The sequence below is a fragment of the Streptomyces sp. 796.1 genome (genome assembly GCF_047525675.1).
Taxonomy (GTDB): domain Bacteria; phylum Actinomycetota; class Actinomycetes; order Streptomycetales; family Streptomycetaceae; genus Streptomyces.
Genome location: NZ_JBLIWA010000029.1, coordinates 97,856 through 155,526, shown reverse-complemented (window position 1 = coordinate 155,526; position 57,671 = coordinate 97,856). Strand labels below are relative to the sequence as shown.

The 57,671-nt window shown below is 76.1% G+C and carries 7 protein-coding genes and 1 pseudogene (1 of these 8 cut by a window edge); all 8 read left to right on the top strand.

All coding sequences use genetic code 11. The features are described 5' to 3' along the window. Positions 1 to 15,353, top strand: partial view of a type I polyketide synthase gene (locus ACMA1D_RS20465; RefSeq protein WP_414725454.1) — the 3' portion only. 1,249 nt of this gene lie to the left of the window's left edge; only the last 15,353 of its 16,602 coding nucleotides appear in the window; its start codon lies off the left edge, out of view; its stop codon occupies positions 15,351 to 15,353. Further along, positions 15,350 to 21,958, top strand: a complete 6,609-nt coding sequence (locus tag ACMA1D_RS20460; RefSeq protein WP_414725453.1) for a type I polyketide synthase — start codon at positions 15,350 to 15,352, stop codon at positions 21,956 to 21,958. The genes ACMA1D_RS20465 and ACMA1D_RS20460 overlap by 4 nt, the downstream gene beginning before the upstream one ends. 35 nt (positions 21,959 to 21,993) lie before the next feature. Further along, complete coding sequence (locus ACMA1D_RS20455) at positions 21,994 to 32,271, top strand: type I polyketide synthase (RefSeq protein ID WP_414725452.1); 10,278 nt, start codon at positions 21,994 to 21,996, stop codon at positions 32,269 to 32,271. Between the two features lie 140 nt (positions 32,272 to 32,411). Further along, on the top strand, positions 32,412 to 37,520 hold the full coding sequence (locus ACMA1D_RS20450; protein ID WP_414725464.1) for a type I polyketide synthase: 5,109 nt from the start codon (positions 32,412 to 32,414) through the stop codon (positions 37,518 to 37,520). 423 nt (positions 37,521 to 37,943) lie between these two features. Next, complete coding sequence (locus tag ACMA1D_RS20445; protein ID WP_414725451.1) at positions 37,944 to 47,354, top strand: SDR family NAD(P)-dependent oxidoreductase; 9,411 nt, start codon at positions 37,944 to 37,946, stop codon at positions 47,352 to 47,354. Next, on the top strand, positions 47,312 to 49,534 hold the full coding sequence (locus ACMA1D_RS20440) for a type I polyketide synthase (protein WP_414725463.1): 2,223 nt from the start codon (positions 47,312 to 47,314) through the stop codon (positions 49,532 to 49,534). The genes ACMA1D_RS20445 and ACMA1D_RS20440 overlap by 43 nt, the downstream gene beginning before the upstream one ends. 61 nt (positions 49,535 to 49,595) lie before the next feature. After that, a pseudogene (locus ACMA1D_RS20435) lies at positions 49,596 to 57,296 on the top strand (type I polyketide synthase); the annotation flags it as partial. Between the two features lie 137 nt (positions 57,297 to 57,433). Beyond that, entirely contained in the window at positions 57,434 to 57,652 is a 219-nt protein-coding gene (locus ACMA1D_RS20430; RefSeq protein WP_414725450.1) for a DUF5988 family protein, read from the top strand. Positions 57,653 to 57,671 lie beyond the last annotated feature (19 nt).

Below are 57,671 nucleotides of genomic sequence, written 5' to 3'. Positions count from 1 at the left end.
ACATCGACTGGTCGGCGGGCGCGGTGTCGCTGTTGACGGAGGCGCGGCCGTGGCCGGAGAAGGACGAGCCGCGGCGGGCCGGCGTCTCCTCGTTCGGCATCAGCGGCACCAATGCGCACGTGATCGTGGAACAGGCGCCGGAGCCGGCCGCGGGGGCCGCTGGGCCGGCGGACGGCGCCGGCACCACCAACGCCACCAGCCCCGCCGGCACGGCACGTACGGGCAACGCCACCACCAGCCCCGCCGGCACGGCACATACGGGCAACGCCACCACCAGCCCCACCACCAGCCCCAGCGCCAGCGCCAGCGCCAGCGCAACGACCATCGGTGACACCGCCGGTGCCGTTCCCTGGGTGGTGTCGGGGAAGAGCCCTGCCGCGCTGCACGCCCAGGCCCAGCGGCTGCACGCGCACCTGACGGAGCGGACCGACTGGACGCCGCGGGACGTGGCCGCCGCGCTGACCGGCACCCGCGCCGTGCACGAGCACCGGGCCGTGGTCGTCGGCGCGGACCGTGCCGAACTCCTCACCGCGCTCGCCGCGGCCGGCGCCGGCGAGGCGTCGCCCGCCGTCGCCACCGGGGCGGCCCGCAAGCGCACTTCGGCCGTCTTCGTCTTCCCCGGGCAGGGCGCCCAGTGGGCGGGCATGGCCAGCGAACTGTGGGACGCCTCCCCGGCGTTCGCCGGCGCCATGGAGCGCTGCGCGCAGGCGCTGGCCCCGTTCACCGACTGGTCGCTGCGCGCGGTGGTGGACGGCGCCCCGGGTGCGCCCGGGCTCGACCGGGTGGACGTGGTGCAGCCGCTCTCCTGGGCGGTGATGGTCTCCCTCGCCGAACTGTGGCGCGCGTACGGGGTGCGCCCGGCGGCCGTGGTGGGGCACTCGCAGGGCGAGATCGCCGCCGCGGTGGTGGCGGGCGCGCTGTCGCACGCGGACGGGGCGCGGGTGGTGGCGCTCCGTTCCAAGGTGATCGGCGAACGGTTGGCCGGCCAGGGCGGCATGGTCTCGCTCGGGTTGCCGCGCGCCGCCGCCGAGGAGCGGATCGCCCCGTGCGCGGGTCGGATCGCCGTCGCCGCAGTCAACGGGGCCGGCTCCACCGTGGTCGCCGGCGAGGTGGCCGCGCTCGACGAGCTGGTCGCCGGCTGCGAGGCCGCCGACATCAGGGCCCGCCGCATCCCCGTCGACTACGCCTCCCACTCGCCGCAGGTGGACTCCGTACGCGAGGAGCTGCTGGCCGCGCTCGCCGAGGTCAGCCCGGGCCGTGCGACCGTGCCGTTCTACTCGACGGTGACCGGCGAACCGCTCGACACGCACGGCCTCGACGCCGCGTACTGGGTGCGCAACCTGCGCCAGACCGTGGAGTTCGAGCAGGTCACCCGGCGGCTGCTGGCGGACGGGCACGGACTGTTCATCGAGTGCAGCGCGCATCCGGTGCTGGCGCTGGCGCTCGGTGAAACCGCCGAGGACGCCGCGGCCGACGCGGTGGCCGTCGGTTCGCTGCGCCGCGACGAGGGCGGGCCCGACCGGTTCCTGCGCTCGGTCGCCGAGGCGTACGCGGCGGGCGCCGGCGTCAACTGGTCGCCCCTGCTGGCCGGTGCGCGCCCCGTGGAGCTGCCCACGTACGCCTTCCAGCGGCGCCGCTACTGGCTGCCGCGCACGGCCGGCCGCAGCGACGCCGCCGCGATCGGCCTCGGCGCCGCCGGGCACCCGCTGCTGGGCGCCGCGGTGAGCCTGGCCGACGGCGGCGGTGCGCTGCTCACCGGCCGGATCGCGCTGTCGAGCCACCCGTGGCTGGCCGACCACGCGGTCGCCGGCACGGTGCTGCTGCCGGGCACCGCCTTCATCGAACTCGCCGTGCGCGCCGGCGACGAGGTGGGCTGCGACCGGATCGAGGAGTTGACGCTTGAGGCGCCGCTGCCGCTGCCCGCCCGTGGCGGGGTGCAGGTACAGGTGGTGGTCGGCGAAGCGGACGGCGACGGGCAGCGCCCGCTGCACCTGTACGCCCGCCCCGAGCCGCAGCCCGGCGGCCCCGTCGATGCGCAGCCCGGGGCACCGGCGGAGCCGCTGTCCGGCGCCCCGGCGGACGGCGCGTGGACCCGGCACGCGACCGGCGTGCTCGCCCCCGCCGGCACCGACGCGGGCCACGCCCTGACGGCCTGGCCGCCCGCCGGCGCCGAACCCGTCGCACTGGATGCGGTGTACGGGGCGCTGGCCGACACCGGGTACGCGTACGGGCCCGCCTTCCAGGGGCTGCGGGCCGCCTGGCGGCAGGGCGCGGAGACGTACGCCGAGGTGGAACTCGAATCCGCGGACGGAGCCGACCAGTTCGGGCTGCACCCTGCGCTGCTGGACGCCGCGGCGCACACCGCGCTGCTGGGCGCCGTCGGCAGCGCGGAGCAGCCGGTGCGACTGCCGTTCGCCTGGAGCGGCGTGACGCTGCACGCCGGCGGCGCGGCCCAGGCCCGGGTGCGGATGGTGACCACGGGCCCGGAGACCGTCGCCCTGCACCTGGCCGACCCGACGGGCGCACCGCTGGCCACCGTCGAGTCCCTGACGCTGCGCCCGGTGGACGCGGCGACGCTGGCCGGCCCCCGTCCCGCGGAACAGCAGGCGCTGTACCGGGTCGCCTGGCAGCCGCTTGCGGGTGGTGTGGACGGCGCGGGTGCGGTGGCTGCGGCGGGCGTTGCCGCGGTGGGCACGGCCGGTGCGGCGGATGTGGCGACTGCGGCCGGTGCGTCGGATGCGACGGGAACGGGCGCTACCGCTTCGGGTGGCGACGGCCTGGTGGTGCTGGGCGTGGACGCCCCGGATCTGGCCGGGGTGGTGCTGCCGGGGCCCGCGGCCACGGCGGACGGTACGGGCGATGCCGCTGAGGGCGTCACAGGCGATGCCGGCGCGGCCGGCGCTGGTGCCGGCACCGTGGGCGGCGCGCCCGCCGTGGTGGCCGTGCTGCGCTCCGGCGACGTGCTGCGTGACGCGCTGGGCGAGGCGCTCGACCTGGTCCGCGGCTGGCTGGCCGACGACCGGTTCGCCGAAGCGCGCCTGCTGGTCGTCAGCCACGCCGAACACGCCGCCCACGCGGCGGCCCGCGGCCTGCTGCGCTCCGCACAGACCGAGCACCCGGGGCGTTTCGTCCTGGTGCAGGCCGACCGGATCGCCCCCGAGTTGGGCGGTGCGGCAGCGACGGCCGGGTACGGAGCGGCGGAGGCCACGCCTGCGGGAGCGGAGCACGGGGCCCCCGACGGGACGGAGTACGCACCCACCGGCGGAGCCCGGCACGGGGCGGCCCTCGCACCCGCCGACCGGGCGACCGACACCCTTGCCCCGAACCACGGCGCCCTGAACCATGCCACTCCGGCCCACGCCGCACTCGACCGCGCCGCCCTGGTCGTCGCTCTCGCCACGGGCGAGCCCCAACTCGCCTGGCGCGACGGCGGCTTCGCCGTGCCGCGGCTGGTGCGGGCGGAGGTCGCGTCCGCGCCGTACGCCAGGCCGCTCGACCCCGAAGGCACCGTGCTCATCACCGGCGGCACCGGCACCCTGGGGGCGCTGTTCGCCCGGCACCTGGTCGCCGAGCACGGTGTGCGGCACCTGTTGCTGACCAGTCGGCGCGGCGTGCAGGCGCCGGGCGCCGCCGAACTCGTCGCCGAACTGGCCGGGCTCGGTGCCACCGCCACCGTCGTCGCCTGCGACGTCGCCGACCGGGCGGCGCTGGCCGCGGTGCTCGACGGCGTGCCGGCGGCGCACCCGTTGACCGCCGTGCTGCACACCGCGGGCGTGCTCGACGACGGCACCGTGGCCGCCCTGACCGACGCGCAGGTGGAGAACGTGCTGCGGCCCAAGGCCGACGCCGCCCGCCACCTGCACGAGTTGACGGCGGGCCGCGGTCTGGCCGCCTTCGTGCTGTTCTCCTCGGTCGCCGGTGTGCTCGGCACCGCGGGGCAGGCCAACTACGCGGCGGCCAACGCCTATCTGGACGCGCTCGCCGCCCGCCGCCGGGCCGCCGGCGACCCGGCCACCTCGCTGGCCTGGGGGTTTTGGGCCGAGGCCAGCGGCATGACCGGGCACCTGGCCGAGGCGGACGTGCGCCGGCTGGCCCGTACCGGCGTCGGCGCGCTCTCGTCGGCCGCCGGCCTCGCGCTCTTCGACGCGGCCCTGGCCAGCACCGCGGGCCCGGCGACGGCAGCCGCGTCCACCGCCGGCCCGGCAACGGCAGCCGGCGCCACCGGCGGCCCGGCCACGCCCGGCACCGGCACGACCACCCCCGCCCCCACCACCCCCACCGATGCCGTACTCGTAGCCGCCGAGTTCGCCCCGCACGCGCTCCGCGCGGCGGGCCCCGACGGCGTGCCGGCGCTGTTGCGCGGACTGGTGCGGGTGCCGCAGCGGCGGGCCGCGCACCGCGGGCGGGACGCTGCGGCCGGCCGTACGGGGCTGGCCGCGCGGCTGGCGGGGCTCGCCGAAGGCGACGCGCTGCGGCTGCTGACGGACCTGGTGCGGGAGCAGGCGGGCGCGGTGCTCGGCCATGCGTCGGCGGGGGCGATCAGCGCCGCCCGCTCCTTCCGGGAGCACGGATTCGACTCGCTGGCCGCCGTCGAACTGCGCAACCGGCTCGGCGCCGCCAGCGGCGTCAAACTGCCCGCCACCGTCGTCTTCGACTACCCGACCCCGGCCGAACTCGCCCGCTTCCTGCGCGGCAAGCTCGGCGTGCGGGGCGAGACCGCCGCGCAGCCGCCGGAGCGCCCCACCGGCACCGCGGCCGACCCCGCCGAACCCATCGCGATCGTCGGTATGGCCTGCCGCTTCCCCGGCGACGTGCGGTCCCCGGAGGACCTGTGGCGGCTGGTGAGCGAGGGCACCGACGCCGTCGCCGGCTTCCCGGCCGACCGCGGCTGGGACCTGGCCCGGCTGATCGACCCGACGGGCGAGGGCGCGGGCACCACGTACGTCGGCGAGGGCGGGTTCCTGTACGACGCGGCCGAGTTCGACGCCGGATTCTTCGGGATCTCGCCGCGCGAGGCGCTGGCCATGGACCCGCAGCAGCGGCTGCTCCTGGAGACCTCCTGGGAGGTCTTCGAGCGCGCCGGCATCGACCCGGCCGCCCTGCGCGGCAGCCGTACCGGAGTCTTCGCCGGCGTCATGTACCACGACTACGCGGCCCGCGTCACGCGCTACCCGGAGGGCGTCGAGGGCTATCTGTCGACCGGCACCGCAGGCAGTGTCGCCTCCGGCCGCATCGCCTACACCTACGGGCTCGAAGGCCCGGCCGTCACCGTGGACACGGCCTGTTCGTCGTCGCTGGTGGCGCTGCACCTGGCGGTCGAGTCGCTGCGCCGCGGCGAGTGCGCGATGGCGCTGGCCGGCGGGGTGACGGTGCTGTCGACGCCGAGCGTGTTCACCGAGTTCAGCCGCCAGCAGGGCCTCGCCTCCGACGGCCGCTGCAAGTCCTTCGCGGCCGGCGCGGACGGCACGGGCTGGTCCGAGGGCGTCGGCGTGCTGCTGGTGGAACGCCTCTCGGACGCGCAGCGCAACGGGCACCAGGTGCTCGCTGTCGTACGGGGCTCCGCCGTCAACCAGGACGGCGCCAGCAACGGCCTGACCGCCCCCAACGGCCCCGCACAGGAACGCGTCATCCGGCAGGCGCTGGCCGACGCCCGGCTGTCGGCGGCTGACGTGGACGCGGTGGAGGCGCACGGTACCGGTACGACGCTGGGTGACCCGATCGAGGCGCAGGCGCTGCTCGCCACGTACGGGCAGCAGCGGGCCGGCGGCGAACCGCTGTGGCTGGGCTCGTTCAAGTCCAACATCGGGCACGCGCAGGCCGCCGCCGGCGTCGGCGGCGTCATCAAGATGGTGATGGCGCTGCGGGAGGCGGCGCTGCCCAAGACGCTGCACGCGGAGCAGCCGTCCCCGCACATCGACTGGGATTCGGGCGCGGTGGCGCTGCTCACCGAGGCCCGCCCGTGGCCGCGGCTCGACCGGCCGCGCCGGGCCGCCGTCTCCTCCTTCGGTGTGAGCGGCACCAACGCCCACGTGGTCCTGGAAGCGGCTCCGACGCCGCCCACCGCGCCGCCGGCCGCGGCCCCGTCCTCCGTGCCCCGGGCCGGCGCCCCGCTGCCCTGGCTGGTGTCGGCCAGGAGCGCGGAGGCACTGCGCGCCCAGGCCGCCCGGCTGCGCCAGTTCGCCGAGGCCCACCCGGAACTCGGCCCCGCCGACATCGGCTGGTCGCTGGCCACCAGCCGCTGGGGCCTGGAGCACCGGGCCGCCGTCATCGGCACCGACCGCGCGGCCCTGCTGCACGGCCTGGCCGCCTTGGAACGCCCGGCCGCCGAAACCCCCGACACCACCGACCCGGCCGCGGCCACCATCGTCCGCGGTGAGCCCGGCGACGAGCCCCAGCGCCCCGTCTTCGTCTTCCCGGGGCAGGGCGCGCAGTGGGTGGGGATGGCGCGTGAACTGCGTTCTGCGGAACCGGTGTTCGCGGCCGAGCTGGCCCGCTGTGGCGATGCCCTCGCCCCGTTCGTGGACTGGGACTTCGCCACCGAGTTGGACGGTCCGCTGGAGCGGGTCGACGTCGTGCAGCCGTTGTCGTGGGCGGTGATGGTGTCGCTGGCGGCTGTGTGGCGTTCGTACGGGGTCGAACCGGCCGCGGTGGTGGGTCACTCGCAGGGTGAGATCGCGGCGGCCGTCATTGCTGGCGGGCTTTCGTTGGAGGACGGGGCCCGCGTTGTGGCGCTCCGTTCGAAGGTGATCGGCGAGCGGTTGGCGGGCAAGGGCGGCATGGTCTCGCTCGGGTTGCCGCGTGCGGAGGCCGAGGCGCGGATCGCCGCGTACGACGGCCGAGTCACCGTCGCCGTCGTCAACGGTCCGTCGGCGACCGTGGTGGCCGGCGAACCCGCAGCCCTCGACGAACTCGTCGCCGGCTGCGAGGCGGCCGAGATCCGCGCCAAGCGCATCCCCGTCGACTACGCCTCGCACTCGCCCCAGGTCGAGTCGGTCCGCGACGAGCTGTTGCGCGTACTCGATGACGTCGCCCCGCGCGCGGGGCGCGTGCCCTTCTACTCCACGGTGACCGCGGAGCCGATCGACACGGCCGGGCTCGACGCCGCGTACTGGGTGCGCAATCTGAGCCGGACCGTCGAGTTCGAGCGCACTACCGAGGTGCTGATCGCGGACGGGCACCGGCTGTTCGTGGAGTGCAGTGCGCACCCGGTGCTCGCGATGGCGGTCGGCGAGACCGCGGAGCAGGCCGGGGCCGAGGTGGCGGCGGTGGGTTCGCTGCGCCGCGCGGACGGCGGCGCCGACCGCTTCCGCACCTCGCTGGCCGACGCCCAGGTGCACGGCGCGGCCGTCGACTGGGCCCCGGCGTTCCCCGGCGCCCGCACGGTCGACCTGCCCACGTACGCGTTCCAGCGCGAGCGCTACTGGCTGGAGGACGCGCCGGCCGACGGCCCCGTAGCGGGCGCGGACGGGGCGGCCGACGATGCGGCAGAGGCCAGGTTCTGGGACGCCGTCGAACGCGCTGACCTCGCCGAACTCGCCGCGACGCTCGGCGTTTCCGACGGCGCGGACGGGCTCGGCGCGGTGCTGCCCGCGCTCTCCGCGTGGCGGCGGCAGCGCCGTGAGCGGTCGGTCATCGACTCCTGGCGGTACGCGGTCGACTGGCGGCCGGTGTCGGGCACCGCGGTGCCCGTACTGTCCGGCACCTGGCTGCTCGTGGTGCCGGCCGTGGTGGCGGACGCGGAGCTGACCGCCACCCTGACCCGGGTGTTGGCCGAGCGCGGCGCCCGGGTGGTGCCCCTGGTGGTGACGGCGGCCGACACCGACCGGGAGCGGCTGACGGAGCGGGTGCGCGGCGCGCTCGACGGCCAGCAGGCGCCCGGTGGCGTGCTGTCCCTGTGGGCCTTCGACACGGCCCCGCACGCGGCCGGTGCGGCGCTGCCCGTGGCCGTCGCCGGCACGCTCGCGCTGGTTCAGGCCCTGGGCGAGGTCGCGGTGGACGCCCCGCTGTGGTGCGTCACCCGGGGCGCCGTCGCCACCGCCGCCACCGACGCGCCGGCCGACCTGGCACAGGCGCAGGTCTGGGGCCTCGGCCGGGTCGCCGCGCTGGAGCACCCGCGGCGCTGGGGCGGCCTGGTGGACCTGCCGGCCGCGGCCGGTGCAGCGGACGGCTCCGCAGGCGGCCCCGTGGACGAGCGGACGGTGCGCCGGCTGTGCGGCATCCTGTCCGACCCCGCCGGCGAGGACCAGCTCGCGCTGCGCGCCACCGGCACCCTCGCCCGGCGCATGGTGCGCGCCCCGCTGGGCGACGCGCAGCCGCGGCGCCGCTGGCAGCCGGGCGCCGGCACCGTACTGATCACCGGCGGCACCGGCGCGCTCGGCGCCTGCTTCGCCCGCTGGCTCGCCCGCAACGGGGCCACGGACCTGGTGCTCACCAGCCGGCGCGGCCGGCAGGCACCCGGCGCCGTCGAGCTGGAGGCCGAACTCGCCGAACTCGGCGCCCGCGCCACCGTCGTCGGCTGCGACATCGCCGACCGGACGGAGGTCGCCGCGCTCATCGATTCGCTGAAGGCCGATGGCCGGCCGATCCGCTCCGTCATGCACGCCGCCGTCGTCGCCGACCTCAGCCCCATCGACGCGGGGTCGCCCGACCACTTCCGCGACGTGTACGCGGCCAAGGTCGCCGGCTCCGAGCACCTGCACGAGCTGCTTGCGGGCGAGGAGTTGGACGCGTTCGTGCTGTTCTCCTCGATCGCCGGGTTCTGGGGCAGCGGCGACCACGCCGCCTACGCGGCGGCCAACGCCCACCAGGACGCGCTCGCCGCGCAGCGGCGCGCCAAAGGCCTGCCCGCCACCTCGGTGGCCTGGGGCATCTGGGACGCCTTCCACGCCTGGGACGAGCGGGCGGCGCAGCAGCGCAAGGAGCTCAGCGAACGGGTCGGCGCGCAGGGCCTGCCGATGCTGGACCCGGAGGTGGCCTGCGACGCGCTGCGGCAGGCGCTGGACCACGAGGAGGCGTTCGTGGCCGTCGCCGACATCGACTGGGACCGTTTCACCACCATCTTCACCTCCTACCGGGCCAGCAAGTTGCTGGACCAGATCCCCGAGGCCCGGCACCTGCTCGCCGCCGCGCAGGACGGGGCGGGCGGCGCCGACACCTCCGCGCTGCACCGCAGGTTGGCCGACCTGACCGCCGACGAGCGGACCGCCGAACTCGCCGACCTGGTACGGGCGCAGGCCGCCGCCGTGCTCGGGCACGCCTCCGGCGCGCGCATCGAGGCGGGCCGCGCCTTCCGCGACATCGGCTTCGACTCGCTGACCGCGGTGGACCTGCGGAACCGGCTGAACACCGCGACCGGGCTGCGACTGCCCGCCACCGTGATCTTCGACTACCCCTCGCCGCAGGACCTGGCGGGCCACCTGGCGGCCCGGCTGTTCGCGGCGCCGGACGCGGCTGCCGCCGGCCCCGCACCGCAGGCCACGGTGCCCGCACCGGCCGCGGCGGCGGCCGACGACGATCCGGTCGTCATCGTCTCGCTGGCCTGCCGCTACCCGGGCGGCGCCCACTCGCCCGACGAGCTGTGGCGGCTGGTGGCCGACGGGGTGGACGCCATCTCCGGCTTCCCCACCGACCGCGGCTGGGACCTGGCGGGCCTGTACGACCCGGACCCGGCGCGCGAAGGAACCGTCTACGCGCGCGAAGGCGGCTTCCTGCACGAGGCGGGCGAGTTCGACGCGGCCTTCTTCGGCGTCTCCCCGCGCGAGGCGCTGGCCATGGACCCGCAGCAGCGGCTGATGCTGGAGACCGCCTGGGAGGCGCTGGAGCGTGCCGGCATCGACCCGCACACCCTGAAGGGCTCACTGGTCGGCACGTTCGTCGGGGCCAACCCGTCCGACTACCGCGTCGGCGTCGGCCGCGTACCTGACGGCTACGAGGGTCACCTGCTCACCGGCGGCCACAACAGCGTCATCTCCGGCCGCATCGCCTACACCCTCGGCCTCGAAGGCCCGGCCGTCACCGTGGACACGGCCTGTTCGTCGTCGCTGGTGGCGCTGCACCTGGCGGCGGCTGCGGTCCGGGCTGGCGAGTGCGCCATGGCGCTGGCCGGCGGCGTGACCGTGATGTCCACGCCGCAGGCGCTGGTCGGCTTCAGTCGCCAGCGCGGCCTGGGGCGCGACGGCAGGTGCCGGGCGTTCGCCGCCGACGCGGCCGGCATCGGCATGTCCGAGGGCGCCGGCATGGTCCTCGTCGAACGGCTCTCGGACGCCCGCCGCAACGGCCACCCCGTACTCGCCGTCATCCGCGGCTCCGCCGTCAACCAGGACGGCGCGTCCAACGGCCTGTCCGCCCCCAACGGCCCGTCCCAGGAACGCGTCATCCGGCAGGCCCTGGCCAACGCGGGGTTGACCGCGGCCGATGTGGACGCGGTGGAGGCGCACGGCACCGGTACGACGCTGGGTGACCCGATCGAGGCACAGGCGCTGCTCGCCACGTACGGGCAGCAGCGGGCCGGTGCCGAGCCGTTGTGGCTGGGCTCGTTCAAGTCCAACATCGGGCACGCACAGGCCGCCGCCGGCATCGCCGGCGTCATCAAGACCGTGCTCGCGCTGCGCGCCGGCGTGCTCCCCAAGACCCTGCACGCCGAGGAGCCGACGCCGGAGGTGGACTGGGAGTCGGGCGCCGTACGGCTGCTCACCGAGGCCCGTCCCTGGCCGCAGACCGGCGCCCCGCGCCGGGCCGCCGTCTCCGCCTTCGGCATCAGCGGCACCAACGCCCATCTGATCCTCGAAGAGGCCGCCCCGGAGCGCGCGGGGGAACAGGCCGCCGGTGCACCCGCCCCGGAGCGCACGGCCGGGCCGCTGGCCGGCCACACCCCCTGGCCGCTGTCGGCCCGCAGCCCGCAGGCACTACGCGCCCAGGCCACACGCCTGCACGCCTTCGCCACGGCCCATCCCGAACACGCCGAAGCCGACATCGCCGCGGCACTGGTCCACACCCGCGCCACGTTCGACCACCGTGCGGTGGTTGTGGGTGATACGCGGGAGGGGTTGTTGTCGGCTCTTGCGGATGTGGCGTCGGGTGTGTCGTCGCGGGATGTGTTGGTGGGGCGGCCGGTGTCGGGTCGTACGGCGTTTGTGTTTGGTGGGCAGGGGAGTCAGTGGTTGGGGATGGGGCGTGGGTTGTATGGGGCGTTCCCGGTGTTTGCGGGGGCGTGGGATGGGGTGGTGGGGGAGTTGGATGGGTTGTTGTCGGTTGGGTTGGGGTCGGTGGTGTGGGGTGCTGACGCTTCGGTGTTGGGGCGTACGGAGTTTGCGCAGCCTGCGTTGTTTGCGTTTGAGGTGGCGTTGTTTCGGTTGGTGGAGTCGTGGGGTGTGGTGCCGGATGTGGTGGTGGGTCATTCGGTGGGGGAGGTGGCTGCGGCGTATGTGGCGGGTGTGTTGTCGCTTGCGGATGCCTGTCAACTGGTGGTGTCTCGTGGTCGGTTGATGCAGGGGTTGGTTGTTGGTGGTGCGATGTGGGCGGTGCAGGCGTCGGAGGCTGAGGTGGTCGAGGCGCTGGCGGGGCGCGGGCATGAGGCGAGTATCGCTGCGGTGAATGGTCCGTCTTCGGTGGTGGTGTCGGGTGCGGATGGGGTGGTGGCTGAGGTTGCTGAGGGTTTCCGTGTTCGGGGTCGGCGGGTGAAGCGGTTGCGGGTGAGTCATGCGTTCCATTCGCCGTTTATGGCGCCGATGGTGGATGGGTTCCGGGCGGTGGTGTCGGGTCTGTCGTTCGCTGAGCCGCGGCTTGGTGTGGTGACGACTGGTGGTGGTACGGATGGTTCTTGGTCGGATCCGGAGTACTGGGTTCGGCATATCAGCGAGCCGGTCCGCTTCCACGACGCGGTGCGGGGCCTGGCGGCGCAGGGCGTGGCGCGGGTGCTGGAGATCGGTGCGGACGGGACGTTGACCGCGCTGGCGCAGGAGTGCCTGGACGGGGCGGGGGACGGCGCGGGTGAGGTGGCGCTGGTCGCGTCGGTGCGCAAGGACCGGCCGGAGGCGCGTACGGCCGTCGAGGCGCTGGCCCGGCTGCATGTGCACGGGGCTGCCGTACCGTGGCGCGAACTGGTGCCGGCGGCCGGCCGCGTGGACCTGCCGACGTACGCGTTCCAGCGCGAGCACTACTGGCTGCGGTCCGCCGGCGGCGGTGCCGACCTGGCCTCGGCCGGTCTCGGCTCGGCCGACCATCCGCTGCTTGGCGCCGCCGTACCACTCGCCGACGGGCACGGCCTGGTCTGCACCGGCCACCTCTCGCTCGCCACCCACCCCTGGCTCGCCGACCACGCGGTGGGCGGCGTGGTGCTGCTGCCCGGCACGGCCTTCGTGGAACTCGCGCTGCGCGCCGGCGACGAGGTCGGCTGCGGGTTGATCGATGAACTGACCCTCCAGGAGCCCCTGTTGCTGCCCGTCGACGGCGCGGTGCGGCTCCAGGTCGTGGTGGCCGAGCCGGGCGGGGCGGGCGGCAGGCCGGTGCGCGTCTACTCGCGGCCCGCCGACGGCCCGGCCGACGCCCCGTGGGCCTGTCACGCGAGCGGCCTGCTGGCCGCGGCCGGCGCCGCCGAGCCGGCCGGCTTCTTCGCCGACCGGTCCGCGGCCTGGCCGCCGGCCGGTGCGGAGGCGGTGGACGTCTCCGGGTTCTACGCCGACATCGCGGACGCGGGATACGGCTACGGGCCGGCCTTCCAGGGGCTGCGGGCAGCGTGGCGGCGCGCGGGCGAGGTGTTCGCGGAAGTCGCCCTGCCGGCCGGGGCGGACCCGGGGTACGGGCTGCACCCGGCGCTGCTGGACGCCGCGCTGCACGGGGCGCTGCTCGGCGTCCTGGACGGGGCGGCCGACCAGGTGCGGCTGCCGTTCTCGTGGACCGGGGTGCGGCTGGTCGCGGCGGGTGCGGAGGCGGTACGGGTACGGCTCGCGCCGGGCGCGGCCGACGACACGCTGGTGCTCGACCTGGCGGACGGGGCGGGGAACCCGGTCGCCTCGGTCGCCGCGCTGGCGACCCGCCCGGTGAGCGCGGCCCAACTGGGCGCGGCGCGCGGCGCCGCCGGCGACTGGTTGTTCCGCGTCGAGTGGGCCAGGACCGGCGCCGCACCGGCCGCGGTGCCGGCCAAGGAGTGGGCCGTGGTCGGCGCCGACCACCTGGACGTGGCCCGGGCCCTGACCGAGGCCGGCGCCGATCCGCGCACCTTCACCGACCTGGCTGCCCTGCGCGCCGCGGTCTCCGCGGACGGCGCCACGCCGGACACGGTGGTGCTCAGCGTCTCCGGCAGCCGCGTGGCCGCGGAGGCCGGCGGAAGCGCGCCGGTGACCGGGACCGAGGGCGTCGGCGGGGCCGGTGGCGGAGTTGTGGCCGATCCCGGGGCCGGTGGCGTGGCTGGCGCTGTGCCCGCTCCGTACGACGCCTCGTACGGCACCTCGCAGGACACCTCGTACGGCACCTCGACGGCCGCTGCCGTCGCGCACCGGCTGACCGGCCGGGTGCTGGCCGACGTGCAGGCGTGGCTGGCCGATGAGCGGTGGGTCGGTTCCCGCCTGGTGCTGGTGACGTCGGGCGCCGTCGCTGCCGGTGCGCGGGCCGAGGTGGCCGACCTGGCGGCGGCCCCGCTGTGGGGCCTGCTGCGGTCGGCGCAGACCGAGCACCCGGGCCGGTTCGTCCTGGTGGACCTGGACGACCAGGCCGCCTCGCGGGCCGCCCTGCCCGCGGCGGTCGGCTGCGGCGAGCCCCAACTCGCCCTCCGGGACGGCCTGGCCCTCGCCCCCCGGCTGGCCCGCGCGGGCAGCACGCCGCCGGTCGCGTCCGACACCACGCCGCCGGGCACCGGCGGCACCACGCGGCCCGGCAGCGGCGGCCCCGCCGCCCCGCACGGAGCGGAAGGCACGGCCGGGCACCCGGCCGATGAGGTGACCACGGGCGCAGCCGAACGCGGCCCCGGAGCGGCAGCCGAGCCCGCACGCGCAGCCGAGCACGCACCCCTCCCCACCCACGGTGCCCCGGGCGCCAGCCCCGCCGGCCTAGGGGCGCCCACACCGCGCCGCTTCGACCCGGCGGGCACGGTGCTCATCACCGGCGGCACCGGGACGCTCGGCGCGCTGGTGGCCAGGCACCTGGTGGCCGCGCACGGCGTACGGCACCTCGTGCTGGTCAGCCGGCGCGGGCCGGCCGCCGACGGGGCCGGGGAACTCGCCGCCGAACTGGGCGCGGCCGGCGCGTCCGTGGCCCTGGTGGCCTGCGACACCGCCGACCGCGGCGCGCTGGCCACGGTGCTCGACGGCATCCCCGCCGCGCACCCGCTGACCGGCGTCATCCACACCGCGGGCGTCATCGAGGACGGCGTGCTCACCGCGCTCACCGCCGACCAACTGGACCGGGTGCTGCGCCCCAAGGCCGACGCGGCCGAGAACCTGCACGCGCTGACCGCGGGCGCCGACCTCGCCGCGTTCGTCGTGTTCTCCTCCGTCAGCGGGCTGATCGGCGGCGCCGGGCAGGCCAACTACGCGGCGGCCAACGCCTTCCTGGACGCGCTGGCACACCGCCGTCGGGCGACCGGGGCGCACGCCGTCTCGCTCGCCTGGGGCCTGTGGGAGCAGGCCAGCGGCATGACCGGCGGCCTGGGCCGCGGTGACCTGGCCCGCGGCGGCAGGGCCGGCGTGACGGCCCTGTCCACGGAGCACAGCCTGGCCCTGCTGGACGCGGCCCTGGCCAGCGGCGAGCCGCTGCTCGCACCCGTACGGCTCGACCTGGCCGGGCTGCGCGCCAGGGCCGCGACGGAGCCGGTGCCGCCGCTGCTGCGCGGCCTCGTGCCCGCGCCCGCGCGAGGCGGCGCCACGTCCGGTACGGCGGGCGGCCCCGGCGGGGCGGGTGAGCCGTGGACGCGGCGGATCGCCCGCACCCCGGTCGACGAGCGCGAAACGCTCCTGCTCGACCTGGTGCGCGGCCACGTGGCCACCGTCCTCGGGCACGGCACACCGCGCGCGGTCGACGCCGACACCGGCTTCCTTGAGCAGGGGCTCGACTCCCTGATGGCGGTCGAACTGCGCAACCGGCTCACCGCCGAACTCGGCCTGCGACTGCCGGCCACGCTCGTCTTCGACTACCCGAGCCCGACCGCGCTGGCCCGCCACGTACTGGCCGAACTCCTCCCGGACGGGGCCGCAGCGGCCGGCGCCGGCACGGCCCGTACGGACGGCACGGCAGCGGCGCCCGACGGCGGGCCCGGCGCGCTCCCCGGCCTGGACGCCACCGCCGGCAGCGACGACTTCAGCGACATCGACGACATGGACGTGGAGGCCCTCCTCCGCAAGGCCCAGGAGAACGAACTGTGAGTGACAAGACGTCCACCAGCGACCTCGTCGGTGCCCTGCGCAGCTCGCTCAAGGAGATCGAGCGGCTGCGCCGGGAGAAGGCGGAGACCGCGGCCCGGGCCACCGAACCGATCGCGATCGTCGGCATGGCCTGCCGCTACCCGGGCGGCGTGCACGGCCCCGACGACCTGTGGGACCTGGTCGCCGAAGGACGCGACGCCATCACGGAGTTCCCCACCGACCGCGGCTGGGACCTGGCGGGCCTCTTCGACCAGGACCCGGACGCCAGCGGCAAGAGCTACGTGGACGAGGGCGGGTTCCTGACCGGGGCCGACCGGTTCGACGCCGGCTTCTTCGGCATCTCGCCGCGCGAGGCGCTGGCCATGGACCCGCAGCAGCGGGTGCTGCTGGAGACCGTGTGGGAGGCCGTCGAGCGCGGCGGCATCGACCCGACGACGCTGGCCGGCACCGCCACCGGCGTCTACGCCGGGATCATGTACCACGACTACGGGGCGGCCGTCGGCGACGTCCCGCGGGACGTGGAGGGCTTCCTCGGCATCGGCAACGCCGGCAGCGTCCTCTCCGGCCGCGTCGCGTACACCCTCGGTCTGGAGGGCCCCGCCGTCACCCTGGACACCGCCTGCTCCTCGTCGCTGGTGGCCGTGCACCTGGCGGCCCAGGCGCTGCGCCGCGGCGAGTGCACGCTCGCCCTCGCCGGCGGCGTGACGGTGCTCGCGACGCCCGAGGTGTACGTGGAGTTCAGCCGGCAGCGCGGCCTGTCCCACGACGGCCGCTGCAAGTCGTTCGCCGCGGCGGCCGACGGCACCGGCTGGTCGGAGGGGTCGGGCGTGCTGCTCCTGGAACGGCTCTCGGACGCCCGCCGCAACGGCCGCCGCATCCACGCCGTCATCCGCGGCACCGCCGTCGGCCAGGACGGCGCCTCCAGCGGCCTGACCGCACCCAACGGCCCGGCCCAACAGCGCGTCATCCGGCAGGCCCTGGCCGACGCAGGGCTGACCGCGGCCGACGTGGACGCGGTGGAGGCGCACGGCACCGGTACGACGCTGGGTGACCCGATCGAGGCGCAGGCGCTGCTCGCCACGTACGGCAGGGACCGGGCGCCGGACCGCCCGCTGTGGCTGGGTTCGCTGAAGTCCAACATCGGGCACGCGCAGGCCGCCGCCGGCGTCGGCGGGCTGATCAAGATGGTCATGGCGATGCGCGCGGGCACGCTCCCCAAGACGCTGCACGTGGACGCGCCGACACCGCAGGTGGACTGGGCGCAGGGCGGCGTGGAACTCCTCACCGCGGCCCGCCCCTGGCCGCAGACCGACGCCCCGCGCCGGGCCGCGATCTCCTCCTTCGGCGTCAGCGGCACCAACACGCACGTGGTCATCGAGGCCCCCGCCGCCCAGGACATCGCCCCGCGGCCCCTCCCGGCGGCCCCGCACCGGGCGGACGCGCAGGCCACGGGGGACGGCGCGGCGGCCCCGTCCCCCGTCACCCCCTGGGTCCTCTCGGCGCGCAGCCCCCAAGCGCTACGGGCGCAGGCCGCGCGGCTGCGCGACTTCGCCGCGGCCCGCCCCGAACTCGCCGCGGCCGACATCGCCGCCTCCCTGCTCCACACCCGCACCACCTTCGATCACCGCGCCGTCGCCGTCGCCCCCGACCGCACCGGCCTGCTCGACGCCCTGGCCGCCCTCGCGACCGACACCACCGCCCCCGGCGCCGTGCCCGGCGCCACCCGCACCACAGGCCCCCGCTCCACCGCCGTCCTCTTCGGCGGGCAGGGGAGTCAGTGGTTGGGGATGGGGCGTGGGTTGTATGGGGCGTTCCCGGTGTTTGCGGGGGCGTGGGATGGGGTGGTGGGGGAGTTGGATGGGTTGTTGTCGGTTGGGTTGGGGTCGGTGGTGTGGGGTGATGACGCTTCGGTGTTGGGGCGTACGGAGTTTGCGCAGCCTGCGTTGTTTGCGTTTGAGGTGGCGTTGTTTCGGTTGGTGGAGTCGTGGGGTGTGGTGCCGGATGTGGTGGTGGGTCATTCGGTGGGTGAGGTGGCTGCGGCGTATGTGGCGGGTGTGTTGTCGCTTGCGGATGCCTGTCGACTCGTTGTCAGTCGTGGTCGGTTGATGCAGGGGTTGGTTGTTGGTGGTGCGATGTGGGCGGTGCAGGCGTCGGAGGCTGAGGTGGTCGAGGCGCTGGCGGGGCGCGGGCATGAGGCGAGTATCGCTGCGGTGAATGGTCCGTCCTCGGTGGTGGTGTCGGGTGTGGAGGCGGTGGTTGGGGAGTTGGTTGAGGGTTTCCGTGTTCGGGGTCGGCGGGTGAAGCGGTTGCGGGTGAGTCATGCGTTCCATTCGCCGTTGATGGCGCCGATGGTGGATGAGTTCCGGGCGGTGGTGTCGGGTCTGTCGTTCGCTGAGCCGCGGCTTGGTGTGGTCACGACTGGTGGTGGTACGGATGGTTCTTGGTCGGATCCGGAGTATTGGGTTCGGCACATCAGCGAACCCGTCCGCTTCCACGACGCGGTGCGCCAACTCCGTACCCAGGGTGCCGACTTCTTCCTGGAGGTCGGCGCGGACGGGACGTTGACCGCGCTGGTGCAGGAGTGCCTGGACGGGACGGTGGAAGCCGGGCAGGACGACGTCCGCTGTGCGGCCTTGCTCCAGCGGGAGCGGCCCGAGGCGCAGTGTGCCGTGGAGGCGCTGGCGCTGGCGCACGTCAGCGGCGTACGGGTGCGGTGGGGCGCGCTGGTCGGCCCGGCGCACGCCGTGGAGCTGCCGACGTACGCGTTCCAGCACGAGCGGTACTGGCTGCCGTCGGGCAGCGCGCCGGGCGACACCTCGGCCCTCGGCCAGGGCGCGGCCGAACACCCGCTGCTCGGCGCGACCGTGACGCTCGCCGACGGCGGCGGCGTGCTCCTCACCGGGCGGCTCTCGCTGGCCACTCATCCGTGGCTGGCCGGGCACGCGGTGGGCGGCGTGGTGCTGCTGCCGGGCACGGCCTTCGTGGAACTCGCGGTCCGGGCCGGCGACGAGGTGGGCTGCGGCCGGATCGAGGAGTTGACGCTCCAGGCGCCGCTGGTGCTGCCGGCGCAGGGCGGCGTGCGGCTCCAGGTCACGGTGGGCGCGGCGGACGACGCCGGGCAGCGCACCGTGCGGATCCACTCGCAGCCCCACGGGGCCGATGCCGCCGCCCCGTGGACCTGCCACGCCACCGGCGCCCTCACCCCCGCCGGGCCGCCGCCCGGCTTCGACCTCGCCGCCTGGCCGCCGCCCGGCGCCGAACCGGTCGAACTGGGCGACTTCTACGCCCGCCTGGCGGCGACCGGATCGGCGTACGGGCCGCCGTTCCAGGGCCTGCGGGCCGCCTGGCGGCGCGGCGAGGAGACCTTCGCCGAAGTCGCCCTGCCGGACGGGGCCGACGGCGGCAGCGGGAGCGCGGGCGGGGCCGGCGGCTTCGGGCTGCACCCGGCGCTGCTCGACTCGGCCCTGCACGGGGCGCTGCTGGCCACCGTGGACGACCCGCAGGCGCCGCTGCGGCTGCCGTTCGCCTGGACGGGCGTGGAGCTGCACGCGGCAGGGGCCACCGCGGCCCGGGTGCGGCTCGCGCCGCTGGCCGACGGCGCGCTTGCCGTGCAGCTCGCGGACGGGGCCGGCGCCCCGCTGGCCGCCGTGCAGACGCTCGCCACCCGGCCCGTCGACGCCGCCCGCCTGGGCGCAGCCGCGGCCGACGACGGGCTGCGCGACGCGCTGTTCCGCATCGAGTGGGTGCCGGCGCCGCACCCCGAAGCGCCCGCCGCCACGGGCTCCGTGCACACCCTGGCGGTGCCGGCCGGCGCCGGCGCCGAGGACCTGCGCGCCGTCCTGGCCCCGCTCGGCGCCGAGCCGCCCGAGGTCGCCGTCTGGCCGGTGCCGGGCACCGACGACGTACGGGCCGCGGTCCTGGACGCGTTGGCGCTGGTCCGGGCCTGGCTGGCCGATGAGCGCCTGACCGGCGCGCGGCTGGCGGTGCTGCTCCGTACCGACCTGCTCGCGCACGCCGCCGTCGCCGGCCTGGTCCGCTCCGTACAGGCCGAGAACCCGGGCCGCTTCCTGCTCGTGGAGCACGAGCCGCCGGCCGCCCCCTGGCGCCCCGCCGCCAGCGCGGCAACGGACCGGCCCGCTCCGGCCGCCCCGTCCCCCACCCACCCCGACGTACGCGACCTGCCCGCCGCGGCGTTCAGCGGCGTCGAGCCGCAGGTGCGGGTGCGGGAGGCCGGGCTGTGGGTGCCGCGGCTGGTCAGGGCCGGGACCGACGGGATGCTCGTGCCGCCGGCCGACGGGCCCTGGCACCTGGACTTCACCCGGGCCGGCACCCTGGAGGACCTGGCCCTGCTGCCCCGCCCCGAGGTGGCCGAGCCGCTCGCACCGGGCCAGGTGCGGATCGCCGTACGGGCCGCCGGCATGAACTTCCGGGACGTGCTGATCGCGCTCGGCATGTACCCGGGCGAGGCCACCCCCTTCCTCGGCGACGAGGCGGCCGGCACCGTGCTCGACGTCGGCCCCGGCGTCACCGACCTGGCCCCGGGCGACCGGGTCTTCGGCATCGTGCCGCGCGCCTTCGGGCCCCGCGCCGTCACCGACCGCCGCCTGCTGGCCCCGCTGCCCGCCGGCCGGTCGTACGAGCGGGGCGCGACCGTCCCGGTGGTGTTCCTGACGGCCTGGATGGGCCTGGTGGACCTGGCCGGTGTCGGCCCGGGGGACAGGGTGCTGGTGCACGCCGCCGCGGGTGGTGTGGGGTTGGCCGCGGTGCAGTTGGCGAAGTTGCGCGGGGCCGAGGTGTTCGCGACGGCCAGCGAGCCCAAGTGGGAGGTGCTGCGCGGGCTGGGGGTGGCCGATGACCACATCGGCTCGTCGCGGTCGCTGGAGTTCCGGGACGAGTTCCTGGCCGTCACCGGTGGGCGCGGCGTGGACGTCGTGCTGAACTCGCTGGCCGGCGAGTACGTGGACGCCTCACTCGCGCTGCTGCCGCGCGGCGGCCGGTTCCTGGAGATGGGCAAGGCGGACGTCAGGGACGGGGCCGAGGTGGCCGCCGCGCACCCGGGCGTCGCGTACACCGCCTTCGACGTCATCGAGGCGGGCCCGGACCGGCTGGGCGCCATGCTCACCGAGTTGGTGGCGCTGCTGGCCGCCGGCGAGCTGACCGCGCTGCCGGTGCGGAGCTGGGACGTGCGGCGGGCGCCGGAGGCGTTCCGGTACGTCAGCCAGGCGCAGCACATCGGCAAGGTCGCCCTGACGGTGCCGCGCCGCTGGGAGACGACCGGCACGGTGCTGGTCACCGGCGCCACCGGCACCCTGGGCGGGCTGGTCGCCCGGCACCTGGTCGAGGCGCACGGCGTGCGGCACCTGCTGCTGACCAGCCGGCGCGGCCCGGCCGCTGACGGCGCCGGGGAACTCCTGGCCGAGCTGCGGAAGGCGGGCGCGGAACCGGAGTTGGTGGCCTGCGACGCGGCCGACCGGCAGGCGCTGGCGGCGACGCTCGCCGCCATTCCGGCGGACCGGCCGCTGACCGCCGTGGTGCACGCCGCGGGCGTCGCCGACGACGCGCTGGCCGCCTCGCTCACCGACGAGCAGGTGGAACGGGTGCTGCGGCCCAAGGTCGACGCCGCCCGCAACCTGCACGAACTGACCGCCGGCAGCGACCTCGCCGCGTTCGTGCTGTTCTCCTCCGCGTCCGGCCTCTTCGGCACCCCGGGGCAGGCCAACTACGCGGCGGCCAACGCCTACCTGGACGCGCTCGCCGCCCACCGCCGCCAGCGCGGGCTGCCCGCCACCTCCCTCGCCTGGGGCCTGTGGGACCGGGCCAGCGCGCTCACCGAGCACCTGGACCGGGCGGACCTGGCGCGCGTCGGACGCACCGGCGCGCTGCCCATCGCCCCCGCGGACGGGCTGCGGCTGCTCGACGCGGCGCTCACCGCGGACGAGCCGCTGCTCGCCCCGGTCCCACTCGACCTGGCGGGGCTGCGGTCGCGCGCGGCCGGCGGCGAGCCCGTACCGCCGTTGCTGCGCGGCCTCGTGCGCGCGCCCGCGCGACGCAGCGCCGCCGCCACCGACGCCGCGGGCGGGGCGGACGCGCTGCTGCGCAAGCTGGCCGACGCGCCCCGCGCCGAACGCGAACGCCTCCTGCTCGACCTGGTGCGCAGCCACGCGGCGACCGTGCTCGGGCACGCCTCGGCGCAGGCCGTGGAGCCGGACCGGGCCTTCCGCGACGTCGGGTTCGACTCGCTGACCGCCGTCGAACTCCGCAACCGGATCGGCACGGCCACCGGGCTGCGGCTGCCCGCAGCGGTCGTCTTCGACCACCCCACGCCGCTCGCCCTCGCCGCCCACATCGACGGGCACATCGGCGCGGCGACCACCGTCTCCGCCCGGGACGCGCTGGCCGAACTCGACCGGGCCGAGGACATCCTCGCCGCCCTGGCCGATCAGGAGCCGCTGCGCGGCGAGGTCACCGCGCGGCTGCACGCGCTGCTCGCCCGCTGGGGCGGCCAGGGCGCGGCCGGCGCCGCCCCGGACGACGGCGCGAGCGTGCAGACGGCCAGCGACGACGAACTCTTCGACCTGCTCGACAACGAACTCGAAACCCCCTGAAGCCGTTTCGGATATTCGGATAGGTGTGACACCCGGTGAACAACGAAGACAAACTCCGCGACTATCTGAAGCGAGCCACCACCGACCTGCGCAACGCCCGCCGCCGCATCGCCGAGATGGAGCAGCGGGACCAGGAGCCCATCGCGATCGTCGCCATGGCCTGCCGCTACCCGGGCGGCGTCCGCTCCCCCGAGGACCTGTGGCACCTGCTCACCGACGGGGGAGCGCACGGGGCGGCGAACGGGACTGCCCACGGGGCGGCGGCCAACGGGGCCACGCCCCAGGCCGACGGGGGTGCGCACGGGGCCGCTGACGGCGCCGGCGACGGTGCGTACGGCGCGAGTGACGCGCACGGTGCCCACGGCGCGTTCGAGGAGAACGGCGCCCACGGCGCGTACCGTGCGGGCGCCGCGATCGGGGCCATCACCCCGTTCCCCACCGACCGCGGCTGGGACGTGGAAGCGCTGTACGACCCGGAGCGGGCCGCGCCGGGCACCAGCTACGTGCGCGAGGGCGGGTTCCTGCACGAGGCGGCCGAGTTCGACGCGGAGTTCTTCGGGATATCGCCGCGCGAGGCGCTGGCCATGGACCCGCAGCAGCGACTCCTCCTGGAGACGTCCTGGGAGGTCCTGGAACGGGCCGGCATCGACCCGACGTCGGTGGCCGGCAGCGACGGCGGCGTGTTCATGGGCGCGGGCCACCCCGGCTACGGCATCTTCGGCCGCACCGCCCCCGAGGTCATCGAGGGCTACGGGATGACCGGCAAGGCCGCCAGCGTCATCTCCGGCCGCATCTCCTACACCCTCGGCCTGGAGGGCCCGGCCGTCACCGTCGACACGGCCTGTTCGTCCTCGCTGGTCGCGCTCCACCTCGCGGTGCAGGCGCTCCGCAAGGGCGAGTGTTCGCTCGCGCTGGCCGGTGGCGTCACCGTCATGCCGACCCCCGAACTCTTCGTCGAGTTCAGCCGACAGCGCGGCCTCGCCCCCGACGGCCGCTGCAAGTCCTTCGCCGCGGCGGCCGACGGCACCGGCTGGTCCGAGGGCGTCGGCGTGCTGCTGGTGGAGCGCCTGTCGGACGCGGTACGCAACGGGCATCAGGTGCTCGCTGTCGTACGGGGCTCCGCCGTCAACCAGGACGGCGCGTCCAACGGCCTCACCGCCCCCAACGGCCCCTCCCAGGAGCGGGTCATCCGGCAGGCGCTGGCCGATGCCAGGCTCGGCGTCGGCGACGTGGACGCGGTGGAGGCGCACGGCACCGGCACCCGGCTCGGCGACCCGATCGAGGCGCACGCCCTGTTGGCCACGTACGGGCAGCGCGCGGCCGGCGCCGAACCGCTCTGGCTCGGCTCGCTCAAGTCCCACATCGGGCACACCCAGGCCGCGGCCGGCGTCGGCGGCATCATCAAAATGGTGCTGGCGCTGCGGCACGGGCTGCTGCCCAGGACGCTGCACGTGGATGCGCCGACGCCGCACGTGGACTGGACGGCGGGCGCCGTCGAACTCCTCACTACCGCCCGCCCCTGGCCCGCCCGCACCGACCCGCGCCGCGCCGGCATCTCCTCGTTCGGCGTCAGCGGCACCAACGCGCACGTCATCATCGAAGAGCCCACGGCCCCCGAGCCGCAGTCGGCCCAGCCCCCGTCCGGCCCCTCCCCGTCTGCCGAGCTCCCGCCGGCCGAGCGCACGGCCCCGGCGGAGCAACCGGCAGCACGGCCCGCGACCGCCGGAGCTGTCGGAGTCGCGGAAGCTGCCGGAGCCGCCGGCCCCGTGCCCTGGCTGCTGTCCGGCAAGAACCCGACCGCGCTGCGCGCCCAGGCGGCCCGGCTGCGGGCCTTCCTCGCCGACCGCCCCGAGGCGCACCCGCGCGACGTGGCACTCTCCCTCGCCACCACGCGGGCGGCCCTGGACCACCGCGCCGTCGTCATCGGCACCGACCGCGCCACCCTGCTGTCCGGCCTGACCGCCCTCGCCCAGTCCGAACCCGCCCCCCAGACCGTCATCGGCGAGGCGACCGACGGTGCGCGCAACCGGGTCTTCGTCTTCCCGGGGCAGGGTGCGCAGTGGGTGGGGATGGCGCGTGAACTGCGTTCTGCGGAGCCGGTGTTCGCGGCCGAGCTGGCCCGTTGCGGCGATGCGCTTGCCCCGTTCGTGGAGTGGGATTTCGCTGCGGAGTTGGACGGCCCGTTGGAGCGGGTTGATGTGGTGCAGCCGTTGTCGTGGGCGGTGATGGTGTCGCTGGCGGCGTTGTGGCGTTCGTACGGGGTGGAGCCGGCTGCGGTGGTTGGTCATTCGCAGGGTGAGATCGCTGCCGCGGTGGTGGCTGGGGGTCTGTCTCTGGAGGACGGGGCGCGGGTGGTGGCGCTCCGTTCGAAGGTGATCGGCGAGCGGTTGGCGGGCAAGGGCGGGATGGTTTCGCTTGGGTTGCCGCGTGCGGAGGCCGAGGAGCGTATTGCCCCGTACGACGGTCGAGTCACCGTCGCCGCGGTCAACGGAGCTTCGTCCACCGTGGTGGCCGGCGAACCCGCCGCGCTGGAGGAACTGGTCTCCGGCTGTGAGGCAGCGGAGATTCGTGCCAAGCGCATCCCCGTCGACTACGCCTCGCACACCCCTCAGGTGGAGTCGGTGCGCGATGAACTGCTTGCCGTGCTGGCCGGCGTCGCGCCGCGTACCGCTGCCGTGCCGTTCTACTCGACGGTGACCGCTGAGCCGATCGATACGGCCGGGCTGGATGCCGCGTACTGGGTTACCAACTTGCGGCAGGAGGTGCGGTTCGGGTCGGCGGTTGAGCGGTTGGTGGCGGATGGGTTCGGGGTGTTCGTGGAGTGCAGTGCGCATCCGGTGTTGTCGCTGAGCATCCAGGAGACGGCCGGTCAGGTGGTGACGGTCGGTTCGCTGCGGCGTGGGGACGGTGGGCTTGGCCGGTTCGTGGCCTCGCTGGCCGAGGCGCAGGTGGCGGGCGTACGCGTGGACTGGAGCCCGTTGCTGGCCGGCGCGCGCCCCGTGGAACTGCCCACCTACGCCTTCCAGCGGCAGCGCTACTGGCTCGACGCGACCGACACGGACGCCGCTGCGGTCGTCGCGGCGCTCCCCGAGGACGAGGTGGAGGAGCGGTTCTGGGCGGCTGTCGAACGCGAGGACCTGGCCGAGTTGGCGACGACCCTGGGCGTCGCGGACGGGCCCGACGGGCTGGGCTCCGTCCTCCCCGCCCTGGCGACCTGGCGCCGCCAGCGCCGCGCCGACGCGATCGCCGACTCCTGGCGCTACCGCGTCACCTGGCAGCCCGTGGCCACCCCGAGCAGCCCCCAACTCACCGGCACCTGGCTGCTGGTCCTGCCCGCGGCGGGCTCGGAGGCACAGCGGGCCGACCACCCCGCCCCCCACGCCTGGCCCGACGGTTCGCACGGCGGCTGGGCCGTCGGTGCCGCGCGGGCCCTGGAGCGGGCGGGGGCCCGGGTGGTCACGCTGACCGTGGACCCGGCGTCCACCGACCGGGCCGCGCTCGCCGCCGCCCTGCGTGCCGCCACCGCCGAGGTCACCGACCTCGCCGGCGTGCTCGCGCTGACCGCCGTGGACACCCGCACCCTGCCGGGCCACACCGCCCTCACCCGCGGCCACGCGGCCACCCTGCGCCTCGTCCAGGCCCTGGCCGACGCCGCGGTCACCGCACCGCTGTGGTGCGCCACCGAGGGCGCCGTCAGCACCGACGGGCGGGAGCCGGTACGGGGCGCCGCCCAGGCCCAGGTGTGGGGGCTCGGCCGGGTCGTCGCGCTGGAGCAGTCCCGTACCTGGGGCGGGCTGATCGACCTGCCGCCGGCCGTGGACGAGCGCGCCCTGACCGGCCTCGCCGGCTGCCTGGCCGGAAGCGACGGCGAGGACCAACTCGCGGTACGGCCCGCGGGCGTACGGGCGCGCCGCCTGGTGCGCGCCGCCGCGTCCGCCCCGGAGCGCAACCGGGACGGCTGGACGCCGCGCGGCACCACCCTGGTCACCGGCGGCACCGGCGCGCTCGGCGCCCACGTGGCCCGCTGGCTGGCCCGTGCCGGCGCCGAACACCTGCTGCTGGTCAGCCGGCGCGGCCCGGACGCCCCGGGCGCGGCCGACCTGGTGGCCGAGCTCACCGCGCTCGGCACCCGCGTCACCCTCACCGCCTGCGACATCGCCGACCGGGACGCGTTGGCCGCGGTGCTGGCCGGGGTGCCAGCCGAGCAGCCGCTGACCGCCGTCGTGCACACCGCGGCCGTGCTGGACGACGGCATGGTCGACGGCCTCACCGACGAGCGCGTCGAACGCGTCCTGCGGGTCAAGGCGCGCGGCGCCGAGAACCTGCACGCGCTCACCCGCGACCACGACCTGTCCGCGTTCGTCCTCTTCTCGTCCTTCACCGCCGTCCTCGGCACCCCGGGCCTCGGCAACTACGCGCCCGGCAACGCCCATCTGGACGCGCTGGCCGAGGTGCGCCGCGCGCAGGGCCTGCCCGCCACCGCCGTCGCCTGGGGCACCTGGGCGGGCTCCGGCATGGCCGAGGGCGAGGTGGGCGAACGGGCCCGCAGGCACGGCGTGTTCGCGATGGACCCGCAGGCCGCGACCGCCGCCCTGCAACGCGCCCTGGACTCCGGGGAGACCAACGCCGTCGTCATCGACATGCGCTGGGACCGGTTCGCCGTCGTCTTCACCACGGAGCGGCCGAGCCGCCTCCTGGACGGCGTCCCCGAGGCCCGCGCCGCGCTCGCCGCCACCGCCCAGGCCCCCGCCGAGGCCGCGGCGCCCGACGCCTTCGCCGCCCGGCTCGCCGCGCTGCCCAGGGCGGACGCCGAACGGGAGCTGACCGACCTGATCCGGGCCGACGCCGCCGCCGTGCTCGGGCACGCCACCCCGACCGCCATCGAGGCCGGCCGCGCCTTCCGGCAGCTCGGTTTCGACTCGCTGACCGCGGTCGAACTCCGCAACCGGCTCATCACCCGCACCGGCCGCAAACTGCCCGCCACCCTCGTCTTCGACTATCCGAGCCCCGCCGCGCTCGCCGCCCACCTGGCCGCCGAACTCGCCGGCGACGGCGGCGACGGGAGGGAGCACCGCCAGGCGGTCGGCGCGGCCCGCCCGGCCGGGGGCGACGACGCCGACGACCCGATCGCGATCGTCGGCATGGCCTGCCGCTTCCCCGGCGGCGTCGGCTCGCCCGACGAACTGTGGGACCTGGTCGCCGCCGGCCGCGACGCCGCCACCCCGCTGCCCGCCGGGCGCGGCTGGGACGTGGAGGGCCTGTACGACCCGAACCCGGACGCGCCGGGCCGCACCTACGTGCGCGAGGGCGGGTTCCTGCACGAGGCGGCCGAGTTCGACGCGGAGTTCTTCGGGATATCGCCGCGCGAGGCGCTGGCCATGGACCCGCAGCAGCGGCTCCTCCTGGAGACCGCCTGGGAGGCGCTGGAGCGCGCCGGCATCGACCCGACCGCGCTGCGCTCCACCCCCACCGGCGTCTTCACCGGCCTCACCCACTACGACTACGGCACCACCTCGCCCACCGGCGCGCCCGAGGGCACCGAGGGCTACCGGATGACCGGCAACACGGCGAGCGTCGCCTCCGGCCGCATCGCCTACACCCTCGGCCTTGAGGGCCCCGCCGTCACCCTGGACACCGCCTGTTCCTCGTCGCTGGTCGCGCTGCACCTGGCGGGGCAGGCGCTGCGGAACGGCGAGTGCACCCTCGCGCTGGCCGGCGGTGTCACCGTGATGTCCACGCCCGCGGCGTTCACCGAGTTCAGCCGGCAGCGCGGGCTCTCGGCCGACGGCCGCTGCCGGGCCTTCGCCGCCGACGCGGACGGCTTCGGACTTGCCGAAGGCGTCGGCATGTTGCTCGTGGAGCGCCTCTCGGACGCCCGCCGCAACGGCCACCCCGTACTCGCCGTCATCCGCGGCTCCGCCGTCAACCAGGACGGCGCGTCCAACGGCCTCACCGCCCCCAACGGCCCCTCCCAACAGCGCGTCATCCGGCAGGCCCTGGCCAACGCCGGGGTATCGGCGGCCGAGGTGGACGCGGTGGAGGCGCACGGCACCGGTACGACGCTGGGCGACCCGATCGAGGCACAGGCGCTGCTCGCCACGTACGGGCAGGGGCGCGCGGCCGATGCGCCGCTGTGGCTCGGTTCGGTGAAGTCCAACATCGGGCACGCACAGGCCGCGGCCGGCGCGGCCGGAGTGATCAAGATGGTGCAGGCGTTGCGGCACGGGCTGCTGCCCAGGACGCTGCACGTCGCCGAGCCCACCCCGCAGGTGGACTGGGAGGCGGGCGCCGTCGCGCTGCTCACCGAAGACCGCCCGTGGCCGGCCACCGACCGCCCGCGCCGCGCGGCCGTCTCCTCGTTCGGCCTCAGCGGCACCAATGCACACGTCGTCCTGGAACAGGCCCCGGAGCCTGCCCCGGCCCTGGCCCCGGACCCGTCCGCCCGTACGGAGCAGGGCGGCGGCGCCGCGTCGGACGCGCCGGCGACGGCGCGCCCGGCCGTGGACCAGCCGGCCGCGGCGCACCCGGCCGGGGACCAGCCGGCGGCCGGTGCCCGGCCGCTGCCCTGGCTGTTGACGGCGAAGAGCGCGGCGGCCCTGCGCGGCCAGGCCGAACGGCTGCGTGACGCGCTGGCGGCCGATGCGGACCTGGCCCCCGCGGACGTGGCCCACACGCTGGCCGCGCACCGTGCCCACTTCACACACCGCGCCGTCGCCATCGGCACCGACCGCACCACCCTCACCGCAGCCCTCACCGCCCTCATCGAGCAACAGCCCGCCCCCACCCTCATCCAGGGCCAGACCACCGCACACGGAAAGAGCGTCTTCGTCTTCCCGGGGCAGGGTGCGCAGTGGGTGGGGATGGCGCGTGAACTGCGTTCTGCGGAGCCGGTGTTCGCGGCGGAGTTGGCGCGGTGTGGGGCGGCGCTTGCGCCGTTCGTGGAGTGGGATTTCGTCGCGGAGTTGGACGGCCCGTTGGAGCGGGTTGATGTGGTGCAGCCGTTGTCGTGGGCGGTGATGGTGTCGCTGGCGGCGTTGTGGCGTTCGTACGGGGTGGAGCCGGCTGCGGTGGTTGGTCATTCGCAGGGGGAGATCGCCGCCGCGGTCGTTGCTGGCGGGCTTTCGTTGGAGGACGGGGCGCGGGTGGTGGCGCTCCGTTCGAAGGTGATCGGCGAGCGGTTGGCGGGCAAGGGCGGCATGGTCTCGCTCGGGCTGCCGCGCGCGGAGGCCGAGGAGCGGATCGCCCCGTACGACGGTCGAGTCACCGTCGCCGCGGTGAACGGAGCTTCGTCCACGGTGGTGGCCGGCGAACCCGCAGCCCTCGACGAACTCGTCGCCGGCTGCGAGGCGGCGGAGATCCGCGCCAAGCGCATCCCGGTGGACTATGCCTCGCACACCCCGCAGGTGGAGTCGGTCCGTGACGAACTGTTGCGCGTGCTGGCCGGCGTCGCGCCGCGTACCGCTGCCGTGCCGTTCTATTCGACGGTGACCGCTGAGCCGATCGATACGGCCGGGCTCGATGCCGCGTACTGGGTTACCAACTTGCGGCAGGAGGTGCGGTTCGGGTCGGCGGTTGAGCGGTTGGTGGCGGACGGGTTCGGGGTGTTCGTGGAGTGCAGTGCGCATCCGGTGCTGTCGCTGAGCATCCAGGAGACTGCGGACCCGGCGGTGCCGGTCACCACGCTGGGGTCGCTGCGGCGTGGGGACGGTGGGGCCGACCGGTTCGTGGCCTCGCTGGCCGAGGCGCAGGTGGCGGGCGTCCGGGTGGACTGGAGCCCGTTGCTGGCCGGCGCGCGCCCCGTGGAACTGCCCACCTACGCCTTCCAGCGGCAGCGCTACTGGCTGGAGAAGGACGCGGCGGCCGGCGCGGCCACGGAGGTCGGCAGGGACGAGGTGGAGGAGCGGTTCTGGGCCGCCGTCGAACGCGAGGACCTGGCCGAGTTGACCGACACGCTGGGGTTGGCGGAAGGCCGGGACGAGTGGGGCAGCGTACTGCCCGCGCTCTCCTCCTGGCGGCGGCAGCGCCGCGAGCACTCCGTCATCGACTCCTGGCGCTACCGGGCCGTCTGGCGGCAGCGGGCCGAACTGGCCCAGGCGCCGGCCGCGCTCACCGGCACCTGGCTGTTGGTGGTGCCCGCCGCGTACGCCGCGGGCCCGCTCGCCGCCGAACTGCTGCACGCCCTTGGCGAGCGCGGCGCCGACCCGGTGCGCCTGGTGGTGGACACCGCGGACGCGCAGCGCGACAAGCTCGCCGCCCGGATCGCCGAAGCGGTGGGCGAGCGCGCCGCGCTGACCGGCGTGCTCTCGCTGTGGGCCCTGGACGAGGCGCCGCACCCGGCGCACCCGGGCACGTCGGCCGGCGCCATCGGCACCCTTGGCCTGCTCCAGGCCCTGACCGACCTGGGCGGTGGGCAGGCCGGCGACGCCGTGCCGGCCGCCGCGGGCGGCTTCGCGGCAGCGGCCGGGGCGAGCGGTGCGCCGGCGCCGGACGGCGGGCCCGCCGACGGCGCGGACGCGCGCACCGGTGGCCTCGCGGCGGCCGGTGCCCGGCTGTGGTGCCTGACCCGCGGTGCCGTTGCGGCCACCGCGTCCGACCGGGCGATCAGCCCGCTCCAGGCCCAGGTCTGGGGACTCGGTCGGGTCGCGGCACTTGAACAACCGCGGCTGTGGGGCGGACTGATCGACCTGCCGGGCACCGATGCCAAGTTGCTGGGCGACGCCCCCGACACGCTGGGAGCGAAGACGCTGCGGCTGCTCTGCGCGGCGCTCGCCGCCGGCACCGGCAGCACCAGCAACACCGGTACGGGCACCGCCACCCGCACCCCCACCACAGCCCCCAGCCCCGCCGCCGAGGACCAGCTCGCCCTGCGTGACGCCGGTGCCCTGGCCCGCCGCATGGTCCGTACCCCGCTCGCCGACCGCAGCCCCGTCGCGGCCTGGCAGCCGCGCGGCACGGTCCTGGTCACCGGCGGTACCGGCGGCATCGGCGGGCACCTGGCGCGCTGGCTGGCCGACCGCGGCGCCGAGCACCTGGTGCTCACCAGCCGCACCGGGCGCGCCGCCCTGGGCGCCCCGGAGCTCGAAGCGGAGCTGCGGGCGCGCGGCGCGAAGGTGACCATCGCCGCCTGCGACGTCGCCGACCGGGACGCGCTGGCCGCGCTGGTGGCCGGGCTCGCGGCGGCCGGCACCCCGGTCCGTGCCGTCGTGCACACCGCGGCCCACATCGAACTCGGCGCGCTCGCCGACACCACCGCCGAGCGGTACGCGGAGGTGTGCCGGGCCAAGACGCTGGGCGCCGACCACCTGGACGCCCTGTTCGGCCCGGACACGCTCGACGCGTTCGTGCTGTTCTCCTCGATCGCCGGCTTCTGGGGCAGCGGCGAACACGGCGCGTACGCGGCGGCCAACGCCCACCTGGACGCGCTCGCCGAGGCCCGCCGGGCCCGCGGCCTGCCCGGCACCGCCGTCTCCTGGGGCATCTGGGACGCGGCCAACGACTGGGACGAGCGCAACACGGAGCTGCGCACGCTGAAGAACGACCGCTCCAGCCGGCACGGCCTGCCGCTGCTCGACAAGGACCTGGCGTTCACCGCGCTCCAGCAGGTCATGGACCACGACGAGACGTTCGTGGCCATCGCTGATGTCGCCTGGGACCGGTTCCTGCCGCTGTTCACCATGGCCAGGCCGAGCCCGCTCGTCGACGAGGTGCCCGAGGCGCGCCGGCTGTTGGCCGCGGCCGAGCCCGCCGCCGCGGCCCCCACCGCCGACGCCGACGGGCTGCGGGCCGAGCTGGCCGGCAGGTCACGCGGCGAACAGGACCACGCGCTCCAGGAGTTGGTACGGGCCCAGGCCGCGGCCGTACTCGGGCACGCGGCGGGCGCGGACGCCGTCGACGCACACCGGGCCTTCCGGGAGCTGGGCTTCGACTCGCTGACCGCCGTCGAACTGCGCAACCGGCTCGCCACCGCCACCGGCCTGCGGCTGCCGGCCACCCTGGTCTTCGACTTCCCGACCCCGTTGGCGCTCGCCGGCCGGCTCCGTGGCGAACTGCTGCCCGAGGCGGCCGACGGGGCGGCCCGGCCGGCCCTCGCCGACCTGGACCGGCTGGAGAGCTCGCTGACGGAGCTGGCCGCCGACGGCGCCACCCACCAGCAGATCGCGCGGCGCCTCCAGGACCTGCTGTGGAAGTGGAACGAGGCGGCGCCCGGAGCCCCGCAGGGGCCCGCCGCCGAAGGCACCGCGGTGGCCGAGGTCGCAGCGGCCACCGCCGACGAGATGTTCGCCCTGATCGACCGGGAGCTCGGCACGACCTGATTCCGGACCCGCCCCACGTCAGGACCGCCCACCGACTCCCCGGAGAGTGCACGATGCCAAGCCACGAACCCGTATCCGTACCCGACGCCGGCCCCAACCCCACGCCCACCGCGACCGGTTCCACAGCCGCCGGCCCCACCGTGCCCGGCCTCACGGCCGCCGGCGCGCCGACCGCCCCCGGCGGCGACAACGAACGCAAGCTCCTGGACTACCTCAAGCGCGTCACCACCGAACTCCAGCAGACCCAGGGCCGGCTGCGCGCCGCCGAGTCGCGCAGCCAGGAGCCCATCGCGATCGTCGCCATGGCCTGCCGCTTCCCCGGCGGCGTGGGCTCGCCCGAGGAGCTGTGGGAGCTGGTCGCCGACGGCGGCGACGCCATCGGCGGCTTCCCCACCGGCCGCGGCTGGGACCTGGCGGCCCTGCACGACCCGGACCCCGACCGGGAGGGCACCACGTACGTCACCCAGGGCGGGTTCCTGGCGGACGCCGACCGGTTCGACGCCGGCCTGTTCGGCATCTCGCCGCGCGAGGCGCAGGCCATGGACCCGCAGCAGCGGCTGGTGCTCGAAGCGAGTTGGGAGGCGCTGGAGCGGGCCGGCATCGACCCGCTGTCGCTGCGCGGCGCGCGCGTGGGCACCTTCATCGGCGCCAACCCGCTCGACTACCGCTCCGGCATCACCCAGGTCCCCGAGGGGTTCGAGGGCCACCTGCTGACCGGCGGCGCGGGCAGCGTCGTCTCCGGGCGCGTCGCCTACAGCTTCGGCTTCGAGGGCCCCGCCGTCACCCTGGACACGGCCTGCTCGTCCTCGCTGGTCGCGCTGCACCTGGCCGTGCAGGCGCTGCGCAACGACGAATGCACCCTGGCGCTCGCCGGCGGCGTCGCCGTGATGTCCACGCCCGCCGAGTTCATCGGCTTCAGCCGGCAGCGCGGCCTGGCCCACGACGGCCGCTGCAAGGCGTTCGGCGCCGGCGCCGACGGCATGGGCCTGGGCGAGGGCGTCGGCCTGCTCCTGGTGGAGCGCCTGTCGGACGCGGTACGCAACGGGCATCAGGTGCTCGCTGTCGTACGGGGCTCCGCCGTCAACCAGGACGGCGCGTCCAACGGCCTCACCGCACCCAACGGCCCCTCCCAACAGCGCGTCATCGAAGCGGCCCTGGCCAACGCCCGGCTCTCCGCCGCGCACGTCGACACCGTCGAGACGCACGGCACCGGTACGACGCTCGGTGACCCGATCGAGGCGCAGGCGCTGCTCGCCACGTACGGGCAGCAGCGGGACGGCGGCGAACCGCTGTGGATCGGTTCGCTGAAGTCCAACATCGGGCACGCGCAGGCCGCCGCCGGCGTCGGCGGCGTCATCAAGACGGTCCTCGCGCTGCGCGCCGGCGTGCTCCCCAAGACGCTGCACGCCGATGAGCCGACGCCGGAGGTGGACTGGGAGTCGGGCGCCGTCGCCCTGCTCGACCGGTCCAGGCCGTGGCCGCGGACCGGCCGCCCGCGCCGCGCCGGCGTCTCCGCGTTCGGCATGGGCGGCACCAACGCGCACGTCATCGTGGAACAGGCCGACCCCGAGCAGACGGGCCAGCCCACGCCGATCCGGCCCGCCCCCGCGGCCGAGCCCGCCGCCGAACCCACGACGGTCGCCACGGACACCCCCACCGCCCCCGCGGACGCCACCGCCCCGGCCGGCGGCGCCCCCGCCCACCCCACCGTCCTGCCCTGGGTGCTGTCCGGCAAGACGGAGCGGGCCCTGCGCGCGCAGGCGGAGCGGCTGGTCGCGCATCTGACGGAGCGGCCCGAACTGGCCCCGCTCGACGTGGCCGGCTCGCTGGCCACCACCCGCGCCGCCCTGGAACACCGCGCCGTCGTCATCGGCGCCGACCGCACCGAACTCCTCACCGGCCTCACCCACCTCGCCCGCGACACCGAGGCCCCCGACGTGGTACGCGGCACCGTGAACGCCGGCGCCGACCGCCCCGTCTTCGTCTTCCCGGGGCAGGGTGCGCAGTGGGTGGGGATGGCGCGTGAACTGCGTTCTGCGGAACCGGTGTTCGCGGCCGAGCTGTCCCGTTGCGGCGATGCCCTCGCCCCGTTCGTGGACTGGGACTTCGCCACCGAGTTGGACGGCCCGCTGGAGCGGGTCGACGTCGTACAGCCGTTGTCGTGGGCGGTGATGGTGTCGCTGGCGGCGTTGTGGCGTTCGTACGGGGTCGAACCGGCGGCGGTGGTTGGTCATTCGCAGGGCGAGATCGCGGCGGCCGTCGTGGCTGGCGGGCTGTCGTTGGAGGACGGGGCCCGCGTTGTGGCGCTCCGTTCGAAGGTGATCGGCGAGCGGTTGGCGGGCAAGGGCGGGATGGTCTCGCTCGGGTTGCCGCGCGCGGAGGCGGAGGCGCGCATCGCGCCGTACGGGGAACGGGTGACCGTCGCCGCCGTCAACGGCCCGTCGGCGACCGTGGTGGCCGGCGAACCCGCAGCCCTCGACGAGCTGGTCGCCGGCTGCGAGGCGGCGGAGATCCGCGCCAAGCGCATCCCCGTCGACTACGCCTCGCACACCCCACAGGTGGAGTCGGTCCGCGACGAGCTGGTACGCGTCCTGGCCGACGTCGCGCCGCGTACCGCGGCCATCCCGATGTACTCGACGGTGACCGCGGAGCCGATCGACACGGCCGGGCTCGACGCCGCGTACTGGGTGACCAACCTGCGGCAGCCGGTCGAGTTCGCCCGTACCACCGGCGCGCTGCTCGACCACGGGTACGCCGTCTTCGTCGAGTGCAGCGCCCACCCGGTGCTCACCATGGCCATCGGCGAGAGCGCCGAGCGGGCCGGGACCGAGGTGGTCGCCGTGGGCTCGCTGCGGCGCGCCGAGGGCGGGGTGCGCCGGTGGTGCGCCTCCCTCGCCGAGGCGCACGCCGGGGGCGTCGCCGTGGACTGGTCGGCGGCGACGCCCGGCGCCCGCACCGTTGAACTGCCCACCTACGCCTTCCAACACCAGCGGTACTGGATCGAGTCCGACGCGGACCCGGCCACCGCCGTGGCCCTGCGCGACCCGGCCGAGGACGCGTTCTGGGCGGCCGTCGACGGTGCCGACCTCCCGCACCTCGCCGCCACCCTCCAGGTCGCGCCCGAGGCCCCGTTCAGCTCCGTACTGCCCGCGCTCACCGCCTGGCACCGGCGCAGCCAGCAGCGCTCCGAGGTGGACTCCTGGCGCTACACCGTCGGCTGGCACCCGCTGCCCGACGTACCGGCGTCCGCGCTGCACGGCCGCTGGCTGGCCGTGGTGCCCGCCGAGCGCACCGACGACCCGGCCGTACGGGGTGCGCTGCGCGCCCTTGAGCAGTACGGGGCCGAGGTCGTACGGCTCGACGTGACCGCGGCCGACGCGGACCGGGCCCGCCTGACCGCCAGGCTCACCGAAAGCGTCGGCACCGGCACCGGGGCCGACCTGGCCGGCGTGCTGTCCCTCTGGGCGTTGGACGACGCCTCGCCGCACCCCGACCACCCGTCGCTGAACGCCGGCGTGATGGGCTCCCTCGCGCTGCTCCAGGCCATCGGCGACACGGGACTGACCGCCCCGCTGTGGTGCGTCACCCGCGGCGCCGTCGCGCTGGACGCGGCCGACCCGCGGCCCAGCCGCATCCAGGCCCAGGTGTGGGGGCTCGGTCGGGTCGCCGCGCTCGAACAGGCCCGGCTGTGGGGCGGCCTGGTCGACCTGCCGGCCGACGCCGAGGCCGACGGGCCGGCCCTCACCCGCCTGGTGTCGGTCGTCGCCGGCCTGGACGGCGAGGACCAGGTGGCGGTGCGCCGTACCGGCCTGCACGGCCGCCGCATGGTCCGCGACCTGCTCGGCGGCGGCCGGCCGGCCCGCGACTGGCAGCCCCGCGGCACCGTCCTGATCACCGGCGGCACCGGCGCCCTCGGCACCCTGCTGGCCCGCTGGTGCGCCCAGCACGGGGCGGAACACCTGGTCCTCACCAGCCGCCGCGGCCCCGACGCGCCCGGCGCCGCCGAACTCGCCGACGAGCTCACCGCGCTCGGCGCCAAGGTCACCATCGCCGCCTGCGACATCGCCGACCACGACGAACTGGCCGCCCTGGTGGACCGGGTACGGGCCGCGGGCCCGCCGATCCGGGCCGTCGTGCACACCGCGGCCCACATCGACCTCGGCCCGCTGGACGGAGCGCGGCCGGCGGACTTCGCCGACGCCTTCGCCGCCAAGGTCGCCGGCGCCGAACACCTGGATCGCATCTTCGCCGACGACACGCTCGACGCGTTCGTGCTGTACTCCTCGATCGCCGCGTTCTGGGGCAGCGGCTACCACGGCGCGTACGCGGCGGCCAACGCCCACCTGGACGCGCTCGCCGAACAGCGCAGGGCCCGCGGCCTGACCGCCACCTCCATGGCCTGGGGCGTGTGGCGGCCGGTGGACATCAAGGAGAGCTACGCCGCCGAACGCCTGGCCATCAGCGAGCGCGCCCAGGCGCAGGGCCTGCCCTTCCTCGAACCCGATCTGGGCATCGCCGCGTTCAAGCAGTCCCTGGACAACGACGACACGTTCGTGGCGCTCGCCAACATCGACTGGCAGCAGTTCGTGTCGCTGTTCACCATGGCCCGCCCGACCCGGCTGCTCGACGCGCTGCCGGAGGCCACCCGGGTGCTGCGCGCGCTGCGCGAGGCCGCGGCGGCGGAGCCGGCCGACGCGTCCGCGGCAGCCGCCGAACTGCGCGGCCGGCTGGCCCCGCTGCCCGCCGAGGAGCGCGGGCGCATCCTGCTCGACCTGGTCCGCACCCACGCAGCCGCCGTACTCGGCCACCCCACCACCGACGACGTCGCCCCCGGCCAGCCCTTCCGCGACCTCGGCTTCGACTCGCTGACCTCGGTCGAACTGCGCAACCGGCTCGGCCGGGCCACCGGCCTCAAACTGCCGGCGACGCTGGCGTTCGACCACCCCACGCCGCAGGCGCTGGTGGCCCTGCTGCGCGCCGAACTCCTCCAGGAGTCCGCCGCGTCGGCCGAGTCCGTACACACCGACATCGACCGGATGGCCGCCGCCCTCACCGGTCTTGAGGTGGACGACATCGGCCGGCAGGCCATCACCGAACGGCTGTCGGCCCTCCTCGCCCAGTGGACCGGCAGTCAGGTCACCGTCGCCGGCGGCGAGGAAACGGAGGGCGCATCGGTCGCCGAACGTCTGGAATCGGCGTCCGACGATGAAATGTTCGCCTTCATCCGCGACGAATTGGGGCGCGCGTGAGAAAAGCAGGACGGCGCCCGTGAGAAAAGCCGAACGGCGCCCGTGACGCGCCGGCGGAGAATCCGGCGGACCCTCCCGAGCACGGCCTCCGCCGGATTCTCCCGCCGCCGCCCGCGCGCCCGCCCCGCCCCGCACACCCGCCGTCGAACGGCGCCCGCCGCCGCGCACACCGCACCCGACCGCGTTCCACAGCCTTCGTCCGCCCCACCCCGTCGCACCGCCCGCGACCAGCCCGTACGCATCCGCCGGGCCCGGCCCGTACCGACGCGCACCGCACCGGTCGCGCACCACGCAGGACCGGCACCACACCGGCCGCTACCCGCGCCGGGCCCGGGCCGCGGCCGGCCCCTCGCAGGAAGCGGGCGGGGGGCCGGGACGGACACGCCTTACCCACTTTCATGAACAATTCCGTAGGGGAATCCAGTGGCCAGTAAAGAAGAGACGCTCCGCGACTACCTCAAGTGGGTAACGACCGATCTCCACGAGACCAAGCAGCGCCTGCGGAGCGCCGAGGAGGCAAACGGCGAGCCGATCGCCATCGTCGGCATGGCGTGCCGCTTCCCGGGCGGCGTGGCCTCGCCCGAAGACCTGTGGCAGATGGTCGCCGAGGGCACCGACGCCATCTCCGGCTTCCCCACCGACCGCGGCTGGGACCTGGAGGGCCTGTACGACCCGGACCCGGACGCGCCCGGCAAGAGCTACGTGCGCGACGGCGGATTCCTGTACGAGGCGGCCGAGTTCGACCCGGATGTGTTCGGCATCTCGCCGCGCGAGGCCGTCGCCATGGACCCGCAGCAGCGCCTCCTCCTGGAGACGACCTGGGAGGTCTTCGAACGCAGCGGCATCGACCCGGTCAGCGTCCGCGGCAGCCGCATCGGCACCTTCATCGGCTCCAACCGCCCCGACTACTTCACCGACCTCGACAGCGCCCCCGAGGGCCTGGAAGGCCACCTGCTCACCGGCTCCAACGCCAGCGTCGTCTCCGGCCGCATCGCCTACGCCTTCGGCCTCGAAGGCCCGGCCGTCACGCTCGACACGGCCTGTTCGTCGTCGCTGGTGGCGCTGCACCTGGCGGGCACCGCCCTGCGCCAGGGCGACTGCGCGATGGCCATCGCCGGCGGCGTCGCGGTGCTGTCCAGCCCGGCCGGGTTCATCGCCTTCAGCCGGCAGCGCGGCATGTCGACCGACGGCCGCTGCAAGGCGTTCGGTGCCGGGGCGGACGGCCTCGGGCTCGCCGAGGGCGTCGGCGTCCTCCTCCTGGAGCGCCTGTCGGACGCCCGCAAGAACGGCCACCGGGTGCTCGCCGTGATCCGCGGCTCGGCCGTCAACCAGGACGGCGCCTCCAACGGCCTGTCCGCGCCCAGCGGCCCCGCCCAGGAGCGGGTCATCCGGCAGGCCCTGATCAACGCCAAGCTCAACGCCGGCCAGGTGGACGCGGTGGAGGCGCACGGCACCGGTACGACGCTGGGCGACCCGATCGAGGCGCAGGCGCTACTCGCCACGTACGGACAGGGCCGCCCCGCCGACCGGCCGCTGTGGCTCGGCTCGTTCAAGTCCAACATCGGCCACGCGCAGGCCGCCGCCGGCGTCGCCGGCGTCATCAAGACCGTCATGGCCCTGCGCCGGGGCGTCCTGCCGAAGACCCTGCACGCCGAGCAGCCGTCGCCGCACATCGACTGGTCGGCAGGTGCGGTGTCGCTGTTGACGGAGGCGCGGCCGTGGCCCGAGAAGGACGAGCCGCGGCGGGCTGGCGTCTCCTCGTTCGGCATCAGCGGCACCAATGCGCACGTGATCGTGGAACAGGCGCCGGAGCCGGCCGCGGAGCCCCCGGGTTCGGTCGCGGAGCCGGGTACGGCGCCCGCGGCGGGGCAGCCCGCAGCCCCGGCGGGCGGCACGGAGGACGCCCCGGCCAGCGGTGCTCCCGAGCACCCGGCCCCCCTGCCCTGGGTGCTGTCCGGCAAGTCGGAACGTGCCCTGCGCGCGCAGGCGGAGCGGCTGGCCGCACATCTGACGGAGCGGCCCGAACTGGCCCCGCTGGACGTCGCCGCTGCCCTCGTCGACACCCGCGCGGCCCTGGAACACCGCGCCGCGGTCGTCGCCACCGACCGCACCGAACTCCTCGCCGGCCTGACGGCCCTCGCCCGCGAAGAAGCCGCCCCCACGACCGTCACGGGCATCGCCCAACAGGGCACCAAGGCCGTCTTCGTCTTCCCGGGGCAGGGTGCGCAGTGGGTGGGGATGGCGCGGGAACTGCGTGCGTCCGAGCCGGTGTTCGCAGCCGAGCTGGCCCGCTGTGGCGATGCCCTCGCCCCGTTCGTGGACTGGGACTTCGCTGCGGAGTTGGATGGCTCGTTGGAGCGGGTCGACGTCGTGCAGCCGTTGTCGTGGGCGGTGATGGTTTCGCTGGCGGCGTTGTGGCGTTCGTACGGGGTGGAGCCTGCGGCGGTGGTGGGTCACTCGCAGGGTGAGATCGCGGCGGCCGTCGTTGCTGGCGGGCTTTCGTTGGAGGACGGGGCGCGCGTCGTGGCGCTCCGTTCGAAGGTGATCGGCGAGCGGTTGGCGGGCAAGGGCGGCATGGTTTCGCTCGGGTTGCCGCGTGCGGAGGCCGAGGCGCGGATCGCCGCGTACGACGGCCGAGTCACCGTCGCCGCGGTCAACGGTGCTTCGTCCACCGTGGTGGCGGGCGAACCCGCAGCCCTCGACGAACTCGTCGCCGGCTGCGAGGCGGCGGAGATCCGCGCCAAGCGCATTCCGGTGGACTACGCCTCGCACTCGCCGCAGGTCGATGCGGTCCGCGCGGAGCTGCTGACGGTCCTGGCCGACGTCGCGCCGCGGACCGCCACCGTGCCGTTCTACTCCACCGTGGACGGCGCGCTACTCGACACGGCCGGGCTCGACGCCGCGTACTGGGTGCGCAACCTGCGCCAGACCGTGGAGTTCCAGCAGGTCATCGCGGACCTGATCGACCTGGGCCACCGCACCTTCATCGAATCCAGCTCGCACCCGGTGCTCGCGATGGCGGTCGGCGAGACCGCCGAACAGGCCGGCGTCGCCGAGGTCGTGGCGGTCGGCACGCTGCGCCGCGAGGAGGGCGGCCGGGACCGGTTCGTACGCTCGCTCGCCGAGGCGTACGTACGCGGCGTGGCCGTCGACTGGTCGCCGCTGCTCACCCGAGCCGGAGCCGGTACCGGTGCCGCCGTTGACCTGCCCACCTACGCCTTCCAGCGCAGCCGCTACTGGCTTGCGGCCCGGGAGGCCGCAGCGGCGGGCGCGGACGGGGCGCGGGACGCGTACGAGGACCGGTTCTGGGCGGCCGTCGAACGCGAGGACCTGGCCGACCTGACCGACGCGCTGGCCGTCGGCGCCGACCAGCCGCTGGTGACGGTGCTGCCGGCGCTCTCCGCCTGGCGGCGCCGCGAACGCGAGCGCTCCACGCTGGACTCCTGGCGCTACCGCGTCGACTGGCAGCCCCTCCCGACCCCGGCCGGCGCCCACCTGACGGGCACCTGGCTGCTGGTCACGCCCGAAGGAGCCGGCGCCAAGACTGCAATGAACGGGGAAGGCACAGAAGGGAGTTGGGCGGAAGCTGCCGCCCGCGCGCTGGAGGCCGCGGGCGCCCGGGTGCAGCGGGTGGCCGTCGCCGCCTCGGCCACCAGGGAAGAGCTCGCCGCAGCGCTGCGTACGGCCCTGACCGGAACGCCGGGCGGCACGGCCGACGGCGCGGCGGAGCCCGGCACGACGGAGCCCGGCACGACGGGGCACGGAGCCACGGCGCGCGGCGCGGTGGAGCACGGGGCGAGCGGGCACGGAGCCCAGACACCCGGAGCCACCGAGCACGCCACCCCCACCCTCGACGGCGCCCGCGCCACCGCCACAAGCGCCGCCACCGCCACAAGCGCCGCCACCACCCCGATCGCCGGTGTCCTCTCCCTGCTCGCCCTGGACACCGCGCCGCACGCCGCGCACCCCGAGCTCGCCGCCGGCACGCTCGGTACCCTCGCGCTGCTCCAGGCGCTCGGCGACCTCGCCGTGGACGCGCCGCTGTGGTGCACCACCCGGGGCGCCGTGGCCACCGCAGACGGCGACCCCGTCACCGACCCCGCCCAGGCCCCTGTCTGGGGCGTCGGGCGGGTCGCCGCGCTGGAGTACCCGCAGCGCTGGGGCGGTGTCGTGGACCTGCCGGCGGACGCCGGTGAGCGGGTCGGGCGCGCCCTGGTCGCAGCCCTCGCCGGTGGCGCCGGCGAGGACCAGCTCGCGGTGCGGCCCGCCGGCCTGTTCGCCGCCCGCCTGGTCCGCGCCACGGGCGCCGACCGGCCGGCGACGGCCGGCGGTTGGCGGCCCGGGCCCGGCACCGTACTGATCACCGGCGGCACCGGTGCGCTCGGCGCGCACGTGGCCCGCTGGCTGGCCCGTGCCGGCGCCGAACACCTGCTGCTCACCAGCCGGCGCGGCCCCGACGCGCCCGGCGCCGCCGAGCTCGCCGACGAGCTCACCGCGCTCGGCGCCCGCGTCACCCTCGCCGCCTGCGACGCCGCCGACCGCGACGCGCTCGCCGCCACCCTCGCCGCGCTCCCCGCCGACCTGCCGCTGACCGCCGTGTTCCATGCGGCCGGCGTGCTCGACGACACGATCGTGGAGACCCTGACGCCCGAGCGGGTCGCCGGCGTCGCCCGGCCGAAGGCCGCCGCCGCCCGCCACCTGCACGAGCTGACCGCCGGGCGCGAGCTGTCGGCGTTCGTGCTGTTCTCCTCGTTCGCCAGCGTCTTCCCGAGCATCGGGCAGGCCAACTACGCGGCGGCCAACACCTACCTGGACGCGCTCGCCGCGCACCGCCGCGCCCACGGGCTGCCCGCCACCTCCGTGATGTGGGGCTCCTGGGGCGGCGGCGGGCTGGCCGACGGGGCGGTGGGGGAGCGGTTGCGCGCCGAGGGCGTGCCCCCCATGGACCCCGAACGCGCCGTCGCCTCCCTGGAACGCGCGCTCGCCGCCGGCGACACCGTGCTCGGCGTGGTCGACATCGACTGGTCGGTCATCGCCCCGGCCGCCGTCGCCGTCCGCCCGTACCCGCTGATCACCGGCGTCCCCGAGGTGCGGACGGCCATCGAGGCCGCGACCGCGACGGCGCCCGTCGACCCGGCAGGCCGGCCCGGCGCGTCCGACCTGGCGCAGCGGCTCGCCCCGCTCGCGCCGGCCGACCGGGACCGCGAGCTGCTCGCCCTGGTCCGTACGCACGCCGGCGCCGCCCTCGGCCACGGTGACCCGCAGGGCGTCGAGCAGGACCGGGCCTTCAAGGAGTTGGGCGTCGACTCACTGATCGCCGTGGACCTGCGGAACCGGCTGAACACCGCGACCGGCCTGCGGCTGCCCGCGTCGCTCGTCTTCGACCACCCCACGCCGCGCGCCCTCGCCCGGCACCTGGCCGACCGGCTCGGCGGCGCGCAGGCGCCCGCGGGCGCGGCCCCCGCACCGCGGCCGGTGGCCGCGTCGGAGGAGCCGATCGCGATCGTCGGCATGGCCTGCCGGATGCCCGGCGGCGTGCGCTCGCCCGAGGAGCTCTGGGAACTGCTCGCCGAGGGCCGCGACGCCATCGCGGGCTTCCCCACCGACCGCGGCTGGGACACCGACGGCCTCTTCGACCCGGACCCGGACGCGGTGGGCAAGACGTACGTGCGCGAGGGCGGGTTCCTGTACGACGCGGCCGAGTTCGACGCCGGGTTCTTCGGGATCTCGCCGCGCGAGGCGTTGGCCATGGACCCGCAGCAGCGGCTGCTCCTTGAGACCTCCTGGGAGGCGTTGGAGCGCGCCGGCATCGCCCCGGCCAGCCTGGCGGCGACCCCCACCGGCGTGTTCATCGGCGCCGGCCACCGCAACTACGTCAACAGCCTGGGCGACCTGCCCGACGGCGCCGAGGGCTACGTGATGACGGGCAACGCATCCAGCGTGCTCTCCGGCCGCCTCTCCTACACCTTCGGCTTCGAGGGCCCGGCCGTCACCGTCGACACGGCCTGCTCGTCCTCGCTGGTCGCGCTGCACATGGCCGTCCAGGCGCTGCACCGCGGCGAGTGCACGATGGCACTGGCCGGCGGCGTGGCCGTGATGCCGGGCGCCGAGGTGTTCGTGGAGTTCAGCCGGCAGCGCGGGCTGGCCCCCGACGGCCGGTGCAAGGCGTTCGCGGCCGGCGCCGACGGCACCGGCTGGTCCGAGGGCGTCGGCGTACTGCTGGTCGAGCGCCTCTCGGACGCGCAGCGCAACGGGCACCAGGTGCTCGCTGTCGTACGGGGCTCCGCCGTCAACCAGGACGGCGCGTCCAACGGCCTCACCGCCCCCAACGGCCCCGCCCAGCAGCGCGTCATCGAGGCCGCGCTCGCCACCGCAGGACTGACCGCGGCCGACGTGGACGCGGTGGAGGCGCACGGCACCGGAACCCCGCTGGGCGACCCGATCGAGGCACAGGCGCTGCTCGCCACGTACGGGCAGCAGCGCCCCGCCGACCAGCCGCTGTGGCTGGGCTCCATCAAGTCCAACCTCGGCCACACCCAGGCCGCCGCCGGCGTCGCCGGCATCATCAAGATGGTCATGGCCATGCGCGCCGGCACGCTCCCGATGACGCTGCACGTGGACGAGCCGACGCCGGAGGTGGACTGGGAGTCGGGCGCCGTACGGCTGCTGACCGAGCCCCGCCCGTGGGCTCCGGCCGCCGGTTCCGTACGCCGCGCCGCCGTCTCCTCGTTCGGCGTCAGCGGCACCAACGCGCACATCGTCCTGGAACAGGCGCCGCTACCGACCGCCCCACTGGCGGCCGAGCGCGCCGCGGCCCCGCTGCCGCTGACCCCCTGGCCGCTGTCGGCCCGCGGCCCCGCGGCGCTGCGCGCCCAGGCCGACCGGCTCCGCACCCACCTGGCGGCCCACCCCGAACTCCCGCTCGCCGCCGTCGGCGCCACCCTGGCCGCCTCCCGCGCGGACCACGATCACCGTGCGGTGGTCGTGGGTGATACGCGGGAGGGGTTGTTGTCGGCTCTTGCGGATGTGGCGTCGGGTGTGTCGTCGCCGGGTGTGTTGGTGGGGCGGCCGGTGTCGGGTCGTACGGCGTTTGTGTTTGGTGGGCAGGGGAGTCAGTGGTTGGGGATGGGGCGTGGGTTGTATGGGGCGTTTCCGGTGTTTGCGGGGGCGTGGGATGGGGTGGTGGGGGAGTTGGATGGGTTGTTGTCGGTTGGGTTGGGGTCGGTGGTGTGGGGTGATGACGCTTCGGTGTTGGGGCGTACGGAGTTTGCGCAGCCTGCGTTGTTTGCGTTTGAGGTGGCGTTGTTTCGGTTGGTGGAGTCGTGGGGTGTGGTGCCGGATGTGGTGGTGGGTCATTCGGTGGGTGAGGTGGCTGCGGCGTATGTGGCGGGTGTTCTTTCGCTTGCGGATGCCTGTCAACTGGTGGTGTCTCGTGGTCGGTTGATGCAGGGGTTGGTTGTTGGTGGTGCGATGTGGGCGGTGCAGGCGTCGGAGGCTGAGGTGGTCGAGGCGCTGGCGGGGCGCGGGCAGTTGGCGAGTATCGCTGCGGTGAATGGTCCGTCCTCGGTGGTGGTGTCGGGTGCGGAGGCGGTGGTCTCCGAGGTTGCTGAGGGTTTCCGTGTTCGGGGCCGGCGGGTGAAGCGGCTGCGGGTCAGTCATGCGTTCCATTCGCCGTTGATGGCGCCGATGGTGGATGAGTTCCGGGCGGTGGTGTCGGGTCTGTCGTTCGCTGAGCCGCGGCTTGGTGTGGTGACGACTGGTGGTGGTACGGATGGTTCTTGGTCGGATCCGGAGTATTGGGTTCGGCACATCAGCGAACCCGTCCGCTTCCACGACGCGATGCGCCAACTCCATTCCGATGGGCTGGGGTTGGTCCTGGAGATCGGTGCGGACGGGACGTTGACCGCGTTGGCGCAGGAGTGCCTGGACGGGGCGGGGGACGGCGCGGGTGAGGTGGCGCTGGTCGCGTCGGTGCGCAAGGACCGGCCGGAGGTCCGTACGGTCATCGAGGCGTTGGGGCGGGCGCAGCTCGCCGGGGCCGGTGTGGAGTGGGGCGCGGTCTTCGCCGGGGCCGGCTCCGTGGACCTGCCGACGTACGCGTTCCAGCGCGAGCACTACTGGCTGCGGCCGGCGGCCGGCCGGGGCGACGCCGCGTCGATCGGCCTCGCCTCCCCCGACCACCCGCTGCTGGGCGGCGCGGTGCCGCTCGCGTACGGCGGCGGCACGCTGCTCACCGGCAGGCTCTCGCTCGCCAGCCACCCCTGGCTCGCCGACCACAGCGTCGCCGGCGCCGTGCTGCTGCCCGGCACGGCCTTCGTGGAACTCGCGCTGCGCGCCGGCGACGAGGTCGGCTGCGGCCGGATCGAGGAACTGACCCTCCAGGAGCCCCTGTTGCTGCCCGCCAGGGGCGGCGTGCAACTCCAGGTGACCGTCGGCGAGCCGACGGACGCGGGGACCAGGCAGGTCCGGGTCTACTCCAGGACCGACAGTGCGGCCGTGGACGCCGAGTGGGCCTGCCACGCGAGCGGCGAACTGGCCCCGGCCGCGGGCGAGGCCCCGGCCGGGCTCACGGCCTGGCCGCCGCAGGACGCCGAACCCGTCGACCTGACCGGCTTCTACGCCGGCCTGGCCGAGGCCGGCTCGCTCTACGGCCCGGCCTTCCAGGGCCTGCGGGCCGCCTGGCGGCGCGGCGACGAGGTGTTCGCCGAGGTCGCGCTCGACGCGGCGGCAGGGGCGGACGGGGCGGCCGGCTTCGGCCTGCACCCGGCCGTGCTCGACGCGGCGCTGCACCCCATCGGCCTCGGCGGGCTGCTGCGCACCAGCGGGCAGCCGGTGCTGCCGTTCGCCTGGAGCGGTGTGGAGCTGTACGCCGTGGGCGCCACGGCGGCCCGGGTGCGACTCACGCCGACCGGCGCCGACGCGGTACGGGTGACCGTCACCGACGCCACCGGCGCCCCGGTCGCCGACGTGGAGTCGCTGGTGCTGCGCCCGGTGGCGGCGGGAGCGCTGCGCGAGGCGCACGCCGGGGTGCGCGATGCGCTGTTCCACCTCGACTGGGTGCCGGCGCCCGAAGCGGGCCGCGCCCCGGGCCGGGTCGCCGTCATCGGCCAGGACGTCACCGGCCTCGCCGACCTGCCCGCCGAACTCCCCGACGTGGTCGTCGCACCGCTGGCCCCCACCGACGACGTACGGGCCGCGGTCCGCGAGGCACTGGAGCTGGTACGGAACTGGCTGGCCGACGACCGGTTCGCGGACGCCACGCTGGCCGTCGTCACCCGGCACGCCCTGCTGTCCCACGCCGCCGCCGGCGGCCTGGTCCGCTCCGCCCAGTCCGAGAACCCGGGCCGACTGCTGCTCATCGAGGTGGCGGACGATGACCCGGGCGCGGGCCCCGCCCCGTACGCGAAGACCAGCACCCACACCAGCACCCGCACCAGCACCGACAGCGCTCCGGACGCCAACAGCAACGGCAACACGCCCGTGAGCGCCGCCCCCGGCGCCGCGTTGGACGGGGCGGACGCGGTGGCCCGGGCCCCCCCCCCCCCCCCCCCCCCCCGCTGCCGGCCGCCGGGCTCGCCGCCGCGCTCGGCTGCGGGGAGCCGCGGATGCGGGTACGGGGCGACGCCGTCCTGGTGCCGCGCCTGGCCCGGGCGGCCGGCGACGGCGCCCTGCTGCCGCCCGCCGAAGGCCCCTGGCACCTGGCCGTACGGGGCGGCTCCGGCACCCTGGACGCGCTGGAACTCGCCCCGCACCCGGCGGCCGACCGGCCGCTCGCGGCCGGCGAGGTACGGGTGGCGGTCCGCGCCACCGGGCTCAACTTCCGGGACGTGCTGATCGCGCTCGGCATGTACCCGGGCGACGCCCCGCCGCTCGGCAACGAGGGCGCCGGCACCGTCCTTGAGGTCGGCCCCGGCGTCACCGGCCTCGCCCCCGGCGACCGGGTCCTTGGCCTGCTCCCCGACGCCATGGGCCCGCGCGCCGTCACCGACCAGCGGCTGCTGGCCCCGCTGCCCGCCGGCTGGTCGTACGAGCAGGGCGCCTCGGTGCCGGTGGTGTTCCTGACGGCCTGGATGGGCCTGGTGGACCTGGCCGGCGTGGGCCCGGGGGACAGGGTGCTGGTGCACGCCGCCGCGGGTGGTGTGGGGATGGCCGCGGTGCAGTTGGCGAAGTTGCGCGGGGCCGAGGTGTTCGCGACGGCCAGCGAGCCCAAGTGGGAGGTGCTGCGCGGGCTCGGGATCGCGGACGACCACCTCGGCTCGTCCAGGTCACTGGAGTTCCAGGACCGCTTCCTGGCCGTCACCGGTGGGCGCGGCGTGGACGTCGTACTGAACTCGCTGGCCGGCGAGTACGTGGACGCCTCACTCGCCCTGCTGCCGCGCGGCGGGCACTTCCTGGAGATGGGCAAGACCGACATCAGGGACGGGGCCGAGGTGGCCGCCGCGCACCCGGGCGTCGCGTACACCGCCTTCGACCTGATCACCAGCGGCCCGGACCGGATCGGCGCCATGCTCACCGAGGTCGTCGCGCTGCTGGCCGCCGGCGAACTCGCCCCGCTGCCCGTCCGCTGTTGGGACGTGCGGCGGGCACCGGAGGCGTTCCGGCACGTCAGCCAGGCCCAGCACGTCGGCAAGGTGGTGCTCACGGTGCCCGCCGGCTGGAACGGGGCCGGCACCGTGCTGGTCACCGGCGCCACCGGCACCCTGGGCGGGCTGGTCGCCCGGCACCTGGTCGAGGCGCACGGCGTGCGGCACCTGCTGCTGACCAGCCGGCGCGGCCCGGCCGCTGACGGCGCCGGAGAGCTCCTGGCCGAGCTGCGGAAGGCGGGCGCGGAACCGGAGTTGGTGGCCTGCGACGCGGCCGACCGGCAGGCGCTGGCCGCGACCCTGGCGGCGATCCCGGCGGACCGGCCGCTGACCGCCGTGGTGCACGTCGCCGGCATCGTCGACGACGGAGTCATCGGCTCGCTCACCGACGAGCAGGTGGAACGGGTGCTGCGGCCCAAGGTCGACGCCGCCCGCAACCTGCACGAGCTGACCGCCGGAAGCGACCTGGCCGCCTTCGTGCTGTTCTCCTCCATGGGCGGCGTGCTCGGCGGCGCCGGCCAGGGCAACTACGCGGCGGCCAACTCCTACCTGGACGCGCTCGCCGCCCACCGCCGCCGGCACGGGCTGCCCGCCCAGTCGCTGGCCTGGGGCCTGTGGGAGCAGGCCAGCGCCATGACCGGCAAGCTGGGCCGCGAAGACCTGGCCCGGGTCAGCCGCTCCGGCGTGCAGGCGCTCACCTCGCAGCAGGGCCTGGCCCTGTTCGACGCGGCGCTCGCCACCGATGCGGCCCTGCTGCTGCCCGCCAGGTTCGACCTCGGCAGGTGGCGGGCGAAGGCCGCGACCGAGGAGGTTCCGGCCCTGCTGCGCGGCCTCATCCGGGCCCCGCAGCGGCGCACGGCGGGCCGCGCGGACGACGCGACGGGCGCCGCCGCGCTCGCCGCGCAGTTGGCCGGCGCCGCCCGCCCCGAGCGCGAACGGGTCCTGCTGGACCTGGTGCGCAACCACGCCGCCACCGTCCTGGGCCACGGCACCGCCCAGGGCATCGACGCCGAACGGCCCTTCCGTGACGTGGGGTTCGACTCGCTGACCGCCGTCGAACTCCGCAACCGACTCGGCGCGGCCACCGGCCTCAAGCTGGCCGCCGCGGTGGTCTTCGACCACCCCACGCCCACTGACCTCGCCGCGCACCTCGCCGACCACCTGGGCGAGCGACTGGCCGGCGGGCCGGCGGACCCCGCGGGCCCGGCGGGCGCCGTCGGCGGCGACGGGCAGGAGGGGGAGTTCCGGCGCGCGCTGGCCGCCCTCCCGCTGTCCGCGCTGCGCGACGCGGGCGTCATGGACACCCTGCTGCGGCTCACCGGCCTCGGCGAAGCGGCGCCCGCGGGCGACGAGCAGGCCGACGCCGCGGCCATCGCGGCCATGGACGTCGGCGACCTCGTCCAACTGGCGCTGCGCAAGAACGAATCCTGAAGCGACCCCGGAGCTGAGTGCGTACATGACCACCTCACCGTCCGTCACCCCAACGGAAACCATCGTCGAAGCGCTCCGGGCCTCGGTCACCGAGGCCGAGCGGCTGCGCCAGCGCAACGAGGAGATCCTCGCCGCCCAGCGCGAGCCGATCGCGATCGTCGCCATGGCCTGCCGCTTCCCCGGCGGCGTGGCCTCGCCCGAAGACCTGTGGCAACTGGTCGCCGACGGCGCCGACGCGCTGTCCCCGCTCCCCGCCGACCGCGGCTGGGACCTGGCCGCGCTGACCGACCCCGACAAGTCCACCCACGGCACCAGCTACGTCAGCGACGGCGGCTTCGTACACGACGCCACCGAGTTCGACGCCGGCTTCTTCGGCATCTCGCCGCGCGAAGCCCTCGCCATGGACCCGCAGCAGCGGCTCCTGCTGGAGACCTCCTGGGAGGCGCTGGAGCGGGCCGGCATCCGCCCCGAGACGCTGCGCGGCAGCAAGACCGGCGTCTACGTCGGCGCCGGCGCCCCCGGCTACGGCACCGACCTGGCCGAACTCCCCGAAGACGTCCAGGGCTACACCCTCACCGGCACCGCCACCAGCGTCGTCTCCGGCCGCGTCGCCTACACCCTCGGCCTGGAGGGCCCAGCCGTCACCGTCGACACCGCCTGCTCCTCCTCGCTGGTCGCCCTGCACCTGGCGGCGCAGGCGCTGCGCCGCGGCGAATGCACCCTGGCGCTGGCCGGCGGCGCCACCATCATGTCCAGCCCCGGCGTCTTCCTGGAGTTCAGCCGGCAGCGCGGGCTGGCCCCCGACGGCCGGTGCAAGGCGTTCGCGGCCGGCGCCGACGGCACCGGCTGGTCCGAGGGCGTCGGCGTACTGCTGGTGGAGCGCCTGTCGGACGCGGTACGCAACGGGCACCAGGTGCTCGCTGTCGTACGGGGCTCCGCCGTCAACCAGGACGGCGCGTCCAACGGCCTCACCGCCCCCAACGGCCCCTCCCAGCGCCGCGTCATCCGGCAGGCCCTGGACGACGCCAGGCTGGGCGTCCACGAGGTGGACGCGGTGGAGGCGCACGGCACCGGCACCCGGCTCGGCGACCCCATCGAGGCCGAGGCGCTGCTCGCCACCTACGGCCAGCGCACCCCCGAACAGACGCCGCACCCGCTGTGGCTGGGCTCCATCAAGTCCAACCTGGGCCACGCGCAGGCCGCGGCCGGCATCGGCGGCATCATCAAGATGGTGCTGGCGCTGCGCGGCGGCCTGCTGCCGAAGACGCTGCACGTGGACGCGCCGTCCCCGCACATCGACTGGGACGCGGGCGCGGTGGAACTCCTCACCGAAGCCCGCCCCTGGCCCGAGACGGGGCGGCCCCGCCGGGCGGCCGTCTCCTCGTTCGGCATGAGCGGCACCAACGCGCACATCATCGTCGAGCAGGCGCCCGAGCCGGCGCCCCGGCAGTCCCCGCAGCAGCCCCCCGCGCAGGCCGCACCCCAGCCCGTACGGGGCACGGGGCCCGAAACCGCACGGGGCACGGGGCACGCTGCCGCCCCGGGCGCGGGGCACGGCGCGGAGCCCGCTCCCGGCCAGCCCGGTACCGGGCCGATGCCCGCCGCAGGGCCGCTCGGACCGCTCCCGTGGCTGCTCTCCGCCGCCAGCCAGGACGCACTGCGCGACCAGGCCGCCCGCCTCCTCGACCACGTGCGCCGCCACCCCGACCACACCGCGGCCGACGTCGGCCGCTCGCTCGCCACCACCCGCAGCGCCCTGCCGCACCGCGCCGCCCTCATCGCGGCCGACCGGGACGGGCTGCTGCGCGAACTGGCCACCCTGGCCGCCGGCGGCGAGTCGCCGCACCTGGTGCGCGGCACCGCCGAAGGCGCCGCCCGCCCGGTGTTCGTCTTCCCCGGCCAGGGCGCCCAATGGGTGGGCATGGCAAGCGAGTTGGCCGCCGCATCCCCCGTCTTCGCCGCCCAGCTACACCGCTGCGGCCAGGCCCTGGCCCCGTACGTCGACTGGGACTTCGCCGCCGAGCTGGACGGCCCGCTGGAGCGGGTCGACGTCGTGCAGCCGCTGTCCTGGGCGGTGATGGTGTCGCTGGCGGCGCTGTGGCGCTCCTACGGCGTGGAGCCGGCGGCCGTCGTCGGCCACTCGCAGGGCGAGATCGCCGCGGCCGTGGTCGCCGGCGGGCTCTCCCTGGAGGACGGGGCGCGGGTCGTCGCCCTCCGCTCCAAGGTCATCGGCGAGCGGCTGGCCGGCAGGGGCGGCATGGTCTCGCTCGGCCTCGGCCGCACCGAAGCCGAGGCGCGCATCGCCCCGTACGGGGACCGGATCGCGGTGGCCGCGGTCAACGGGGCCTCCTCCACGGTGGTGGCGGGTGAGCCCGCCGCGCTGGCCGAACTCGTGGCCGGCTGTGCGGCGGCGGAGATCCGAGCCAAGCGCATCCCCGTCGACTACGCCTCGCACACCCCGCAGGTGGAGACCGTCCGCGACGAACTCCGCACGGTCCTGGCCGGCGTCGCCCCGCGCACCGCGAAGCTGCCCTTCTACTCCACCGTACGGGCCGAGCCGATCGACACGGCCGGGCTCGACGCCGCGTACTGGGTGACCAACCTGCGGCAGGAGGTGCGGTTCGAGCCCACCGTGCGGCGGCTGATCGGCGACGGGTTCGGCCTGTTCGTGGAGTGCGCGGCGCACCCGGTGCTCGCCATGAGCATCCAGGAGACCGCCGCGCCCGACACACCGGTGGCCACTGTCGGCTCGCTGCGCCGCACCGACGGCGGACCCGACCGCTTCCTCACCTCGCTCGCCGAGGCGCACGCGGCCGGCGCCCGCGTCGACTGGGCCCCGCTGTTCCCCGGCACCGGCACCGTCGACCTGCCCACGTACGCCTTCCAGCGCCAGCGGTACTGGCTGAGCGCCCCGCCCGAGCAGCACCCGGCGGTACCTGCCGGCGCCGCGCCGGCCGGCGGCGACCAGCGATTCTGGGACGCCGTCGAGGCCGCCGACCTGGACCTGCTCGGCGCCGAACTCGGCGTCGCCGGCGCACCGTTGGAAACCCTGGTGCCCGCCCTCGCCACCTGGCGCCGCCGCCAGCGCGACCAGGACACCATCGCATCCTGGCGGTACGCCACCGCCTGGCGCCCGGTCACCGCGGCGGCGACCGGCGCCCCCACCGGCACCTGGCTGCTGGTCGTACCCGCCGCCCGCGCCGCCGACCCGTGGGCCGCCGCAGCCGCCGACGCGCTCACCGAACGCGGCGCCGGGCTGCTCCGCATCGACCTCGACCCGGACACCGAGGGCAGCGACCGCGCCGCGCTCGCCGCCGCGCTGCGCCGGGCCGTCGAAGGGGCGGGCGAACTCGCCGGCGTGCTGTCCCTGCTGCCGCTCGACGAGACACCGCACGCCCACCACCGGGCGACCCCGCGCGGCTTCGCCGCCACCCAGACGCTCATCCAGGCGCTCGGCGACGCGGCCGTCACCGCCCCGCTGTGGTGCGCCACCCGCGGCGCCGTCTCCACCGGCCCGTCCGACCCGCTCACCAGCCCACTCCAAGCACAGGTGTGGGGCCTCGGCCGGGTCGCCGGCGAAGAGCTGCCCGAACGCTGGGGCGGCCTCATCGACCTGCCGGCCAGCCCCGACCGGCGCAGCCGCGGCCGGCTGGCCGACGTCCTCGCCGGGCTCGACGGCGAGGACCAGGTGGCGGTGCGCCCGGCCGGCGTCTTCGCCAACCGGCTGGTGCGCACCGCGCGGCGGGACTCCGCGCCGGCCGCGCCCTGGCAGCCGCGCGGCACCGTACTGATCACCGGCGGCACCGGCGCGCTCGGCGGCCACGTCGCCCGCTGGCTGGCCGCCGCGGGCGCCGCGCACCTGCTGCTCGTCAGCCGGCGCGGCCCGCAGGCGCCGGGCGCCGCCGAACTCGCCGCGGAACTCACCGCGGCCGGCGCCGCGGTGACCGTCACCGCCTGCGACATCACCGACCGGGACCAACTGGCCGCGCTGCTCGCCGACATACCCGCCGACCGGCCGCTGGGCACCGTCGTGCACACCGCCGCCGTGCTGGACGACGCGGTGCTCGACGCGCTCACCCTGGACCAGCTCGACCGGGTGCTGCGGGTCAAGGTGCGCGGCGCGGAGAACCTGCACGAGCTCACCCGCGACGCCGACCTGTCCGCGTTCGTCCTGTTCTCCTCCTTCGCCGGCACGTTCGGCGTGCCGGGCCAGGGCAACTACGCGCCGGGCAACGCCTACCTGGACGCGCTGGCCAGGCACCGCCGCGCGCAGGGCCTGCCGGCCACCTCCATCGCCTGGGGCCACTGGGCGGGCGGCGGCATCGCGTCCGGCGAGGCCGAGGCCCAACTGCGCCGCCGCGGCGGCTCCGAGATCGAACCGGAGCTCGCCCTGCGCGCCCTGCGCCAGGTGCTCGACCACGACGAGACGTGCGTGGCGATGGCGCTCATCGAGTGGGCGGAGATCGCCGCCCGCGGCGGCGGCTTCGACGGCCGCCTCCGCCCGCAACTGCGCGACCTCACCGACGTGGTCCGCCTCGTCGCCGCCGACACCGGGCCCACCCGCGGGCAGCAGGAAGCCACCGCGAACGCCGCCGGCACCTTCGCCGCGACCCTGGCCGGCGCCCCGGCCGCCGACCGGGACCGGCTCGTGCTCGACCTCGTACGCGGCCACGTCGCCGCCGTGCTCGGCCACGCGGACGCCGACGGCGTCGCGCCCGGCCGTCCCTTCCGCGACCTCGGCTTCGACTCGCTCACCTCCGTCGAACTGCGCAACCGCATCGGCACCGCGACCGGCCTCACGCTGCCCGCCACCGTCGTCTTCGACCACCCCACGCCCACCGCGCTCGCCCGCGCCCTGCGCGCTGAGCTCATCGGCGACGCACCCGAAGGGCCGGCGCCCACCACCACGGCCGGCGCCCCGACCCCCGCCCCCGGTGCGAACTCCGCCACCACCGCGGCCCCGGCCACCGGCGCGAGCGCCCCGGAGCAGCCGGCCGGGCCCGACGACGACCCGATCGTCATCGTCGGCATGGCCTGCCGCACCCCCGGCGGCGTGGAGACTCCCGAACAGCTCTGGCGCCTGGTCGCCGATGGCCGCGACGCGGTGGGCCCGCTGCCCACCGACCGCGGCTGGGACGTGGCGGCGCTGGAGGGCGCCGGCATCGACGTCCCCGGGATGCGGTACGTGCGCGAGGGCGGCTTCCTCGCCGAAGCGGCCTCCTTCGACGCCGAGTTCTTCGGCATCGGGGAGCCGGAGGCCACCGCCATGGACCCGCAGCACCGGCTGCTCCTGGAAATGTCCTGGGAGGCGTTCGAACGGGCCGGTGTCTCCCCGCACACGCTGCGCGGCAGCCGGGTCGGCGTCTTCGCCGGCACCTTCTCGCAGGGCTACTGGACCGGCCTCCAGCAGGTGCCCGACGAGGCCCGCTCCTACCTCAGCGGCGGCATCTCCCCGGCGGTCGCCACCGGCCGCATCGCCTACACCTTCGGCTTCGAGGGCCCCGTCCTGACCGTCGACACCGGCTGTTCCTCCTCGTCGGTCGCGCTGCACCTGGCCGCCCAGGCGGTGCGGCAGGGCGAGTGCGTGATGGCGCTGGCCGGCGGCGCCTCCGTACTGGCCAACCCGGCGGTCTCGCCCGACATGGGCGTCGGCGCGGCCCCCGACGGGCGCTGCAAGTCCTTCTCGGCCGCCGCCGACGGCACCGGCTGGGGCGAGGGCGCCGGCATGTTGCTCGTCGAGCGGCTGTCCACCGCGCGCGCCAGCGGCCACCGGGTACGGGCCGTCATCCGCGGCTCGGCCGTCAACCACAACGGCGTCACCAACGGCCTCGGCGCCCCCAACGGCTCCTCCCAACAGCGCGTCATCCGCCAGGCGCTCGCCAACGCCGGGCTCACCGCCCACCAGGTGGACGCCGTCGAGGGCCACGGCACCGGCACCCCGCTCGGCGACCCGATCGAGGCGCAGGCGCTGCTGGCCACCTACGGCGAGGGCCGCGACCCGGCGCAGCCGCTGTGGCTCGGCTCGTACAAGTCCAACACCGGTCACCCGCAGGCCGCGTCCGGCGTCGTCGGCGTCATCAAGACGGTGCTCGCCATGGAGCACGGCGTGCTGCCCAAGACGCTGCACTGCGCCGAGCCCTCGCCGCACATCGACCAGTCCTCCGGCACGGTGCGGCTGCTCAGCGAGGCGGTGGCGTGGCCGGACCGCGGCGCACCGCGCCGAGCGGGCGTCTCCTCCTTCGGCGCCAGCGGGACGAAGGTGCACGTCATCCTGGAACAGGCCCCGGCGGAGCCCCGGGTGGGGGAGCCGGCATCGGCCGCCGGGGCGTCGGAAGAACCGGCATCGGCAGCCGCGGTCGCGGCGGTGTCGGCTCCGGCCGGCGCGGCGCCGCAAGAGCCGGCGCCCGGCACGCTGCCCTTCCCGCTGTCGGCCCGTTCCGAGGCCGCGCTACGGGCCCAGGCCGACCGGCTGCGGCAGCGGCTGGCCGCCGAACCCGACTGGCGGCCCCGGGACGTCGGCTGGTCGCTCGCCGCATCGCGCGCGGTCTTCGAACACCGCGCCACCGTCCTCACCGACACCCGCGCCGGCCTGCTCGCGGCCCTCACGGCCCTTGCGGAACCCGGCACCGGTACGGGCGACGGCCCCGGCGCAGTGACCGACGGCCCCGGCGCGGCCACCAGGGGCGCGTCAGCCCCATCAGCCACTACGGGCGCGGCCACCACGGACACGCCAGCCCCCCCACCCGCCACGGGCGCGGACACCACCGGTACCTCAGCCGCCCCAGGCACGCCGGCCGCCCCCGCCACCCCCTTCGGCGTCGTGCGCAGCGCGCGGCCCGCGGCCGACACCACCGCCGTCTTCGGCTTCCCGGCGCTGTCGGCGGGCCCGGGCGGCGGGCTGCCCGCAGTGCGCGAGCTCTACGACGCGTACCCGGCCTTCGCCGACGCGCTGGACGCCTGCTGCGCCCCGCTCGACACCCGGCTCCCGCGCGCCTCCCGCGAGGCCGCGCTCACCGGCGGTACGGGCCCGGCGGCGTCTGCCACCGGCAGTACGGATACGGGTACGGGCCCGGCATCGGCCACCGACCAGGCGGCCTCGTTCGCGGTCGGCTCCGCGCTCTTCGCGCTGCTGCACGGCTGGGGCGTGCCGCCGGCCGCGGTGCTGGGCGCCGGCCCCGGCGTGGTGGCCGCCGCGCACGCGGCCGAGGTGCTGTCCACGGCGGACGCCGCCGAACTGCTCCTCGCCCTGGCCGGCGCGGACCAGGACGGCCCGGCGGGTGCGGCGGGCCAGGACCCGGCGGCGCTCCGTACCACCCTCGCCGGTCTGGAGCTGCGGTCGCCCACGATCCCGCTGCTCTCCGCGCTGACCGGCGAACCCGTCGGCGTCGACGCGCTGCGCGATCCGGAGCACTGGACGGGTGGCTGGGCCGCGACCGAACTGGCCCCACCGGCCAGGCCGGCCGGCGCCACCATCCTGCTCGGCGCAGCCCCCGGCGGCCCGGCGGCCGGCCCCGTATCCGGCCTGCCCACCCCGCCCGGCGCAACCGGCCGGGTCGCCGCGCTGGACGCCACCGGCAGCCGCACCGGCCTGCTCACCGCCCTGGCCGCCCTGCACGCGGACGGGGTGCCGGTGGACTGGCGCCAGCCGTACGCCGGCCTCGGCGGGCGCCTGGTCGACCTGCCCACCTACCCCTTCCAGCGCGGCAGCTACTGGCTCCGGATGCCGGTCGAAGCCCTCGTCCGCGGCGCAACAGCCAACTGACCCCCGCACACCCACGGACCAACCCACCCACGGACCAACCCACCCACGGACCAACCCACCCACGCCAACCCGCCCCCCCCACACCAACCCACCAACCCACCAACCAGTCCGAAGAGACCCACCAGAAGGGGTGCCCCATGCCGACCACGTCCCCGCCGAACGCCCTGCTCCGCGGCGGCCCCGCGCAACTGGCGGACGAGGCCCGTACCCGCCACGTGGCCGCGGACCAGTCCCACCTGAAGCTGCCGATGGGCAACTGTTACGAGCACTTCCGCGCCACCCAGGAGACCGTCTCGCACCAGGGCGAGGAACTCCGCGTCTTCGCCTGGGAGGGCCGTACGTACGTCGCGGAGTGAGCGGACCGGCGGCGCGCCG

Bases quoted from the DNA above. Each gene is read 5' to 3' on its own strand.
- ACMA1D_RS20430 (WP_414725450.1), top strand. From the start codon at position 57,434: ATGCCGACCACGTCCCCGCCGAACGCCCTGCTCCGCGGCGGCCCCGCG.